The sequence below is a fragment of the Sporanaerobium hydrogeniformans genome (assembly GCF_002735925.1).
Lineage (GTDB): Bacteria > Bacillota > Clostridia > Lachnospirales > Cellulosilyticaceae > Sporanaerobium > Sporanaerobium hydrogeniformans.
In genome coordinates, this window is sequence record NZ_PEDL01000020.1 from 1 (window position 1) to 55,448 (window position 55,448).

The following is a 55,448-nucleotide window of genomic DNA, read 5'->3' on the forward strand; positions in this document are numbered from 1 at the left end:
GGCTAGCAAGTAAGGGAGCTCTTCGCAAGCTTCCTCCACAGGATGGATGTAAAATCTTAGAGAAGTCCTATAGGCTGTTTTTAGGGACGTTATCACAAGTGCCTTTCTTGTGATAGGTAGGACCGTTAGCCTATTGGACTGAACTTAGATTTTACCCATCCGAGGACCGAGAAGCTGGTGAAGAGCTCCCTTACTTGCGGCCCCTGAGAATACCCCCTATCCCTTTCCTTTTAGTAATATAATGTGTAAAACACCTCGATAAACTGAAATTTAAGATCTTTGATACCTATTTCATTTTGCATGATGTGGATACACATTACTTATGAAGCAGGTATTAAGCCAATAATTACATACATAAGAAGATTTAAAGAGAGTATGAAAACTCTCTTTATTTATTGTATTAAAAGTGTAGTAGGTGATTGAGGTTATTAAAATAGTAAATATTCAAGATGGCAGATAAACTAAGGGGATAGGGTCTAAGAAATAGAAAATTGTAATATAAGGGAAAACAAACTCCACATAGCAACTTGCTATGTGGAGTTTGTTTTATGAAAAGACCATACAAGGTAATTTGTGGATGGTAAGTAGTAATAAAGAATTGTAACGTTTATGTCACATAACCCCATTATTATTTCAGTTGTCATTAAATGATCAAACAAAGAAAAATGATTTTAGCACAACTTTAAAATAAAAATATATAAATAGGGTGGGAATTTAATATGCGATTACAAAAATTAAATAAAAAAGAAATATGCCTGATAGTAACGCTATTAGGTATTACCTTGATGGTAGGTTCTATTAAGATACACGGAAAGTCAAATGAAAATATAAACAAAAGTATAAACAATGCATCCAATAACAGCGTTAGTAGTCTATTAGACGGAAAAACAATTGTAATTGACCCAGGACATGGAGGAAGTGATGCAGGAGCAGCACGTGAAGGGATTACTGAAAAGGATATTAATCTATCAATTGCATTAAAAGTTCAGCAGCTACTACAGGAAAAAGGTGTTAACGTGGTGATGACAAGAGTAAATGATACAAAGGTATCGTTGGAAACAAGAGTACAGATGAGTAATGATAGCAAAGCAGATTTATTTGTATCAATCCATCAAAATGCACTAGAGGATCATGTAACCTATGGTATTGAAACATGGTTTGAAAAGACTAGTCCAGAAAGTAAGAAATTAGCTGAAGTAGTGCAATCAAGCGTTTCAGAATCAACAAATGGAAAAGATAGAGGAACAAAATCTAGACATTCCTTATATGTGCTTCAAAATACAAAGGCACCGGCTGTTTTAGTAGAATGTGGTTTCATTAGCAGCGATGCTGAGAGAAGTCTACTACAAGATGATACGTATCAGGATGCCATTGCAGAAGGTATTGTAAAAGGAATCGAGAAGTATTTTTTAGTATAGTACATGAAAAGACATAAGTAAAAGGTTAAGGATTATATTTTGAGTAGAAAGTAAGGTAATAGTTAATGAAAAACATGCAACTAGTAGCAGTAGTAAGTTATCTGTATATCAAAGGTAGTATTCACCGAAATCAGAAGCATGTAGCTACATTATTTAATGAGATAAGTGAAATGAAAAGCAAGGTTTTATCTTTAAGGCAATGACAGAAGAAACACCATTAGTACAGTTTAAATAAAAAGGGAAAGAATAATAATATGAAAACACGTAGTAGAGGAAAAAGAATAGGTCTTATTTTAGTGGCTATCACCCTACTATTTTTTAGCTATATGACTTGGATTGAGAGATCCTTGTTAATCAATAAGAACATTTCTGTTTCAGTTAAGGGTGATGGAAACCATAAGCTTCGTATTGTCCAGTTTTCAGATACTCATATAGGAGATTTTTTTGAGGTAGAGCAACTAAAAAAGGTAGTTGATAAAATTAATAAACAGTCACCAGACCTTGTATTTTTCACAGGGGATTTATTTGATATTATGGAGGAATACGAGAAAATAGATGGTGTCATGATGAGGCATGAGAAGCTTGATGAAGTGATGATGGAATTAAGTAAAATAGAAGCCACTATGGGAAAATTTGCTGTTATGGGGAATAGAGATTACCAAAGAGGAGTAGATTTTTTTAAAGAAAAGATGGCAATGGGTGGATTTACCATTTTAGAAGATGAGTCTGTTCAGTTATCTTATGAAGGTGAAACGATTTCTATTTTTGGATTAAGTGGACTTATGATGGATTATTCCAAAGCTAATAAAACAGTTGGAGAAATAAATGAAGACCATATTAATTTATTGCTCATGCATGAACCAGATTTAATGAATGCGTGCATCTCATATCCTATCGACTTAGCGTTTGCAGGGCATAGTCATGGGGGACAGGTCTTAGTGCCATTCGTAGGACCTATCATAACGACTAATTACTGTGAAGATTATTTTAAAGGGAAATATACTTTAGAAAATGCAAGAAACACAACTTTCTACGTAAGTTCTGGTATAGGTAATACAAAGGTGCCATTTCGTCTAGGTAATATCCCTGAAATAGTCACTTTTGATATTGCCTTTTAAGTCTATAAATAGCAGTAGAATAACTAAATTAGCAGAATGATAATATGATCATGTAACGTTATTGTCACATAGTACTTGTACAATATAGTTGTTGGTTAAACTTAAACCAATAAGAAAAACTGTAAAGAGGCGTCATTCTGCTAGTACATAAATAGGGAATAATGACGAATGTAAAAAGTGTAAAGGGTGTAAAAAATAGAAGATAGTAAGGTGAAAATATAATAAAGAAAGCTTAGGATAGAAAACACTAAATGAGTAATCATAAATAGGGATAATAAGAGGAGGATTTATAGCATGAAAAGGAATCTGTTGATTATAGAAGACGATATACAAATTAGAAGAATGATAAAAATGTATTTTGAAGATGAAAACTATAATTGTTTTGAAGCAGAGAACGGAAGAATGGGGATAATGCTATTTCAGACCGAAAATATTGATCTTGTATTCCTAGATATTATGATGCCAGAGCTAGATGGTTTGCAAGTATGCCGAATAATCCGTGAAACCTCAGATGTACCCATTATTATGATTACTGCAAAGTCTCAAGAAGAAGATAAATTAAGAGGATTTGAATATGGAATAGATGAATATGTGACCAAGCCATTTAGTTTAAAAGTATTAGCTGCAAGGGCAGAGGCAATGATGAAACGTGTTAGGGGCAATGTAAGTAAGAGTAGCAGTATTTTTGAGATGGGCGAGTTAAAAGTCAATAAAGAAACTAGCCAGGTGCAAATTGGAAATGAGCCTATTTATCTAACGAAAAAAGAATATGATTTGCTGATACTATTAATTGAAAATGAAGGCATTGTCCTATCAAAACAACAGATTTTAGATAAGGTTTGGGGATATGAGTATGAAGGAGATCCTAGAACAGTAGATACACATATAAGAAGATTAAGAGACAAATTAAAAGAGTATCAAGGACTAATAAAAACATTTAGAGGAAGAGGCTACAGTTTAGAAAATAAGTGGCCACTAGAAAATCATGAGTAGAGAAAGAAAAAAACTATTTCATGGCAAAATTACACTCAAATTATCTCTATTAATTTCTACCATGTTTGTGATTTTATTAGGAATTATTATAGCAGCACAGTTCTTGTACTTTAATAGGGTGTATTTGACTACAGAGTATACAAAACAAAAAGAAAAGAAACTAAGTGATCAAGGTAGGGATTTTTTTATTGATCATGGAATAGACTTGGTCAATAGTAATCAAAACAACATGTTAGATGCATTAAATAAATATTCAAGTAAAAACAGTGTATACAGTATGTTAGTAGGAAACGATGGAGAAGTTATTTGTAGGGGAAGTACTATAGATGAGTTAAAACCAGGGTATATTGAGGATATTCAAAAACAAATTAGAGGGCTTGTGTTTGAAGATGATATTTCAAAAAGCTTTCGAATTAACACGAGGTATGGCTTACCAACACGTTATATCGCAGTTGTATATGGGAGAGAGTTCTATCCTTTGAAACCTATATATCTTGTTTCTATTATTAAGGAAGTCTACACAAGTGAGAATTACTTATTATTGACGAAGTTTAGTTTATATCTTTTACTTTTGGTTTTAGTATTAGGTGTTATTGCCGCCTATGTGTTTTCGTACTATATTACAAAACCAGTACTTGAGATTATGGATAGTGCTTCTCGTATAGCCAAGCTAGACTTTTCAAAGAAGTGTGAGTATAAGAAAAGTGATGAGTTAGGTGTACTGGCACAGAACTTAAATGATATGTCGGATATACTAGATACGACTATTACACAATTAGAGAAGGCCAATGAAAGATTAGAGGAAGATATAAACTTGCAAAAAGCATTTGTTGCCGATGTATCCCATGAATTTAAGACACCTTTAACCATTATTAGAGGATTTATAGAAATCCTATTAGATAAGAAGGTAGATAAAGCAGTACAAGAGGACATGCTAAATACCATAACCAATGAAGTAGATCGCATGGATAAATTAGTGTATGATTTGTTGAAGTTATCAAAACTTGAATCCCAAGGAGCTTTAATGTGCAAGAAAAGCATTGATTGTACTGAGATGTTAGAGAATGTGGCAAGTGGGTATAAGGTGCTCATGCAAAATAAAGGCATTGTATTTTTACAGGAATATGATTCACAAATAGGCAATATGATGGCCGATCAATATAGCATAGAACAAGTCATACGTAATTTTATTTCAAATGCAATGACACATACACAACCACAAAAGAAAGTTATTCTTTCAGCTAAGCATCATAACGGGTATGTTAGAATTGCTGTGTTTAATGAGGGTCAGCCCATTGAAGCGGTGGAATTAGATAAAATTTGGAATAAATTCTACCGAATAGATAAAGCAAGAAGTAGGGAAACGGGAGGAACAGGATTAGGATTATCCATATGTAAAAGAATTTTAGAATTACATGGATATCATTATGGCGTGATGAATGTAGATAATGGTGTTGTCTTCTACTTTGATGCAGAGATTATATAAAAATGTAATATTAATGTCACGGAGCATGGGTATCATTTGATGAGTTATTAAATGATACCCATGCTTTTTTGTGTACCATTTTTTAAGAGAATTTAAAAATGTAACATTAATGTCACATAGCACAGGTATGATTAAGCCTGTCATAAATGATAGTCATACTTTGTTTGTAAACATGTTTAAAATAGGATGGCTATTCCGTGCATAATGGATAAAAAAAAGTAGTATAAGCGTATAAAGTGTAAGAAATAGAGCGTTGTAAGGTAATAGATTTAGAATCTAGAAAATGATGTTTCGTTAAAATAAAAATAAGTTAGGAGAGATAAAATGAATAGACATTTATATAGAGTTTTAGCAGGAGTTATGATAGGCGTAAGTGCAGTATCCATGACAGCTTGTAGAGGAAGCAAAAGTGAAAGTAACGTAGGAGGTATAAGCGCACCTAATAATCAGGAAGTGGTAATGGGTAAATATGTAGAAAAAGCCATAGAGCTTCCAAAAGATATGGTATCTATGGTTAAGTGTATAAACAATGCAGATGGAGCGATGACAGTTTATGGTTATAATAAGTCAAATAAGTTTTCAGTTTACACTTCTCAAAATGGGGAAACATGGACTGAAAGTAAAACAGCATGGGCTGACAAAGTAGGAAATCAACTTATTCAAGATATTATAGAAGATCAAGATGGTACAGTGTATCTATCTTTCGTAGGTGGAAACGATGGCCAAGGAGAAACGCGTATTAAAAAGGCAAAAGCAGATGGTACAGTAGAAGATATCAAGATTCAAGATAACCTAGAGATTATTTTACAGATGGAGGCTTTACCAAATGGGGACATTGTAGTAGCAACTTATGAAAGTGTTACAAGGTATAGTGGTGTAGATGGTAAAAGACTTGTAGAATATGGTGGTCAATATGGTTTTACAGTAATAGGAGATAAGATAGCAGTATTAGATGGTACTGGCAGTAGCGTTGTATTCTGTAACCTTGAAACTGGAAAAGAAGAGGAAGTATTAGCATATCAAGGGTTAGATATGGGTAATAAGATTATTTCAGATGAAGAAGGTAATGTTTATCTTGTTAATCATTCAGGTATTAATAAATGGGTTAAGGAGAGCGAAACTTGGGAAACGATTGTAGAAGCAAGTAATAATGCATTTGGAGACCCAGTTTTAATGATAACTGCAGCTAGTATTGATCAAGAAGGATTTAATATCACATTTCAAGATATGTCAGGTAAAGCACAAGTATTTAAATATACTTATGACCCTAATATGCCAAACCGTGCAACAACAGAACTCACTTTATATATGCTAGAGGATGATGAGCTAGTGAGAAAGGCTATCGTAGAATATCAACGTCAAAATCCAGAAGTTGCCATCAATATTCAACTAGGACTAGGTAATGATGAGACAGGTGTTGTTAAAGAAGATGCCATTCGTACCTTAAATACAGAATTACTAGCAGGTAAAGGACCGGATATTATTCTCTTAGATGGACTGCCAATAGAATCTTATATAGAGAAAGGTGTTCTATTAGATATGAATGATATCATAGCACCAATGTTAGATAGTAAAGAATTACTTACTAATGTTGTAAAACCTTATTATGAAGAGGATAAGATTTATGGGGTGCCAACAAGGTTTACAGTACCACTCATGTGGGGAGATGAAGCATTATTAAAAGAAGCGAGTTCTGTAGAAGAATTAGCACAGTGGGCAGAAGCAAACCCAGATAAGGAAGTACTATATAGCACATCACCACAAAGATTAATAGAGGAGTTTTATGGCGTGAGTGCTATGAATTGGTTGGATGAAAATGGACAAATCAAACCTGAAGAGTTTAAGACATTCTTAGAAGCCATTAATACCTTAGCAGATCAAGAGGCAAAAAGTAATTTAACGCCAATGGAAGAATCAGATATGAATTATTATGCTAGAGAGTATATGGCCTATGGAGACACCATGTTAGCTACTCAAGATATGCAAGGATTTAGTTGGTTAAATAACTATTATTCTGCAATTACTCAAAGAACAAATGGAGACTACAAGCCATTACAGGTTAACAGGCAAGGTGTTTTCCGTGGAAAAGGAGTAATTGGTATTAATAAGAATAGTAAAAACTTAGAAGTAGCTAAAGAAATTGTAAAAATAGCATTGGGAGAAGAAGTACAAAAAACCGAGTTATTTGAGAATGGCTTCGTAGTCAATACAAAGGCCTTTGAAAATCAAAAAAATGAAGGAATTAAAGGAACAGTAATTGCGGGGCAAACAACACCAGAGGAAAGACCAATTAAATACCTACAAGCAGGAAAAGAGGAATATGAAAAAATGGCTCAAGTACTGCAAAGTGTCACACAACCAGCTTACGAAGATGAAATATTGCTTGAAATGATAATAGAAGAGACAAAGGGGTACTTCGATGGAACTAAGACTGCAGAAGAAGCAACGCAAGCAGTTGCACAAAGAACCAAAGCATATCTCTCAGAATAAACCAAAGAGTGATTTAAAGATTGCATTATGTTTTATATTACCCAGTTTAATAGGAGTAGGGATTTTTATCCTTATTCCTTTTCTGGATGTTATTAGAAGATCTTTTTGTGGCGCCATGAATGGCCAGTTTGTAGGGGCCAACAATTATATTACCGTTTTTAATAATGAAGCTTTTAAATTAGCTAGTAAAAATACGATTAAATTTATAGTGGTATGTATTCCTCTACTTATTGTGATTTCGTTGGCACTAGCGTTATTAGTTAATAGTTTAAAGAAAAAGAATGAAATTTTTAAAAGTATGTTTTTACTACCTATGGCAATTCCTGTGGCATCGGTCGTACTTTTATGGCAGGTTATATTTAATAAAAATGGACTTTTAAGCGCTGGAATTGAAAAATTAGGTATGGCACCTATCGATTGGATGAATTCTGATTGGGCATTTTGGATTTTAGTAGCAAGTTATTTGTGGCGTAATGTGGGCTATAATATGGTATTTTGGCTGGCAGGACTAACTACTTTATCTGAATCCGTAGATGAAGCAGCTATGGTGGATGGGGCAAATGGATGGCAGAGACTCACCAGGATAACACTGCCTCAGCTTATTCCTAACTTATTTACCATCACTGTACTTTCATTATTAAATTCATTTAAGGTTTTCAGAGAAGCTTATTTAATTGCAGGTCAATATCCACATGATAGTATGTACATGTTACAGCATTTATTTAATAACTGGTTCATGTCCTTAGATATCGATAAACTTTCAGCAGCAGCAACAGTAGTAGCTAGTGTGATTTTGGTGCTTATCTTGTTCTTACAGAAAACATGGGAAAGTGAGGACTAGGAATGAAGAGAAAAGTAACATTAATAATTCTAGCAATTCTAAGTGTAGTAGCCTGGCTTCCCTTATGGTTACTGATTAGTGGGTCATTTATGCCCGTAGATGAGATTAATAGTACGCTAGGACCGGTATTAAATGAGACAGAAGGTTTTGCAAGATGGCCACTATTTCCGCAGTATCTAGATGTGAGGCCTTATGTACAACTTTTACTAGACTCACCAGAGTTTTTCAAGATGTTTTGGAATTCTCTAGGGATGGTTATTCCTATTTTAATAGGACAACTTTTATTAGGGATGCCAGCAGCTTGGGCATTTGCAAGATTTAAGTTTTCAGGCAAAAAGATTTTATTTACTATTTATATAGCGCTTATGTTAATGCCATTCCAAGTAACAATGGTACCTAACTATTTAGTGTTAGATAAGATGCAATTATTAAATACAAGGTGGTCAATCATCTTACCAGCAGCTTGTTCTACATTTCCTATTTTTATTATGTATCGCTTTTTTAAAGCAATTCCAAAGGAAATGATAGAGGCGATTGCTATAGATGGTGCCGGACCTTTTAGAACTTATATATATATAGGCTTGCCACTGGGGGCACCTGGTATTATTTCAGCTCTTGTACTAGGCTTCCTAGAGTATTGGAATATGATAGAACAGCCACTTACCTTTATTAAAGACCAGTCATTATGGCCATTATCGTTATATTTACCTAATATTACTACAGATAATTTAGGAATAGCTATTGTGGCATCAGTGATTATGTTGATTCCAGCCATTCTTATATTCCTATGGGGTCAAACTTATCTTGAGAGCGGAATTAGTGTAGGAGGACTTAAGGAATAATGGGAGAAAGGAGAGCATCATGCAAATAAGTGTAAAAGAGATACTAAAGAAAAAACTTCCTGAGAAAAAAGATGAAACCAGTAAACGTCAGCAGGTTGCTTTAAAAGCATTAGTAGGTTTTTTAGTGATTATGATAGCTTTAACTGCTTTGTCTAGATTTGCAGATTCTATCATCATACCTAAAGTAACCGTAACCAATGCAAAAAGTGGTCGTGTAAAGCATACGTCTGAATTTGCAGGAACAATAGTCACTAAAGAGGATGTAGAAATTGAAGCTAAAGAAGGACTAACTATTGAGGAAATCTTTGTAGAGGAAGGTCAACAAGTTAATCAAGGTGAACAGCTCATTAAGCTTGATGTGGAAGAATTAGAGAGTCAGATTAAATCAATTGAAGTAGACCTTGCGAAAATGAAGATTCAAAAGCAACAGTTGGCACTCAAAGATCCAACTAGTGGAAATAGTGACTTAGTAGCAGAAGCAAAAGCGGAAGTAGAACGCCTTAAAGAAGATAAGGCGTTTGAAATACAACAAATAGATGAAAAAATGAAACGTATGGAAGATGAAATTGTAGAAGCTAAAAAAGCATTGGAGGAGGCAGAGGCAAACTTTGAAAGTTTCATGGCAAGTAATTTAGAAAAACAGATTGCCGAGACAAAAGAAGAAGTAGAAGCTGCTAAAAAGAATGTTGAGAAACAGCAATATGAACAACAGAAAGCTTTGAGACGTGCAGAACAAGCTATAGAAGAAGTTAGAAAGCAATTATGGGTTGCAGAAGGGGACACAACTATGCTATGGGAACAGTTAAAACGTGCTCAGATGGAATATGAAATTACTAAGGAAGACTGGAAGCGCAATGTTCAAGAAGCTGAGGAGGAGCTTGCTAAGGCAGAAGAAAAGCTTAAGAAGCTTGAAAATGGAGAAGTGGACCAGTCCATATTAGACGCAGAGCAAAGCAAAATAAGTGTAGCCAAAGAGACAGTAAAATCTAAACAAAAAGAATTAGAAGATGCACGTTATAATAAAGAACAAAGTATCGTGCGATATGATAGAAATATAGCAGATGCAGAGCAAAAAGTGATTGAAGCACAGGAAGAAAGTGCAAAAAATAGTGAACAACAATCAAAAGAAGAGTTAAATAATAGCCTAGATCAGCAATCACTAGAAGTAGATATTCGTGCTAAAGAAGATGAGCTTACGAAGCTTAAAGAGATAAAAGAGTCTAACAGTATACTAGTAGCACCGGTATCTGGAACAGTAAATATCATTAATGTTAAAAAAGGTGAAAAAACATCTAGTGATATATTGATGACTCTACTTTCAGATGCTACTCAATATATCTTCGAAGCAGAAGTAAAGAATGAGGATATCAAGACAGTAAAAGTAGAGGATCAAGTTGAGATTATATTAGATGGTGAAAGCGATGCCATTGAAGGTGAGACCGTTATTAATCGTATAATTCATTTACGAGGAGAGAAACTGGGAAGTAGCAAAATAATGGTTAACATTAAAGAAGGTATTGCAGGAACAAATGGAAGAATGGTTATTGAAAAAGAATCTGAGCGCTATGATTATATTGTTCCAGAATCAGCCATCTATGAAGATGGTCAAGGAAAATATGTGTTAGTAGCCAAATCACAGGTAACAACTCTTGGTGAACAGATGGTGGTTGAACGAGTAGGTGTGACAGTGCTTGATAAGAATGGTGAAGTAGCAGGTATACAAGGTACTTTTAGTGGAAAAGACCAGATCATTACCAAAACTAACAAACCTATTAAAGCAGGCGATAGGGTTCGTCTGCTAGAACAATGAGAGGCGAGAAAAAGCGCGTAGCTATTTTTGGTGTTATAGTATTTTTAGCCTTATTTATATGGAGTATAGGTATAGCAAACGCGCAAAAAATAGAACATTTAAAAGATAGTATAGAGTTACGTTATACGAAGCCAACACTTACTTTAGAGAAGCTTACAAAAATACAAGAGAGTGAAAGTAACCATAATCAGCCACTAATCAATCAGCTCATAGCTTGGGAACAAGTAGATGAGGTACAGATAAAAAATGAAGAACTGAATAAAAGTATAGGGGCTACCATGCTCTATGTATTTGGTGATATCAAAGAGCTTATTGGTAAAAATCAAATAGCAGGAGATTTTCCTTATCAAGGAGATGAGGAAGGCGCTCTAATTACTAGTAAAGTGGCCTATGATTTATGGGGAAACTTAGATGTAATCAATAAAACCTTTGACTACAATGGTAATAGCTATAAAGTGAGAGGGATTATAGAAGATAATGAGCCAGCTATTCTTAGGCAGCTTAGCGAAGATGTAGCAGAAGAGGTTCAGATGAGTGGGCTGAGAGTTAAGTTTATAGAGACAGAAAATATTCCCGGTGAACTAAGAAGTTTTCTACTACGTTATGAATTAGAAGATGCTATAGTAATGAATCTATCTTTAATGAGTATTTTATGGAATCAAATCATTTATATGCCTATATGGATTCTAGGCATATGGGGGATTATAAAGCTTTTAAGGGTATTCAATAAAACCTATCGTTACTGGGTAGCTGCGATCATCTTAATGGTAATCATAAGTGTTATAGATTGGGTGATTCTAAGATTTATGGCTATTCCACTGAATATCCCATCTTACTTGCTACCAAATCAATGGTCTGATTTTGAATTTTGGTCAACGCTTTGGAATGATTTAAAGAGTAATTATATAGAGATAGAAAGTTTACCGAAATACCTTCCCGATATATGGAGGGGAGCAACTATAAAATGTGTTATAAGCTTTTGGCTTATAAGTAGTGGTATAACAATCTGGGGATTAAGAAAGATTACTATACGAGATAGTAGTGAGTTATTTTGGAAAACACTTATCGCTATAGTTTCAAGTTTTATAGCTATTATGGTAGGTTATGCATTAGGGATGACGGCTATTATGCCACAAGCATTTTGGACAGCCCTGCCTATATTTATGGTAATCTACTATATAAGTGATAGGTGGATAAAAATGCTAGAAAGCTAAGATATGAATTAGATAATAATACTATATAATTAACAATTCATAGAGCATTATTGTTGTGACATGAAAAATGATTAAGGCTTGTGATAAAACAACATATATGCCTTAAACTCACATAATAATTTAATAAACTGTACAATCTAACCTTATAAATATTTGGGAGGTTGGAAATGAAGAATTTTTTTATTAAATTACTCTTATCTATTACATTATCTTTGGTTACGATCTTTAATCCTATTATGACAAATGCCAGTTCTATCAGTAGCTTGCCTAATGTTCCCTCGGCTCAACATAAACAGATAATTCAGGGCTTTATCGGTGAATTAAATACACTACAGAATCGAATATATAATCTTACTCAATTTTTTGGAGGAAATGAGCCTATTACATCAAGTAATTATACCGCTACTATACAATCCATTAATGAAGATCTTTCCAACTTAAATAAAAAGATTGATAGTTATTATAAAACAGTTCCCACGTTTAGTGAAGAAAATAGAGAAGTTTTACTACTTTTTAATGCATTTAATTTTTCTAAAGATGGCTTATATACTCTTAGTCTTTTGAACGATACAACTTCTACAGTAGAAAAAATTCAACTACTGGATCGATACTTTCAAGCTAGGCTGTCTGCTATTGATGCCATTAATCTTTTGAAAGATCTTTTATCGAGTTATTAATGATAAATGAATGATGCTAGCCTAAACTTCAAATATATAGAATACAGATTAAAGTAGGCAGATAAAAATCAAAAAATACCCCAACAGCATTATGTATTATGCTATAATAAAACTATAAAACAATATACTTTATACGAGACCTCTTGAAGTAAGACAACATGCTTAACTTAGAGAGGTTTTATTTTGAGGGGAGGCAATATATGAAATTAGCCATCTTTGACTTTGATGGGACTCTATTTCCTAAACAAACGATTCCTTATTTAATGAAGAGTTATATAAAGTTAGGTTATAGCAAGGCAAGGTATGCTATCTTTTTATGCAAAACACTTAGAGCTATTGCAAAGTATAAATTACCCTTTGATAAAAAGTATGGTAAAGAGCAGTTTCGTAGAGAAGCTACCGTGTATTTTATTCAATTATTTAATAAACAAAAGCCTACGGTAGTAGTAGAGTTTTTTCACCAAGTGATTCCGCAGATGATTAAGGATTTAAATCCCATGGTGGTGGAAGAAGTGAGACAAGCTAAAGCAAGGGGAGAAAAATGCGTACTACTATCAGGATGCTATACGGATATATTAAAAGGAATAGCAGAGGTATTAGGGATAGATTATGTTATTGGTACAGATATTGAGTGGGAAAATATTTCGAATGGGAAACGAGTGATAAAAGATTTAGATATCTCTACAGGGCCTAAAAAAGTAGAAAGATTACTGGAAAGCATGAAAGATAAAGAGATAGATTGGAACTCTAGTAGGGCTTATGGTGATAGTGAATATGATCGTTATATTTTAGAAATAGTAGGCAATCCTATTGCAGTTAATCCAGATGAGCTGCTTAGGAAGTTAGCAGAAGAAAAAAGATGGGAAATTTTAACTAATTAGTTGAGCAATTATATAGCATCTCTTAGAGCATGACAAAACGTTAAACTTTAAGAGATTTTTTATTTAATCATATTTATAAATCTACATAAAGGGGTGAAATAATGTATAGTGTAGAAGAGCTAATTTTTGGTTGTCCAGTAGAGGCATTATCTAATATATTAGGTAAGAAATGGGTTGCAGTGATTATATGGACACTCCAAGAGCGTCAATTGCGATTTGGGGAGCTTCAGCGTGAAGTAGAAGGGTGTACTAAGAAAATGCTAACACAGCAGCTAGATTTGTTAGTACATCATGGCATTATTATTAATGAGAAAACAAGTGAAAATAATATGGTTACTTCTATTTATTATTTAAGTGGTGCAGGTCTTGCACTCATTCCTATTATGGAGAAAATGATTTACTGGAGCAATCAAAACTTAATTTGTGAAAAATAGAGGTTACAAAAAAGTGCCTAATTGAGAAGATAAGCTTTTCTTGGTACGCTAGAAGTAGAAGTTATGTCATTGGGATAGATTTTAAAATTTAAGGATAAAGGAGTCAGATAATGAAAGAATTTAATTTAGTGATTGTGTTTATTGAAGGACTTTTTTCTTTCTTTTCACCCTGCATATTACCTGTTCTACCCATTTACTTAAGTATTTTATCGAATAGTAGTATAGCAAAGCTAGAGAGTGGTGAAACCAAATTTACTAATAGTGCCCTATTTAAAAATACCTTAGGTTTTGTGTTAGGGATTTCTGCTACTTTCTTTTTATTAGGTTCATCTATTAATGTATTAAGTACATTCTTTTCAGCCTATAAAGAAGTCATTACTCTAGTAGGAGGCATTATTATTATTTTTATGGGTTTATTTTATGTAGATTTTATTCAGGTGAAATGGATGAACAGAGAAAAAAGATTTCATATGCAAGTCTCAGAAATGAAGGGCATTACTTCCTTTATACTTGGTTTTACCTTTAGTTTTGGATGGACACCTTGCATTGGGCCTATGCTAGCTTCTGTATTAATCATGTCTTCTACGGCAACAAGTAGGCTTATGGCAACTTGGCTAATTGCTATCTATACTTTAGGCTTCATTATTCCTTTTATTGTATTAGCCTTGTTTTATGATAAGCTTTTTAAACAGTTAGAGCAAATAAAGAAGCATATGGGACTTATTAAAAAGCTAGGAGGGATTATACTTATTATAGCTGGGGTACTAATGGCCTTTAGCGGTCTTAGGGACATTAATAGAAGCAAGATAATTGATAATCCACCAAGTCAACAAGAAGAAATAGTGAATAATGAAGAGAATACAGAAGAAGTAAAAGTGAAAGCTATTGACTTTACCTTGTATGATCAATATGGAAATAAGCATCAACTTAGTGAGTATGAAGGAAAAACGGTTTTTTTAAACTTTTGGGCAACTTGGTGTACTTATTGTATTAAAGAAATGCCTTATATTGAGGAATTATATAAAGAATATGGGGAAAACAAAGAGGATGTTGTTATTTTAGGCGTAGCTGCTCCTAATTTGGGAAGGGAAGTAAGTGAAGAACGTATTACTCAATTTTTAGCAGATGCAGGCCATACCTTCCCAGTAGTCTATGATAATGATGGAAGCACCCTTTATCAGTATGGTATTAATTCTTTCCCTAATACCTTTATTATAGATAAGGAAGGTTATATCCAGCTTTATGCACCAGGAGCCATGGATAAAGAAACCATGAGAGAAATAATAGAGAAGGCACGATAAAAAATCCGCTTAGAGTTTGGAAATTAACTCTAAGCGGATTTTTTTGATGAAGCTATGACTGGGAAGAAGGATTAAGTTGTTTAGTAGGACTTAAGGTTTTAATATGGGCAAGTTCTTTACTAATGAGTAGCAGTGTCACACAAAAAGCTAATGTATCAGCTATAGGCGCTGCAAATAATATCCCATTAATTCCGTAGAAGAGTGGTAATACAAGAATAAGGGGGATTAAAAAGAGAACCTGCCTTGACAAAGATAAGAATACCCCTTTAATGGCTTTGCCAATGGCAGCAAAAAAGTTAGAAGAGATGATTTGTACCCCGTTAATAAACATCATAAATAAAAAGATTCTCATGAATTTAACTGCAAACTCAAAGTAGAGCTGATCTCCTGTTCCAAACAAGGAAATAACTTGTTTGGGAAAAAATTGAAAAGCAATAAAGCCTAAGGTGGAAACTATTAGACCAGAACTGACTGCAAGCTTATAGATACCTCGTACTCTATCATAATTTTTAGCACCATAGTTAAAGCTAATAATAGGCTGGGCCCCTTGAGAGATACCGACAAGAACAGATATTAAAATAGCATTTGTTTTCATCACAATACCGCTGCAAGCAAGAGGTATCTCGCTACCATAGATGGATTGAGAGCCATAATGGATAAGTGAGTTATTTAATACAATTTGTACAAAAGTAATAGCTAATTGGTTAAGACTGTTGCTCATTCCTAGAGAAGCAATTTTAAGACACTCTGGTATTTGAAGTTTAAAATGATGTTTTTTTAACTCAATATGTTTGAAACGACGAATATAACTAATAGCCATAAGAAAAGAAACAAGTTGTCCTATGATAGTAGCAAGTGCAGCACCGGCTATACCCATATCAAAGGTAAAAATAAAAATAGGATCAAGAACGGTATTAAGAATAGCCCCTACTAACATACAAATCATAGAAAATTTAGGACTTCCATCTGCCCTGGCTAAATTACTCATACCATTCGTAACAATAAGTAGTGGCATACCAATAGCCGTAATTTGCGTATAGACCTTAGCATAAGGCATAATATCGGGTGTGCTACCAAAAATGGTAAGTAATGGCTGTAAAAAAATTTCAATAAGAATAAAGTAAATGCCACCAAATAAAAACATCATACTAATAGCGTTCCCCACCGCTAGTGCAGCTTGTTCCTTTTTTTTAGCACCTAGGGCTAAGGAAAAACGCGCAGCACTCCCAATACCAATTAATAAAGCAATAGAAAGACAGATGGTGGTGAGTGGATAAGCAACATTGGTTGCTGCATTTCCAAGATATCCCACACCTTGTCCAATGAAAATTTGGTCAACAATATTATATAAAGAGCTTACTAACATGGCTATGATACTAGGGATGGCATAGCTTTTTAAAAGCTTAGGAAGTTTTTCATAGCCAAGAGGATTTTCACGTTTTATTTCATTCATAATGAGTTCCTTTCATGTGTTATTCATTTTCTAGTTCTATTTCCTGGGTTATCTCATAAATTGCTTTTTGACCAGCTTTGTTAAGAAAAGAAAAAAAGAGTTCTCTCTCTTCAAGAGAAAAATCTTGAAGAAGCTTTTCATACCAAGATTTTTGAATATAAAGGATTTGTTTATTTGCTTTCAGGGCTTTATCGGTAGGATATAAACAGCAGGTACGTTTATCCTTTTTAAGAGGTTCCTTTTTGATAAAGCCTGCTTTTTCCAAGGCAATGAGAGAACGTGTAATATTACTTGGATGAATATAAAAAAGTGTTACAAAACGGTCTTGTGTTATACCGGGCTCCTTGCATATTTTCATGATATACATATGCTGGCTACTATTAAGTCCAAGAGGAGCCAGTTGCCGATCTAAATGCATTTTGGTATAGCGATCAGTAATAGAAAGCCATTTTAAAAATTCCATAAACTCACCTCGGTGTTAAATTATACACCTAAAAGATTGCGAGCGCAACAATGAATTTGCGAGCGCAATTTTATAGGATTAAGTTTATAAACAAGGTGATGATAGCAGAAGAGAATACAGCTGCCTCATAGTTTTTTCCCATCACTCTATAGGTTACACTATAAGCAAACAATCCTACTAAAAGGACTTGAGCTATTAACATAATGATGAAAGGGAAGGCTAAATCAAATAATTGCCAAAGTTGAAGCCTCATTAAAGCCATTGTTAAATTATCTTTCTTTAAGTAAAGTGTTTCCAATTACTAGCTATAATATAGCGAAGAAAGATGAACAAAAAGTGTCTAATTATATAGAAGATAAGCATTATAAAAAGAGTAGTCTTCAAGAGGTTTCTATACTATTAAAAGAAAATAATTAAAATTTAGAATAAAATAATTTTTACAATTAAAATGTGATATAATGAAGAAAATGGTAATAGAGAAAGAAAAAGGGGTTTGATAATAGGATATGTTTAATTCAGTCTATTTCTTAATTATATTAGTATTTTCTTGTCTCATCTGTCTATTCTTTGTCATTTTTAATCTCTATTACAATGAACGTTATCTAAGCTGTATATGTGGAAGCAATATGTGTGTTGTTTTGAGTATTTTGTTTCTTTTACTTTATAAGGCTACCAATGAGAATTGGTTGTTAAAAGGTTTAACAGCGATTATTTTTGATTTAGGTATATTTTTATGCTTTAGTTCTCTAATATTAATTATGAAGATTAAACTAAAAGTTTATATCCTTTGGGGAATATTAAGTCTTTTAATACTAGATTTTTGGGGGTTTGATTTTTATTTGCCTGTTAGTGTTTTTATGCATAAAATACTTTTTATGCTGTTATGTGTATTTGTAACGTTTAAGTTCTTTTATTTTAAAAAAAGAAGCTTATTAGCCTCATTATTGCTTATTAATAATATAATTTTTGCAGTTATACAATGGGTATTTGCGTGGTTGTTTTATTTTAAAGAGCCTGTTCATTTTTTTTGGGACAATATAGTTTATATTATTCAAAATTTCATCATTTCTATGATTCTTGTATGTATAGCTATTCAAGAATCAAGAGCATATTACACTCAAAAGGTAGGAGAATTACAAGATGAAATTGTCTTAGGTCAAAAGCAATTAAAAGAAAGCTATGAAAAAAATCAACTTAAGAGTACTTTTTTTACAGATTTATCTCATGAATTAAAGACACCTATCAATGTAATTTATAGTAATATTCAACTATTTGAAAAATGCATATTACAAGATTCCAATGGAGTAATGGAAGCAGATAAATATTTAAAAAGTATGCAAAAAAATTGCTATCGACTGATTAAACTTGTTAATAATATTATAGATGTAAATAAAATTGAATCCGGCTATATGACAGTAGAAGCTAAAAATTATAACATTATTCCCTTTGTAGAAGATATGGTTATGTCCATTAATGCTTTTGCAATGCAGAAGCAAATCAATATACTCTTTGATACAGAAATAGAGGAGCTTATTATAGCTTGTGATATGGATAAGATAGAAAAGATTATTTTTAATTTGCTTTCGAATGCAATTAAATATACTCCTAATGGTGGAGAAATTTTGGTTTACATTAGCTACGATATGGATTATTTATATATTACAGTACAAGATACAGGAGAGGGCATACCAGAGGCATTGCATGAAGTTATCTTTAATCGTTTTACGCAAAACTGGGGAGAGCTTCATCAAAAATATAATAGCAGTGGCATTGGACTAGAACTTGTAAAATCACTTGTAGGATTACACAAGGGAAATATTTGGATTGATAAATCATATAAAGAAGGCTGTAAGATTACCTTCTCATTACCTATCACGAGCATAGATAATATGGAACCTATCTTAACTAAAAACACAGCGTACAGTGAATATAATTTAGAATTCATGTAAAAAATAAATAGGCAACTTAGAAGTCACAGTAAAAACTAAAAGAGCTAAAAACTTGAAGGGAAAAGTTTTTAGCTCTTTTAGTTTTTACTATTTGAGGATCTTGTAGGATAAACAGTTTTTATTTTAAAGATAAAATAATAATAAAGATAGATATAAATACCTATAATAAGTACCTTAAGCCAACCATCTAAAATAAATAAGGGGAAAAGTAGCATTGTTGAAGCAAAAGCTAATATACTTATTTTTTTTATCCATGTAAGTTGCCTGTTTTCTACAAAATCTTTAGCATGTCGTTCGTAGATTTGAGTATGAATAAGCCAAGAATGAAACTTTTCTGAACTCCTACTATAAAGATAACAACTCAATAAGATAAAAGGAGTAGTAGGGAGGATGGGTAAAAAGATACCAAGGATACCCATTCCTAATGATAAGCTACCTAAAAAAATAAAAAGATATTTTTTTATAAAAGACATAAGGAACAACCTTTCTTAACATGATGATCTTAGACTCTTATTTAATATACAATATTTAATTTAAATGTACAATTAAAATGGCTATTTGTCTCTAAAAAGCCTTTATAGCCCTCAAGAGAACTGCTAGAATACAAGAGGATAGCTAACAAGGATATGAGGTTTAGTAATCTTCGAGAAAAGGGATTTATAAAGGAATGAAGACAAAGCCTTTGTAGTATGCAAATAAAAAGGAGAATAAGTAGTGAAAGGGATAATTAAAGAAGAATACTTTAAGGGAAGAAAATTATTTATTTATATGCCACCTTCTTATGGGAAAAAAGGTAAAACTTTTCCTGTATTATATAGCCATGATGGAAAAGAAGTAGAGAGTTTATTAGAAGGACTCTTGCCTGAGATAGAACTAAGTTTTGATAAAAGAGAACTAGAGGAATTTATTTGGGTAGGAATCTATTCAGAACAAAGGCAACATGAATATACACCTTGGCCAATGCCTGCTTTAGTTTCTAGGTTTGAAGACTTTAAGGGACTAGGTAAAGACTACATTCATTTTGTAACAAAGGAATTAAAAGGATATATAGATAAAAACTATTTTACTAAACCTGAAGCAGCAGATACATGGATGATGGGTTATTCTTTAGGGGGGTTAATTTCTATTTATGCTATTTATGAGACAACATGCCTTGGGAAGATAGGCTGTATTTGTGGGTCATTTTGGTATCAAAGCATGAGAGAGTGGGTTCAGCAGCATAAACCATTAAATGAGAAGTTACAAGTACTTATATATTATGGGAAAAAAGAAGGAAAGAGTAGTCAAACAATACAGCGACATGCAGTAGAGTGTACAGAACAGGTAATTAAATATCTGAAGAGGCAAATGGAAAATACAGATCAATTAGAAATAGCCTTTGATGAAGGAGGGCATCATTACAATTTAGAAGAGCGTTATAAGAAAGTTATCTTTTGGCTAGCAAGAAGAAAATAAGACGTATTATTTGGTAGGTAAAAGTGGAAATAGAACTATTAGGGGAAGTTATAAGTAAAAGAAAAGGGAAAGGAAAAATATAAATGATAAAAACTGTAGTTTTTGATATGGATGGTATACTTTTTGATACAGAACGTTTAGTAGGTGAGGTATGGAAACAAATTGCAATAGAGCAAGAACTTAAAGATATAGAAAAAGTACTTATGGATTGCATTGGGAGAAGCTATGAAGATACACGAGTTGTTTTTCAGTATTATTATGGCAAGTCTTTTGGATTTGAATGTTTTAGAAAACAAGCACGTGAGCTATTTTTTAATTCTATAAAAGAAAGAGGTATACCAATTAAAAAGGGTGTAAGAGAGCTACTAGCTTATCTCAAAGGCAATGGCTATAAAATAGGACTTGCTTCTTCAAGTAAGAAAGTAGATATTCTTTCTCATTTAAAAGAAGCTGGCATTGCAGAATATTTTCAAGTTATTGTTAGTGGAGATAGAGTGAAGCATAGTAAGCCTAATCCAGAAATTTATCAGCTTGCATGTAAGGAGTTAGGAGTTATTCCTAGCGAGGCGTTTTGTATAGAGGATTCCCTAAATGGAGTACGTGCGGGGAGTAGTGCAGGGCTTAAGGTAATTATGGTACCTGATTTAGTTGAACCAACAGGAGAGATTTTAGAGTTAGTACATAAAAAATTTGATTCCCTATTAGAAGTAAAAAGTTATTTAGAAGAGTATATAGAAAAATTATAAGGTGTATAAGTGGGATAAATAGATAAAAAATATAAACATACAAAAAAGTACAAAAATTATTATAAAAAACAAACAATATATATAATTCAACTTTATTTATAGTATAAATAAACAAAAAAATATGTATAATATTTAAAATTATCATATAAAACTTATATTTACTTATAAATTTGGAGTGATATACTGAACTCTGTGGATGAAGAAGATATGAAGCATTCATAAATCTTCTTACTAGTTTAGTAAGAAAGAGCAGAATAAAAGCAGAGGATGAGAGAGATGTCATATCATTTTTTATTGGATTTAGCAATTATTTTAATGAGTACCAAGTTATTAGGGATTATTACAAAAAGGTTTCATATGCCTCAGGTAGTAGGGGCACTTTTTGCAGGATTACTATTAGGTCCCGCAGTACTTAATATATTAAAGGAAACAGAGTTTATTAAGCAGATGTCTGAACTTGGTGTCATTGCACTTATGTTTACAGCAGGGCTTGAGACAGATATGGTTGAGATGAAAAAATCTGGTAAAGCAGCTACTATTATTGCTATACTAGGTGTTTTAGTACCACTTATTGGTGGTTTTCTAATCGCTACAGTCTTTAATAAGGATGGAGAATTAGCAACTCCTGTTGTACTACAAAATATATTTATTGGTGTTATCCTGACAGCCACTTCAGTTAGTATTACGGTAGAAACTCTTAAGGAACTAGGGAAATTAAGTGGTAAAGTAGGGAATGCTATTTTAGGGGCAGCCATTATTGATGATATTTTAGGAATTATTGCATTAACGATTATCACGAGCTTAGCAGATACATCTGTTAATATTACCTGGGTATTAACTAAAATAGTTTTATTCTTTGTATTTGCAGGCTTAGTAGGTATTCTTTTTTATAAATTCTTTAAATCATGGACTATGCGTGATGATGAAGATCGTCGTCGTTATGTAATTGTAGCATTTGTATTTTGCCTTCTTTTAGCTTATATTGCAGAAGAATTCTTTGGTGTTGCAGATATTACAGGAGCATTTATTGGTGGATTAATTATTTCTAATACCATTAAGAGAGATTATATAGAACGTCGTTTTGAAACAATGTCTTATTTGCTTCTTTCACCTATTTTCTTTGCAAGTATAGGTTTAGCAGTAGAGCTTGAGTCTATGTCCTTACATTTAATCCTGTTTTCAATTGCGCTTTTGCTTATAGCAGTCATTACAAAGATTATTGGATGTGGACTAGGTGCTAAATTATGTGGATATGCCAATAAAGAAGCCTTACAGATTGGAACAGGTATGATTTCTAGGGGCGAGGTGGCATTAATAGTAGCCACTAAAGGCGCTGCAGTTGGACTATTAAGTACAGAATTATTTGCACCAATTGTTATTATGGTAGTTGCTACAACTATTTTAACACCTATCTTCTTAAAGCTTGTATTTAAATCAGAATTAACAGATTCGACTTTATCGAAGAGAGCTTCTGCAAAAGTAGCTTAGTAGAACATAAAAGAATAGTAAGATGATTATTAAGGAATTATTTATTTATAATGCAGTAGATGCACAAGTACGTGGAATGTTACCTCTTATTGAAGAATATGAAAAAGTGCATGGAGAGGTTCGTGTAACATGCATAGATATTTATAAATCATAAGGACTTGCCTACATGATTTCTAGAGGATACTATTAAAGAGTAAATATCTTTTTAAAGAAGGTATACTTTAGAGGAGGCAAGTAAAATGTGCGAGAATTGTATGCACCTGGAATACGATGAACTTACTGAGCAATATATATGTAGTATAGCAAATATAATGGATGAAGATGATTTAGCTAGAATGGCGTATCAAGCCATAAAGCGATGTCCTTATTATAAAATAGGAGATGAATATGCGCTTGTTCGTAAACAAAATTAGCTTTTATTTTAGAAGTAACTTCTACGTTTTTTAGATAAACAGATAATAAGAAGGCCTATGAATGGAAGATATTTTATCCATTCATAGGCTTTTTAGTTGTTTTTATCATTGAGTGATGAGAAGATAAATGGTAGGTACTACTTTGATTTTTTACAATATAGATGGCTATAAAAAAAGTAATAAATTCAGCTATAGGTACTGCAATCCATACACCCAATACTCCTAAGAAGTATGGTAGGACAAGTAAGGCTATTACAAGACAAATAAAGGTACGCATAAAAGAAATGAGAGCTGAAAGTATACCGTTAGAGAGAGCAGTGAAAAGTGAAGAAGCAAAAATATTAAAGCCAGCAAATAAATAGTTAATGGAAAAAATAAAAAAGCCTTCATTAGCTAACGTATAGATAGAAGAAGTTTTAGATACAAAAATACTAACGATAGTTTCACTGAAAAAAAGTGCAAGAATAACAATGATACTACTTGAAAGCCATAAAAAACGTTTGCAAATATACCAAATATTTTGTAGTTCTAAGTGATTCTGACTGCCATAGTTATAACTAATAATAGGTGCTACACCTAAAGAAAAACCTAAATAAAGGGCATTGAATAAAAATTGACCATATAAAATAATCGTAATAGCGGCTACACCATCTTCTCCGATAAGATGCATCATAATTAGGTTGAAAAGTAAGGTGACAATGGCAGAAGAAAGGTTACTCACCATTTCAGATGAGCCATTGGTAGCAGCCTTAAGGAGTATCTTAGGCTCAAAGTGAGGGACAACAATATAAAGGCTTTTCCTCACTACTAAGAAATAAACCATACCAAAGATAGCAGCAAAGAGTTGGCCAAAGCCAGTTGCTAATGCAGCACCTTGAACACCTAAATTGAGAGGGACAAGAAAGACATAGTCTAAGATGATATTTAGAATACCTGCACCAATAGTGACTAGAAGCCCAAGTTTCGGGCGGCTAGCTGTAATGAAATAACTTTGGAAAAGAAGTTGTAAAATAGATGCAGGTGCAAAAAGTAAAGAAGTACGCAAGTAGTCAATGCTATAGGGGATGAGAGCATCATTTGCTCCTAATAGACGAGCTAAATCTTCACTCAATAAATTTCCTAAAAAGGCAAGGAGAATGCCAATGACAAATCCAGTGACAAGGAAGAGTGAAAAATATTCCCTAGCTTTTTGAGCATGCCCTTCACCTAAGGTTTTACCAATAAGAGCACTTCCACCAGTAGCAAGCATAACACCTAAACCAATTAGAAGACTAATAACAGGATAGACAATATTAAGAGCAGATAAGGCCTGACTTCCTACAAAACGTGAAACAAATACACCATCTATAATAGAATAAAGAGACATAAAGAGCATCATAATGATAGAAGGTAGGGCGAACTTCAATAATGTAGATGTTTTAAAATGTTGTGAAATGTTATGTGACATAAGGTACCTCCTTTTTTCAACATCATGTGCTATAATAAACTATCGTGTAACCCTATAGTCAAGAGGTGAGAGAAAGATGGATAAAAGGTTTTATTTAACAACAGGAGAATTTGCTCAAATAGCAGGGGTAACTAAGCATACTTTATTTCATTATGACCAAATTGGTTTATTTTCACCTGAAATCGTATTGGAAAACAATTATAGATATTATTCCATTCAACAGTTTGAAGTTTTAGAGGTTATTCTCTTGCTTAAAGAACTGAAGATGCCACTTAAAGAAATTAAGAAGTATCTTGACCATAAGAATGTAAATACACTGTTGGAAATTTTTGAGAAACAAGAAAAAGAAATAACTAACAAGCTAGAACGGCTAAAAAGGACAGAAAGATGGATAAATCAAAAAAAAGAGCAACTTGCCTATGCTCAAGGAATTGAACCTAATGTTATTGCCATCAAATGGTTGCCTAAAAGATATTATTTAAAGGGACAGGTGGAGAGTAGTGATGATTTAGTCCTTTCAAAAAAGGTAGGAGAATTAATCGAACTATATAGTAAAGCAGAGAGCCTGGGGAACTATAGTGTAGAATACGTGCAATCTTTAAAAGAAGTACAAAAAGGAAACATAGGTCAGTACAGAATAGTTAACCTCCTATTACCTCAACAACCTGTAGGACTTCACACTGAAATAAGAGCAGCAGGGGAATATTTAATAGGCTATCATTTAGGGGATTGGGCAGTAATTAACACAAGTTATGAACGTCTTTTAGCTTATGCTAAAAAGCATCAGATTGTATTAGAAGAAGAATGCTACGAAGTGTGCATAATAGACCAGCTCATAGTAGAAAGTTATAATGATTATCTCACTGAAATTCAGATTAAAATCTGTTCAAGATAAAATAGCTACCTACTCCTTGATTTATAATCTATATAACTTTTTTTAAAATCATTTAATAAAAGTCTACAAATTCTTAAAGTCTATAAATAAGAAAACACCTTAGAGCGACCTCAAAAGTGCTTTAAGGTATTTTCTTTTTTAAGTTATTTTTAAGGTTATGCCTTAGCTAATATTTTTTTAAAACTTAATATAAAAAGTACGCCTGTTGTTAAAGCGGCTATAATATCTGCAATAGGTTCTGCATAGTAGATGCCCATTACACCAGAAAAAGTAGGCAAAATGAGTGCAAGTGGTATTAAAAGAATAACTTTACGAAGCAGTGCTAAGAAAAGAGAAATTTTTGCCTGACCCATGCCCATAAAGGCAGATTGACAAGCCATTTGTATACCGAATATCCAGATGCCAGCCATAAAGACAGGCATAACCTTTTTGACAAGGTTAATAAGGTCCGTATCGCTAGTAAATAAGCTGGCAAAGGCACCGGGGAAAAGCCAAGTTACAAGAGTAGCTAAGCAAGTTACTGTAAAAGTGACAATGAGAGTAAGTTTAAAAGCTTTCTTGATGCGCTCAAAGTTTTTAGCACCATAATTGTAACTAATAATAGGCTGCGTGCCGATAGTGATGCCTTGGACAGGAAGAACAAAAAGCTGCATAACACTCTGCAAGATAGTCATAGAACCTACGTAGAGGTCTCCACCGTATTTTTGAAGGCCACTATTAAATACAATATTAATGAGGCTTTCAGTAGCTTGCATAACAAAAGGGGAAATGCCAAGAGCTGCAATCCCGCCGATAATTTTCCAGTTAGGTCTTAGATAACATGCTTTAATACGAATACTTGATTTTTTAGAGATTAAGAAATAGACCACCCAAATAGCACTACAGCATTGAGAAATAATAGTTGCAAGAGCAGCACCTTTTACTCCCATGTTAAAACCAAAAATCAAGATGGGATCTAAAATAATATTAATACCCGCACCAATGAGGACAGAGAACATGGCGGTCATAGCATGTCCTTGGCAGGTTATAAAAGTGTTAAGACCGATAGCAAGTTGTACAAAAAGAGTGCCTAGCAAGTAAACCGATAAATAGTCAAGTGCATAGATAATTGTTTCATCACTTGCACCAAAAGCGTAGAGAATAGGCTCTTTAGTTAACATAAAGAAGAATGTTAAAATGATTGAAAATGTAAGGAGCATGCTTACACCATTACCTAGTATCTTTTCTGCCTCATCTCGATTTCCTTTACCTAGCTGGATAGCTGCTAAAGGAGCACCACCAGAACCTGTAAAGGCACTAAAGGCAGAAATAAGCATGAGAATAGGGAAACAGACGCCAAGTCCAGTTAGGGCTTTAGCACCGACCTCAGGGATATGACCAATGTATATGCGATCTACAATGTTATATAAGACGTTGACGATTTGGGCAATAACAGCAGGAAGTGCCATACTGAAAATCAACTTACCTAAGGGAGCAGTTCCTAATTTGTTATCCAGCGTTTGGTTCATAATGATTACCTCTTTCTAATTAGATTTTGAGTGGAGTTACTTATTTGTGGTGATAAGAGTAAGCTTCAAGGTTTTTTTTCATACGCTCTAAATAAATATACATTTGCTCTTCTTCTTCAGGAGTAAAGTCGTTAAAGTTAATAGAATGCATGGTTTTTAGGATATCTGCTGTGTGTAGCTTCATGCTTTTTGAAGTATCTGTAAGCTTAATGCGAATTTCTCTACGGTTTTCAGTGTTGCGGCAACGCAGAATTAAGCCTTGTGCTTCTAAACGATCAAGCATCGTTGTAAGAGTAGTATTTGCAAGTAGTGTTTCCTTGCTAAGTTCACTAATTGTAATATTATCTTGGTTCCATAGTTGATAAAGAATATTCAGCTGTGCACCATTAACCTTTTCAAGACACTTTTCTTCTTTAAGAATCTTTTCAATGATTCTTCCTTGTAGTTGTTTAATTTGAGCCATTACAATACCTACAGGTAATTTTGACATAGAAATAACCTCTTTTGAAAATATATTTATATAGCATATTACTATATAGTAATAAATAAGTCAATATTTAAGCGAACAAAGCTAAAAATCGAACATTTAAATAAAAAAACAAAAAAACATTTGATGTTTGAATTTACTTTACAAGTGTAAAATGTTATGATTTAAGGAGTTAAAGTTTTAAATCATAGAGTAATTAGGAGAACAAAATATGGGTGGAGTGTTTGGAGTAGCGTTAAAAAAGGAATGTGCACTAGATTTATTTTTTGGGACAGATTATCATTCACACTTAGGGACGAGACGAGGTGGGATGGCTGTTCATGGGAAGGAAGGTTTTCAACGTTCGATTCACAATATTCAAAATTCACCTTTTCGGACTAAATTTGAAAAAGATGTAGAAGAATTAAAGGGTAATCTAGGAATAGGTTGTATCTCAGATACAGAGCCACAGCCTTTGCTTGTTAAATCTCATTTGGGAAGCTTTGCCATTACCACAGTAGGTAAGATTAATAATACAGAGGAATTGGTTAAGTTGACTTTTGAAAGTGGTACCACTCATTTCTTGGAAATGAGTGGCGGAAATATTAATGCAACTGAATTAGTAGCGGCTCTTATTAATCAAAAAGATTCGTTAGTAGAAGGAATTCAATATGTACAAGAAGTGGTACAAGGTTCACTGACTTTAATTGTCATGACACCCAATGGGCTTTATGCAGCTAGGGATTATTATGGACGTACACCTTTATCTATAGGTCAAAAAGAAGAAGGCTATTGTGTAGCTTTTGAAAGCTTTGCCTATATTAATTTAGGTTATAAAGGTATTTATGAGTTAGGACCAGCAGAGATTGTATATATAACTCCAGAGCATTTTGAAACTGTTTCAGAAGCTAAAAAAGAAATGAAAATTTGCACCTTTTTATGGATTTACTACGGGTATCCTACCTCAACCTATGAAGGTGTTAATGTTGAACAGATGCGTTATAAGTGTGGTCAAATGTTAGCTAAAAGAGATACGATTAAGCCGGATCTCATAGCAGGTGTACCTGATTCAGGAACAGCACACGCTATAGGTTATGCTAATGAATCAGGCATTCCTTTTGCAAGACCCTTTATTAAGTATACTCCTACTTGGGCAAGATCTTTTATGCCAACTAATCAAAGTCAACGTAATTTAACGGCAAGGATGAAGCTTATTCCAGTAGATGCGCTTATTCAAGATAAAAGCCTTTTACTCATTGATGATTCTATTGTACGTGGTACACAAATGCGTGAGACTACAGAGTTTTTATATGAAAGTGGAGCAAAGGAAGTACATATACGTCCAGCTTGCCCACCTCTATTATATGGTTGCAAGTATTTAAATTTTTCGCGTTCGAATTCAGAATTAGACCTTATTACAAGACGCATTATAATAGAACGTGAAGGGGACAAAGCGGAAGAAAGATTGGTAAATTATATAGAACCAGAAAGTACGAATTATAAAGAGATGGTTAAAGAGATTTGTAAGCAACTTAAGTTTACATCTCTTAGATTTCATCGATTAGATGATATGCTAGGAGCTGTAGGTATAGCATCTTGTAAAATGTGTACTTATTGTTGGAATGGAAAAGAATAACTTTCACTCAAAGTAATTGGGTGAAACGTCATGATAAATCTAAAAGTGAAATGAAGCCTGCTCTTCTTACATGAAGGGCAGGCTTTATTTCACTTTATTTTAAATGTTAAGTAGAGGTAGGTATTTAAGTAAGTAAAGGTCTTATTGATTTATAATAATAAGAGATAGGACTTGACAAAATAAAAAAAGAATTATACGATAAAAACACACCCCCTATAGGGGGGGAGTAAGGAGGAAGATGATGATAAAAAAGTTTCTTAAAATAGATGGGATGACTTGTTCAGCTTGTGCAAGTCGAATAGAACGTATTATGAGGAAGTTAGAAGGTGTTTCTGTAGCAAATGTTAACCTTGCTACAGAAATACTAAGTCTTCAGTATGATGAAAAACAATTAACACAAGAGAATATAGAAGCTGCTATAGAAAAAGCAGGATATAAGGTTCGTAAGGAAGAAGTAACTTATACCTTTAAAATAGAAGGTATGACTTGCTCAGCTTGTGCAAACCGTATAGAACGTGTAGTTAAAAAGTTAGAAGGAGTCAAAAGTAGTACAGTTAATTTTGCTAGTGAAAAACTAATAGTAAGAATAGATGAGGAGAAGGTTAAAGTACCTCAAATCAAAGTAGCTGTAGAGAAGGCAGGCTATCTTTTGGTGACAGAAGAAGAAAAGGGGCGTAGCAAAAAGCAGTATACAGAGGAGCAAATTTTATTAGTACGCCTTATTGCGTCCTTAATCTTTACAATACCTCTTCTTATTATTACGATGGGGCATATGGTTGGAATGCCACTACCTATCATCCTAGATCCTATGGAAAATCCCCTTTATTTTGCTCTTATACAACTTATATTAACCTTACCTGTTATGGGAATTGGTTTTAAATTTTACAAAGTAGGACTTAAAAATTTGATAAAGCTTAGTCCTAATATGGATTCACTTATTGCAGTAGGAACATTAGCAGCTATTATCTACAGTTTATATGGTACTTATAAGGTGGCTATGGGTGGACATGAAGCTATGCATTATGCGATGCATCTTTACTATGAGTCAGCTGCTACTATACTTGCGCTTATTACACTAGGGAAGTATTTAGAAGCACGTTCTAAAGGGAAAACTTCTGAAGCTATTAAAAAACTCATGGGTTTAGCACCTAAGACGGCTACTGTAGTACGCCATGAGAAAGAAGTGATAATCCCTCTTGAAGAAGTAGTAGTGGGAGATTTCATCCTTGTTAAACCAGGTGAAAAATTGCCTGTAGATGGAGAAGTTGTTGAAGGAAGCACAGCAATTGATGAGTCTATGCTAACAGGAGAAAGTATCCCAGTAGAAAAAACAATAGGAAGTAAGGTTATAGGAGCGAGTATCAATAAGACAGGTTATATTAAATATCAAGCCACTAAAGTAGGGAAGGATACCGCATTAGCGCAGATTATTAAGCTTGTAGAGGATGCTCAAGGCACAAAAGCCCCTATTGCAAAGATGGCAGATATCATTTCCTCTTACTTTGTACCTACAGTTATTGGGCTTGCTCTATTGGCAGCAGTAGGGTGGATACTAGCAGGAGAAACCACTGTTTTTGCTTTAACTATTTTTATTGCTGTACTTGTGATTGCATGCCCTTGTGCTTTAGGCCTAGCGACACCAACGGCTATTATGGTAGGAACCGGAAAAGGTGCCGAACATGGTGTACTTATAAAAGGTGGAGAAGCCTTAGAAGCTACTTATAAAATAGATACCATTGTATTTGACAAAACAGGAACTCTAACAGAAGGCAAACCAAAGGTGACGGACGTTTTAACAGTTGATATGAAAGAAGAAGAACTTTTGATATTAGCAGCTAGTGCTGAAAAAGGTTCTGAACATCCATTAGGAGAAGCCATTGTAAAGGCAGCAGAAGAAAAAGGGTTAAATCTTAAAGAGATACAAAAATTTAAAGCACTACCGGGTCATGGCATTGAAGTAAAACTTGCAGATAAAAATATGCTTCTTGGTAACAAAAAGCTTATGGTAGAAAAAAGTGTTGACTTGGATGTTTTAAGTAATCAATCAGATACTTTAGCAGAAGAAGGTAAAACGCCTATGTATATAGCTATAGAAGGAAAGCTTTCAGGAATTATAGCTGTAGCAGATACTTTAAAGGCAAGTAGTAAGGAAGCAATTTCTACGCTTCATAGCATGGGTATTAAGGTAGCTATGCTTACAGGGGATAATAAAAAAACGGCTTTGGCCATTGGTAAAGAAGTGGGGATTGATATTGTTCTTGCAGAAGTTTTACCAGAAGATAAGGCAAGTGAGGTGCAAAAGCTTCAACAGGAAGGTAGAAAGGTAGCTATGGTAGGTGATGGAATTAATGATGCTCCTGCATTAGCTTGTGCAGATATTGGTATAGCTATTGGTTCGGGAACGGATGTAGCCATTGAATCAGCAGATATTGTACTTATGCGAAGTGACCTTAAGGATGTACCAACAGCTATTCGCCTTAGTAAGGCTACTATTAAGAATATTAAACAAAATCTTTTTTGGGCTTTTGGTTATAATGTATTAGGGATACCTGTTGCTATGGGACTTCTGCATATTTTTGGTGGTCCTCTACTTAATCCTATGATTGCAGCAGCAGCTATGAGCCTTAGCTCTGTCTCAGTATTATTAAATGCTTTAAGACTTAGGAATTTCAAATAAAAAATTTTAAGGAGGAATAAAAATGAAAAAGAAAATAATGATTGAAGGTATGAGTTGTGAACACTGCGTGGCACATGTAAAAGAAGCCTTAGAACCAATGGCAAAAGAGAGCGTAGAAGTCAGCTTAGAAGGCAAATATGCACTGCTTGATACACAGAGTGAGGATAAAGATTTGATAGAGGCACTTGATGAAGCAGGCTATGATGTAAAAAGTATAGAAAAAATTTAGGTAAGTGGTGAGAAAAAGCCACGGAATAATATATCGCTTTTAAAAAGAAGATATATTACTTCGTGGCTTTGTTTTTAGTTGGTTATTTTAATAAATAAGTAAATAACTCGTATTAATACTTTAAAAACATTAAAAAATTGTATATGATAAGAAGAGAAAATAAAAAAAATTTTTATTTCAATTATTTACATTAAAAGGAGTCTATCATGAGTAAAAAAGCAAAGCTATTTGTACCTTGCTATTATTCCTTCTTCGCAAATGGAATGATGGCTTTAGTACTAGGAGCAGTAATGCCTTATCTTATAGAGGAGGCAGGGATCAACTATAGTGTGGCAGGAGGATTGCTATCGGCCTTTGCAATAGGAAATTTTTTAGCTAGTTTTGTTAATCCTCCTATTGTGAGGTTGTTAGGAAGAAAATTAACAAGTGTACTTTTATCCGCACTTATTCCGCTAAGTTTATTGGTTATTACATTTTTAGGACCTATTCCTATTTTATATGTGGCATGTATTCTTCTAGGAATAGGAAGGGGGACTGTAAGTATCACCAATAATATGGTAGTAAATGATTATGATGGCACACCAGCAGCTCTTAGTTTACTGCATACTATTTTTGCTATTGGTGCATTTTTGGCACCTTTCTTAACAGGATTATTTATCCAAAATGGTTTTAACTGGCGAGCTATTATCTATACCATCATTATACTAAGTGTGCTTTCAAGCCTAGGTTATGGATATATGCCTCTTGATAAAGAGGAAGATGGAAAAGGTAAAGTCAAAGCTTCTAAAAATCAAGAAGCACAGGCTTCATCTAAAAACTTTTTAAAGAATATTGACTTTTATATTATAGGATTTATTCTCTTCTTTTATTTAGGTGCCGAAAACTGTGTAAATGGTTGGTTTGTAACTTACTTTAAGAGTACAGGAATTATGACAGATAGCTATGCAACGAATCTAGTATCTATTACCTGGCTAGTTATTATGGTGGGACGTTTAACAACAGCTTATCTATCTTCAAAAGTAAGTAAGCAAAAACTTATTTTGATTAACTGTCTAGGAACGACAGTCTTCTTTGTACTACTTATATCAACAACAAATTTGCTACTTATCACTTTAGCTGTAATAGGAATGGGATTTTTCTTTGCAGGTATTTATCCAACCTGTGTATCTAATGGAGGAATGTATATTAAAGGTTCTACAACAGGAATGTCGATGTTATTAGCTATTGCAGCTTTAGGTGGAATTATAGCTCCTCAAATCATTGGTGTGGTAGCAGACCAGATAGGAATGGCAGGTGCCATTGCTATTTTAACCATTAACGTGGTATGTATGGTTGTTCTAGCTATTGTAAACGTTATTAGAAATAATGAAAAGGTAACAAGAGCTGCATAAAAAGAAGAATATCCACTAAGGTGTCGGATGCATATAAGGACTAAGGTGAGGAAAATAGGATGAAACAATTACTTATTTATTTAAAGGGGTATGAGAAGGAATGTATTTTAGCACCCCTATTTAAAATGTTAGAAGCTTCATTTGAATTAGTTGTTCCTTTAGTGATTGCAGCTATTATTGATAAGGGGATTGGCGGCAGAAATGTACCTTATATCATACAGATGTGTAGTTTACTTGTGGGCTTAGGTGTGATTGGACTTATATGCTCTGTAACAGCTCAATTTTTTGCTGCTAAGGCAGCCATCGGTTTTGGGACAGAGGTACGTCATGCTTTATTTAAGCATTTGCTAAGCTTTTCGTTTACTGAAATAGATACATTGGGCACATCTACTATGATGACACGCATGACAAGTGATGTAAATCAAGCTCAAAACGGTGTGAATATGGTACTTAGACTTTTTTTAAGGTCGCCTTTTGTGGTATTTGGAGCCATGATTATGGCTTTTACGATTGATATAAAGGCAGCTCTATTATTTGTAATAACCATTATTCTTTTATCTTTTGTGATATTTGGAATGATGCTGCTTAATATTCCTATGCTAAAGAATGTACAGCAAAGGTTAGATCATATATTAGAAATAACACGTGAAAATCTCCTAGGTGTGAGAGTGATACGTGCTTTTTGTAAGGAAGAAGAAGAAATTAAGACATTCAATCAGCGCAATAAAGTGCTACTCCAACAACAGAAAAAAGCAGGAAGGCTCTCTGCCTTAATGAATCCTTTAACATATACTCTTATTAATGTTGGAATTATTTTACTTATTTGGGTAGGGGCACTCCAAGTGGAAAAAGGAATTTTATCTCAAGGCCAAGTAGTAGCTCTTTATAACTACATGTCACAGATTTTAGTAGAATTAGTTAAGCTAGCAGCATTAATCATTACCATTAATAAGTCTATTGCTTGTGGAAATCGTATTGCAGATGTGTTTTATATAAAACCAACAATGACTTCATTATCAGATGCAATACAAATAGATAAACAACGAAAAAGTACCAGAATTCAAGATCAAGAAGAAGTCATTTGTTTTAAACAGGTAAGTCTTACCTATGCTCAAGCTGGAGAGGCATCTTTGGTTAATATAGACTTTACTGTTAAAAAAGGTGAAACGGTAGGGATTATTGGAGGGACAGGTTCAGGTAAAAGCTCACTAGTGCACTTAATTCCACGGTTTTATGATGCAACTTTGGGGGAAGTTTTTGTAAAAGGAGTGAATGTTAAAGAGTATCCTTTAGAGAAACTACGAGAAAGAATAGGAATTGTGATGCAGAAGGCAGTCCTCTTTAGAGGGACTTTAGCGGATAATTTACGTTGGGGTAAAAAGGATGCTACAGAGGAAGAAATGAGACAGGCACTTGAGGCTGCACAGGCTATAGATGTAGTAGAAGCAAAAGGCGGACTAGAGGCTTATATTGAGCAAGGTGGAAGCAATCTTTCAGGAGGACAAAGACAACGACTGGCTATTGCAAGAGCTTTGGTAAAAAAACCAGATATTCTTATTTTTGATGACAGTACCTCTGCCCTTGATTTTGCCACAGAAGCAAGACTTCGTCAGGCGATTAAGGCATTAGATTACAAACCTACAGTTCTTATTGTGTCACAAAGGGCAGCTTCTATCCAGTATGCAGATCAAATCCTTGTTTTAGAAGATGGGAAATTAGTTGGTAAAGGAAATCATAAAGAGCTTCTGGCAAACTGTGAGGTTTATCAAGAAATCTACTACTCTCAGTTTAAAAAGGAGGAAGCAAGATGAAAAAGACCAGTGATAGAAATATTCAAAAGCAGACTCTTAAAAAGGTATTGCGCTACATCAAAAAATATAGGGGGCTTTTAGTACTTTCCATTTTATTAGCTATCGTGAGTGTGATACTTACCTTATATGTACCTATCCTTATTGGAAAGGCCATCGATTGTATTGTCTATGAGGATGTACAGTTTGAAGCTATTTCTAGCAACTTAATATTAGCCGGTAGTATGGTAGGCGTTACTGCTGTTACTCAATGGTTTATGAATGTTATTAATAATAAGGTGGCTTATCAAGTGGTTCATGATATACGCAAGGAAGCCTTTAGAAAACTAGAAGTATTACCCCTTAAATATATAGATACACATTCACAAGGAGATATTGTTAGTCGAGTTATAGCAGATGTAGATCAGTTTGCAGATGGTTTACTTATGGGTTTTACTCAACTTTTTACAGGAGTCATTACTTTAATAGGAACCTTGATAGTGATGTTAACTCTCGATGTAGCAATTACCTTGGTGGTTGTAGTGGTAACGCCTCTTTCTCTTTTTGTGGCTAGTTACATTGCTAAGAAAACCTATAGAATGTTTAAGTTACAGTCTGAAACACGAGGTGAACAAACAGCTTTTATTGATGAGATCATAGGAAATGAGAAGGTTGTTAAAGCCTATGGACATGAAAAAGAAGCTCTTGAACATTTTGATGCACTCAATGAAAAGTTAGCTAAGTGTTCTTTAAGAGCTACATTCTTTTCATCATTAACTAATCCTTGTACACGTTTTGTAAATAGTGTAGTATATGCAGGTGTAGCTATTGCAGGGGCCTTTACTGTACTAAGTGGTAGGATGACTGTTGGGATTTGGTCTTGCTTTTTAAGCTATGCTAACCAGTATACAAAGCCTTTTAATGAAATATCAGGAGTGGTTACAGAGCTTCAAAATGCATTAGCTTGTGCTGCTCGTATTTTTGAACTTATTGAAGAAGAGGGAGAAGTACCAGATAGCCAAGATGCACTTGTGTTAGAAAAGGCAAAAGGAGTTATTACATGTAAAGAAGTAAGCTTTTCCTATGTACCAGATAAAAAATTAATTGAAGGCTTTAATCTTTCTGTGGGGCAAGGACAAAAAGTAGCCATTGTTGGTCCTACGGGTTGTGGAAAAACGACACTTATTAATTTGCTTATGCGTTTTTATGATGTAGATAAGGGAAGTATCCAAGTAGATAGCTTGGATATTAAAGCGTTAACGAGGAAAAGTCTTCGACTCAACTATGGTATGGTGTTACAAGAAACGTGGCTAAAAAAAGGAACTATTAAAGAAAATATCCAAATGGGAAAACCAGATGCCACGGATGAAGAAATTTTAGCAGCAGCAAAAGCTGCTCATGCCCACTCCTTTATTAAGCGTTTGCCAAAAGGTTATGAGACGATTATTACAGAAGATGGTGGAGTACTTTCAGCAGGGCAAAAGCAGCTTTTATGTATTACAAGGGTAATGCTTATGAAGCCGCCAATGCTTATTTTAGATGAAGCTACATCCTCTATTGATACGCGTACAGAAATGAAGATTCAAAGTGCCTTTAATCGCTTGATGGAAGGTAGAACCTGCTTTATCGTAGCACATCGTTTATCCACTATTCAAAATGCAGATATCATTTTAGTGATGAAGGAAGGTAAAATTATTGAAAAGGGCAATCATGAGGAGCTTTTAGCTAAGCAAGGTTTTTATTCTAAACTTTATAACAGTCAATTTGCTGGATAAGGTAGAAATAGGGGTGGAGTTATGCAAGAGGAGATGAGGTTAGGCATTCTTTTAAAGATGGTAAACAATGTTTTTGAGAGAAGTTTTAATACTCAAATAGCAAAGATAAATTTAACAGCAGCACAATGTGATATCTTAGGTTTTTTGCATGCGAATGAAGACAAAGAAATTAACCCTATTGATATTGAAAGGCAGTTTAAGCTTAAGCGTCCAACTGTAACGGGTCTTTTAAAAAGGTTGGAGGCAAAAGGTTTTATTCAATTAATGCCAAGCAGTAAGGATAATCGTTATAAACAAATTGTTTTAACAGATAAAGCCCAGACGCATCAACAAGAGATGCTAGCAGGTTTAGCTGAAATGGAAAATCGGCTTTATAAGGGTATAAGTGAAGAAGAAAAGCAGCTTCTAGCCCATTTGTTGAATAAAATGTTAAAAAATATTTCTCTATAGACATAGAGAAATTTTTTTGTTAAAATGATTAGCAAGCTAATTACATAAGATGGATGAATTAGAAAAAGAATGAATAAGGAGGGAAAATGATGATAAAAACCTTATTAGCTCAAGTGAAAGAATATAAGACAACTTCTATTTTAGCCCCTATTTTTATTGTACTAGAGGTTATTATGGAAGTTTTTATTCCACTAATGATGGCATCTATTATAGATGATGGAGTGGAAAAAGGAGATATGAAGCATGTTGTATTTATGGGAGGATGCATGATTGGTGCGGCACTACTTGCTTTACTATTTGGGGTATTAGCAGGTAAATATGCTGCCTATGCAAGTAGTGGTGTAGCCAAAAATTTAAGAGGGAGTATGTATAAAAATATACAAGATTTTTCCTTCTCTAACATTGATAAGTATTCAACAGCAGGGCTTATTACCCGATTAACAACCGATGTTACTAATGTACAAAATGCTTATCAAATGATCCTTAGAATGTTTATGCGTGCACCTTTTATGCTTATTTGTGCCATGATTATGGCGTTTAATATCAATGCGCGTATTTCTCTTATATTTGTGGGAGCAATCATTTTTTTAGGAATTGCTTTAGCTATTATTATACTAAAGGCCTATCCTGTTTTTACTATGGTATTTAAGAAGTATGATCATTTAAATGCAAGTGTGCAGGAAAACATAGGTGCTATACGTGTAGTTAAAGCTTATGTAAGAGAAGACTATGAGGTCAGCAAGTTTAAAAGAGCCTGTGAAAATGTGTATCATATGTTTGTGAAGGCAGAAAAGCTTATTTCTTTAAATATGCCGATTATGCAATTTGCTATGTATAGCTGTATCTTACTTTTATCTTGGCTGGGAGCTAAAATGATTGTAGTCGGTGATTTGAAAACTGGAGAATTAATGAGCTTATTTGCTTATGTAATTAATATTTTAATGGCACTTATGTTTATTGCCATGGTTTTTGTTATGGTAACGATGGCACGCGCTTCAGCTGAACGTATAGCAGAGGTCATCAATGAAAAAACAGATCTTATGAATAGTTTAAATCCTATTTATGAAGTGAAAGATGGAAGCATTACTTTTGAAAATGTAGATTTTTCCTATCATAAAGATCCTAATAATTGTGTATTAGAAAAGATTAACGTTACAATTAGAGCGGGTGAAACAGTAGGGATTATCGGAGGAACAGGAAGTGCCAAGTCTTCTCTTGTTCAACTTATTCCAAGACTTTATGATGTAACTGCTGGACAGGTTAAAGTAGGCGGTATAGATGTAAGAGATTACGATATTGAAACCCTCAGAAATGAAGTAGCTATGGTGCTTCAGAAAAATGTATTATTCTCAGGAACCATTAAAGAGAACTTACGTTGGGGAAACAAGGAAGCGACAGATGAAGAAATCATAAGAGCATGTCAGCTTGCTCAAGCTTCTGAGTTTATTGAGAAAATGCCAAAGGGGTATGATACGTATATTGAGCAAGGTGGGAGCAATGTATCTGGTGGACAAAAGCAACGGCTTTGTATTGCTAGAGCCCTTCTTAAAAAGCCTAAAATTCTCATTTTAGATGATTCCACGAGTGCAGTAGATACAAAAACAGATACACTGATTCGAAGAGCTTTCAAAGAGGAAATCCCCAATACTACTCAAATCATTATCGCGCAGCGTATTTCTTCTATTCAGGAGGCAGATAAGATTATTGTCTTAAACGAAGGGAAAATCGAAGGCATCGGAAGTCATGAAGAACTTATGGCAAAGAGCCACATTTATCGTGATGTGTATGCATCTCAGATGAAAGGAGTGGATGAGCATGAAACCAAATAAGATGCCAATGGGACAAGGAAAAAGGCCTAAGCTTGAAAATCCAGGAAAAACTTTTAAAAGATTATTAAGTTATGTTTTTAAAAATTATAAGTGGCATTCTATTATTGTTATAATTTCCATTGTGATAAGTTCTCTTGCCAGTGTAGTGGGAATGCTGTTTATGAAGAACTTAATTGATGATTACATTGCTCCTTTCTTAGGGAATGCAAACCCTGATTTTACTTCTCTTTTACATGTCCTAGTGATGATGGCAGGTGTGTATTTAGTGGGAGTAATAGCTACCTTTGCTTATAATCGAATCATGATTTATGTATGTCAGGGAACCATGAAAAATATGAGAGATGACTTGTTTACTCATATGGAAAAATTACCTATTAAATATTTTGATACACATGCGCATGGTGATATCATGAGTATTTATACAAATGATATCGATACATTAAGACAGATGATTAGTCAAGCGATGCCTCAGTTTTTCGCTTCTATTTTTACGATTATAAGTGTATTTATTTCAATGCTTATTTTAAATATTCCACTTACTTTTATTACACTGCTGATGGTCTTTTTAATGATGCAGGTGACAAAAAAGCTAGCTGGGCAAAGTGGAAGTTACTTTATGGAGCAGCAACAAAGCTTAGGTACATTAAATGGCTATATTGAAGAGATGATGGAAGGTCAAAAGGTTATAAAGGTTTTTTGTCATGAAGAAGAAAGTATGGAGCGTTTCAACGCACTAAATGAAGAGCTCTTCAAGAGTGCAAATAACGCCCATAAGTTTGCTAACATACTTATGCCTATTATGAATAACATGGGTAACCTTAACTATGTAGTAACAGCTATCTTAGGAGCGTTATTAGCTATTGGAGGGCTAGGAGGCTTTACACTTGGAGGGCTTGCTTCTTTCTTACAACTTAATAAAAGCTTTAGCCAACCCATTGCTCAGATTTCACAGCAATTCAATGCAATAGTGATGGCCCTTGCTGGTGCAGATCGTATTTTTAAGCTTTTAGATGAACAGCCAGAGGAAGATGAGGGCTACGTAGAGCTGGTAAATGTTAAAATAGGTTCGAATGGTGAGTGGGAAGAAAGTACCATGAGAACAGGTAATTGGGCGTGGAAGCATTATCATAAGGAGGATGGTACAACTACCTATCAAAAGGTTGAAGGAGATGTAGTTTTTGAGCATGTAGACTTTGGATATAATGATGAGAAGATGATCCTTCATGATATTGAGCTGTATGCAAAGCCTGGTGAAAAAATAGCTTTTGTAGGTGCGACAGGTGCAGGGAAAACAACTATTACAAACTTGATTAATCGTTTTTATGCCATTCAAGATGGTAAAATCCGTTATGATGGCATTAATATTAACAAGATTAAAAAGTCAGACCTCAGAAGATCACTTGGGATTGTACTTCAAGATACCCATCTCTTTACGGGAACAGTGATGGAGAATATACGCTATGGTAAACTTGATGCAACCGATGAAGAAGTGAAAGAGGCAGCAAGACTAGCTAATGCAGAGCACTTTATCAAACATTTACCAGAGGGGTATAATACCATGCTTACAGGGGATGGAGCTAACCTATCACAAGGGCAAAGACAGCTTCTTGCCATTGCGAGGGCAGCTGTAGCCAATCCACCGGTACTCATCTTAGACGAAGCAACTTCTAGTATTGATACGCGTACAGAAAAAATCGTTCAAGAAGGTATGGATAGACTGATGGAAGGACGAACGGTATTTGTCATTGCTCACCGTTTATCTACTATTAAAAATGCGGATGTTATCATGGTGCTTGATCAAGGCTGTATTATTGAACGAGGTAATCATGAAGCACTTATTGCTAAAAAAGGAACCTATTATCAGCTTTATACAGGAGCGTTAGAACAAGCTTAATAATAGAATAAAAAGATTAAAAGACTCTTCGCAAACAACATTTGCAAAGAGTCTTTTAATCTAAGAAATACAAATAAAAGTGATGGGTAACTAAGCCCATAGAGGAGGAGCTACTAAAGCGTTTTTTTTCTTTTAAGCATCATAAAAAATGAAAAAGTAAGGACTTCTGTCACAGGTGAAACAAGCCAAATCCCTTTTTCTCCTAAAAAAAGGGGAAGGACAAGAAGTAAGATAAAAATAAGAACGATTCCCCTAGTAAGGGACATCAAAGTAGAGTAGAGTGAATGTTCAATAGACTGAAAATAATACATTAGCACTGTATTAAAGCCCGTAAAACTAAAGGCAATAAAATAAAGCCAAATAGCTGTAGTACCTTGAAGGATTATACTAGCCTCACTAGAAACAAGGCTACTGATAAGGAACTTAGAAAAGATACCTAATAAGATAAAGACAATAAGTCCAGTAGAACCTGCAATAATCATTGCATAGCGATAAGCTAGCTTAACAATTTCAAAATTCTTTTGTCCATAATTAAGACTAATAATAGGTTGACTAGCTTGTGCCATTCCTCCAAATAAGCCTTTTGCAATAAAGGCGATGTTAGAGATAATACTAAAAATGGCAACAGCTGTAGAACCACTTACTTGCATAAGTGCAAGGTTTAAAAGAAAGATCGTAAAACCTGTAGAAACCTCAAGTAAGCTGGCACCTGTTCCGTTTTTTACTAAACGAATAAATAGGGATTTATCAAAAAAGTTTCGAGTAAAATGGACAGTGTTTTTCTTTAGAATAAAATGAAAGCAAAGTATAAACATGCTGATACTAAAGCCAATAGCTGTAGCAAGTCCTGCTCCAAAGGTGCCCATATTTAAAGGAATGATAAATACATAGTCTAAAAGAATATTGATACTATTGCCTACTATACCAGCTATCATAACCAGAGTTGGGTTTCCATCCCCTCTTACCACAACAGTCAATGTACCATAGAGCATGTAGAAAAAAATTCCCCAAGTTACAGGTAGCAAATAAGCTAGAACATCAGCCATGATGAGATCATTAGCACCTAGAAGAAGTGCCAGTTTTTCTGTAAATAGAATACTAAAAATCATAAAAAGGATACCAAGGATACCGCTTGTCACAAGAGCCATAGTAAAAACTTTATTTGCTAATTGATGGAGACCTTCTCCTTTACAAATTCCCATAGTAATAGAAGCACCGACACCAATAAGAATAGCCAGTGAAGAATAGAGGGTAAAGATAGGAAGAGAAATATTAAGAGCTGCTAATCCGTCTTTACCTACTCCTAAAGAAACAAATAGAACATCGGCTAGGCAATAGAGACTGTATGTTACCATACCTATGACTGTGGGAAGTAGATATTTTAAGTAACTTTTTAAAACTGATTTTTTTAGGATAATTGCATTTTCCATAAGTAGACCTCTGATGTATTTAGAATAATAAAGCGACTTATCTATTTTAAGTCCCTATCCTCAATAATTCAAGTCATAATAATTAAACAAATAAAATTCGAAAAAAGAAAAAGGCATATCCCTTAAGAAAAACTTAAAGTGATATGCCCTTTTGGGGGATTAGATAAAGAGTAGAACAATTAGTTAAGAACAGTGATTTCTAAAGCGATCATTTGAGGTGGTAGCGAAAGAGTAGCAGCAGGACCTACTGTAAGAGTGAGCTCTTGGCCAACTTTAAGAGAGTTTACATTAGGTTTTTTATTGCTATTTAGGTAGTTAAGTTTTGTAGTATTGCTATAACGAATGATTTCTTGATGATTGATATCTGTTGCATCTTTCCCCTTAGGAACAACTACAAAGTAATTTTTAGAAGGATGAACTTCTGTAACCACCCTATTTTCCAAAATGACATTTTGAAGCTCTGCATCTGGAACTACTTCAGTAGACGTTTCACTTTCCAATAAAGTAATAGAAAGTGCTGGTGTCTGAGGTGGCATAGAACGTGTCATCATAGAGCTGTGTGTCACAGCAACATGCATTCCAGTTTCGAGATCATTGATTTGATAGAAGCGTCTATTTTTTTCTGCTTGAATAACAGTTTCTTCACTAACATTTAAAACAATATAGTTAGTAAATGTGTTTTCACGCCCCTCAGGCAAGATAGTTACTTGACTTGATTCAAGATTTACCTCTTGAATAGTTGCTTTAGCAATGGTAACTGATTCAGGAGCTTGTGGTAAAGGGGCTACTTCTTCTTTGGGAGTAGTAAAAGTTACTGTATTATTTTGATAGCTCACTTCAAGACCAAGTGCCTTAGCAAGATCTGCTACAGCTACATAGTTACGTCCTTCATAATTGATAGTAGTAGTATCTTTTAAAATGCTTTTACCATCTAAAGTGTAGCTAATTGCAGTATTCAAATAACCTTTGATGTTTTGAAATACAGGTGCAGCCACAAGAGAAGTACAAAGGAAAAGAGAAGTTCCTACTAATAAAATAGATAATTTTTTAGATTTAAATGACATAAAAATCCTCCTTAATAAAGTGTTAAAAATTTACTAGATATAATAATTAGACGTAGGTTAATGAATAAAGTTCCACTTTTTTAGATTTATTTTCCAGTATTTTTTAGTTAACAATAAAAGACAAATATTCACATTCTTATCTATATACAGTAGAATGCCTTGCATTTTATAATGACCTTAAGATAGCCATAAAAAGGTAAAGTAAAATAAAGGGGGCTAATACATGAAGTACGGACATTTTGATAATGAGAGAAGAGAATATGTTATTGATAGGGTAGATTTACCTACCTCTTGGACAAATTATTTAGGTGTTAAAAATACGTGTGTTGTTATTAATCATACAGCAGGTGGCTATATGTTTTATAAAACACCCGAATATCATCGAGTGACAAGATTTCGTGGAAATAGCATTCCTATGGATAGACCAGGACATTATGTGTATGTAAGAGATAATGATTCAAAGGATTACTGGACGATTTCTTGGCAACCAGTAGCAAAAGCCTTAGATGAAGCTAGGTATACTTGCCGTCATGGGATGTCTTATACAACATATGAATGCGATTATAGTAAAATAAAAGCTTCTCAAACGTTAGTTGTCCCTATCCATGACGATGTGGAGCTTTGGGATGTTAAGCTTAAAAATGAAGATATAGTAGCTCGGAACTTAAGTTTATTTTCCTATTGTGAATTTTCTTTTCATCATATTATGATAGATAATCAAAATTTTCAAATGAGTATGTATTGTGCAGGATCTTCTTATGAGGAGGGAATTATTGAGCATGACTTATTCTATGAAGAATTTGGCTATCAGTACTTTACTTCAAATTTTGAACCAGATGGTTTTGACTGCTTGCGTGATAAATTTTTAGGGCTCTATCACACAGAAGATAATCCAGTTGCTGTTATAAATGGTCAGTGTAGCGGTTCTTACGAGTTAGGAAATAATCACTGTGGTGCACTTCAAAAAAATATTACTTTACAGCCTGGGGAAGAAATCAGACTTCTTTTTATGTTAGGAGAAGGGAATCGTGAGCAGGGGAGGAGAATAAGAGAAAAGTATAGCGATTTAGAGGAAGTAGATAGGGTATATAGGGATTTAAAGGCTTACTGGGAAAACAAATGCAATAAACTTCAAATACATACCCCTAATGAGGGGATGAACACTCTTATTAATACATGGACACTTTATCAAGCAGAAATCAATATTATGTTTTCGCGTTTTGCATCTTTTATTGAAGTAGGAGGTCGGACAGGGTTAGGCTATAGAGATACAGCACAAGATGCCATGACAATCCCACATTCGAATCCTGATAAGTGTAAAGAGCGAATTGAACAGCTCTTAAAAGGACTGGTATCAGAAGGGTATGGACTTCATTTATTTGAGCCGGAATGGTTTGAAGAAAACAAAGGAGCAAAGCCTTTTAAGTCACCTACTGTTATTCCAGAGTTTAATAAAAAGGATAGGATCCATGGGTTAGAAGATGCTTGTTCAGATGATGCACTTTGGCTTGTTGCAGCTATTGTGGAATATATAAAGGAAACAGGGGATTTTTCTTTTTCACAGGCAGAATTTTCTTATGCAGATGGAGGTAAAGGAAGCGTTTATGAGCATATGAAGAAGATTCTAGATTTTTCGGCAAGAGAGGTTGGTCAAACGGGGATTTGTAAGGGACTTCGAGCGGATTGGAATGATTGTCTCAATTTAGGTGGTGGGGAAAGTGCTATGGTGTCTTTTTTACACTATTGGGCACTTAATAGCTTCTTAGAACTTGCCAAGCATCTAGGTAAAAAAGAAGATGTAGAAAGTTATAGTGCACTTGCACACAAAGTAAAAACGGTTTGCAATACCCACTTATGGGATAAAGAATGGTTTATACGTGGTATTACTAAAAACGGTAAGAAAATTGGGACAACCGAAGATAAAGAAGGGAAGATTCATCTTGAATCCAATGTTTGGGCAGTGTTATCAGGTGCTGCAGATAGAGAAAAAGGTAAGCAGGCTATGGACAATGTTGAAAAGTATCTTTCTACTCCCTATGGTATTATGCTCAATGCACCTTCATATACCATACCAGATGATACTATTGGTTTTGTAACAAGAGTTTATCCAGGACTTAAGGAAAATGGGGCCATCTTCTCCCATCCTAATCCATGGGCATGGGCAGCAGAATGTCTATTAGGCAGGGGAGATAAGGCAATGGCTTACTATAATGCTTTATGTCCGTATTACCAGAATGATAAGATTGAAATACGTGAAGCAGAACCTTATTCTTATTGTCAATTTATTATAGGAAAAGACCATACAGGTTTTGGGCGTGCAAGGCATCCTTTTATGACAGGAACAGGTGGCTGGGCTTACTTTTCAGCAACAAGATATATTTTAGGCATCAGGCCACAATGGGACTATTTAGAAATAGATCCTTGTATACCAGCAGATTGGAAGTCTTTTTATATCACTAGGCAGTGGCGCGGAGCAACTTATGAGATTGCAGTAGAAAATCCTAAAGGTGTTATGAAAGGAGTAAAAGAAATTTACTTAGATGGTCATAGGGTAGAGCGTATTGAGCAAAGTGAGCTAGGGAGTAAATATCAAGTGAGCGTTAAAATGGGATAAATAAAGAGAGGATGTGAGTAGGTGATTACATTTGGAACAGGTGGCTGGCGGGCAGTCATAGGAGATGAATTTACAAAGGCTAATATTCAATTACTAGCTAAAGCACTTAGTAATAAGATGAAGGAAGAAAAAATAGAGACTAAAGGAATTGTCCTAGGCTATGATAGACGCTTTTTATCCAAAGAGGCTATGAGATGGGCAGCACAAGTTTTTGCAGCAGAAGGGATTACAGCTTACTTAATTAATAAATCCTCACCTACACCGCTCATTATGTTTTATGTAATGAAGTATGATTATCCTTACGGAATGATGATAACAGCTAGCCATAATCCAGCCATTTATAATGGGGTTAAAGTGTTTACAGCAGGCGGTCGTGATGCAGACGAAAAGCAAACCAATGCTATCGAAAATTATGCAAAAGCAGTTAAGCAAGAAGAGATTAAAGAATTAGAGTACGAGGAAGCAGTGAGAACTGGACAGATTAGGGAGATTTATCCTCTTAATGAGTATTTAGATAATATTATAGATGCAGTAGATATGCGGGCAATTCGCCAAAGGGGGCTTAAAATTGCTTTAGACCCTATGTATGGTGTAAGTGAAACGTCTTTAAAAACGATTTTACTAACAGCCAGATGTGAGGTAGATACCATTCATGAACGGCATGATACTTTATTTGGGGGGAAGCTTCCCTCACCTTCAGCAGCTACTTTGAAGGCGCTTAGAAACCGCGTTGTGGAGAGGGGCTATGATTTGGGCATTGCTACAGATGGCGATGCAGACCGGATCGGTATTATAGATGACAAAGGAAGGTTTTTACATCCCAATGAAATATTAGTACTTCTGTATTATTATCTTGTTAAGTACAAAGGCTGGAGAGGACCCGTTGTAAGAAATCTTGCAACAACCCATATGCTTGATAAGGTAGCACAGCGATTTGGAGAACAGTGCTATGAAGTACCGGTAGGTTTTAAACACATCTCAGCGAAGATGAATGAAACAGATGCCATTATTGGTGGTGAGTCTTCAGGAGGACTTACAGTGAGAGGACACATCAATGGTAAAGACGGCATTTATGCAGCAACTCTCTTGGTGGAAATGATTGCAGTGACAAATAAAAAACTTTCAGAAATAATTGAAGATATTGAAGAGGAATGTGGTAGTATATATATGGAGGAGAGAGATTATAAATTTACTTTAGAGAAGAAAGAGGCTATCTATACTACCTTAATGGCTGAGCAAAAGTTGCCTGAACTTCCTTATCCTATTGAGAAGATTTCCTATAAAGATGGTAGTAAAGTGTATTTTAAAAATGGTGGCTGGGTGATTTGTCGTTTTTCAGGAACAGAACCCCTCCTACGTATCTTTTGTGAAATGCCTACCTTAGAGGAAGCAGCAAAGATTTGTGAAATATATGAGACATTTTTAAACTTATAGTAAGTAAATATGTTTCTACTTAAAAACACGCCTTAAGAGAGTAAATATTAGTGCTCTTAAGGCGTGTTTTTGTATGAAATAAAGGGATAAGAAGAGGTGGGTAGAATGGAAAAAGAGGTAAAAAGGGGGAAACTAAAGTGGCGTATGATACATATGCTTATTTCAGGTTGGTTATTTCCACTAATGCTTTTATCTATTAGTATGTTAATTCTTGTAGCTAATAAAAATAATAAACAAATTAAACAAACCATTTTGGTTTCGACCAAACGAGCAGTAGATAGCTGTACTAACAAGATCAATAATGCCATTATTGCTTCTAAAAATGCTTCTTATAGTAATACCATCAGAGAGAGTTATTATGAGTACAAGGAGAATACTAATTACCAACAATTCTATAACGAGATTACTCAGTTTTTAAATCAGCAATATAGATACAATGATGTTATCCGAAGTGCTATGCTTTATTTTGTGGATAATCCTGATATTGTTTACTATACCTATAGCAATGTAGCAGGAGCTACCTATGGAAGTGTAGGGGATTTTAAAAATAGTGCTCAAAAAATTGTTCATAAAGAAGCAAAAGAGTTAGGTACACGAATTAAATTTATTACTATTAATGGTAAGCTTTATTTGATACGAAATATGGTAACACCTAACTACACACCTTTTGCTGTACTAACTATGGAGATTAACACAAAAGCATTGTTTGAAAATCTTTCAAGTATTGCTTGGTATACAGAGAGTATGGTGTATATAGAAGAACACTCTCTTATGCCTGCTTCGTCGGTACAATTAGAGAGTTATAAGATTTATTTAAATCACCCCTTAAGCTCAGAACCGTATATTTACGATGACAAGGAAATGCTGACTATGATGGCTGTTAAGGTAGAGGGACAACAGTTTAAGTATTTTATTAAACTGGATAAGGCAGGGGTTATAAATGAAAGTGAAGCTATTACCTATTTGTTCTTTATTTTTGTGCTCTTTATGTTGCCTCTTATGGTAATGATTTTTTACTTTTTTCATAAGAACATTACTTTACCTATGGGTTATTTGGTTAAGGCCTCTCATGAAATTGAGAAAGGAAACTTTGACATACGCTTACCTATTATCAAAGAAAATACAGAGTTTCGCTATTTAGGAGAAACCTTTAATCGCATGACAGATAAACTACAAAATCTTTTTCAAAAAATATATTTGGAAGAACTAGCACTTAGGGATGCTAATATTATGGCACTTCAGTCTCAAATTAACCCACACTTTTTAAACAACACTTTAGAAATCATTAATTGGGAGTCACGTATTGCTGGAAATAGTAAAGTAAGCTTAATGATTGAAGCCTTGTCTGTTATGTTAGAAGCAACAATGAATCGTAAGAAAGAATCCCTTATCTCCTTAGAGGAAGAACTAACGTATATTGATGCCTATTTATATATTATAGGAGAGCGTTTTGGGGATAAGTTTAAATTCTATAAGGAAGTGGAGCCACATTTATTAGATGTTCAAATACCGCGACTTATTATACAGCCAATTATGGAAAATGCTGTGGAGTATGGTATGGACGAATATGGAAGGCGAGAAGTATTTTTAAATATCTATCAAAGGGATGAATATTTGGTAATTGAAATAAAAGATAGTGGAACCTTAAACAAGCAAGATATTGCAAAAATAGAGGCTTTACTTAATGATCAACAAGATAAAGCAGAGAAAGGTTCACTTAATCTAGGAATATACAATGTGAATAAACGTTTGAAGATTATCTATGGAGAAGAAAGCGGTTTAACTATAAAAAAAGGAGAAGATAACCACACTTGTAGTACAATATTACTGAAATGTGAAAGCTTATCACAACAAAATACAATAAATAGCAATACCAATCATTAACCTGAAATTAAAATTAGGTTATCATAATCTTAAGATAAGTGATTTAAATATCTAAATAATTCATAGGGGGGTATAATGATGAAAATTAAAAAAATAGTAAGTTTAATAGTAGCATCAACTATAGCACTTTCATTAGTAGCATGTGGTGGCAAGACCGCAAGTGAAGGAGCACCATCAAGCGAGAGCAAAGCACCAGCAACGTCAACTGCGCCAGAAACGCCAAAAGCTGTTGGACCTGTTACTTTGAATGTAACAACTACTTATGCAGGAAATGATGGTAACGCGGGCAACTTCAAAGAAGCAGTGGCGAGCTGGACTGAGAAAACAGGTAATAAAGTAAATGATGCATCAGCTACTTCGGATGAAACCTTTAAGGCACGTATTTTATCAGATTTTGAAACAGGTTCAGAACCGGATGTACTCTTCTTTTTTAATGGAGTTGACTCGAATGCTTTTGTAAAAGCAGGTAAAGTTGTTTCGATTGATACTATTCGAAGTGAATATCCAGATTATGCTTCTAACATGAAAGAAGGGATGATGGGTGCTTCACCAGTAGATGGAAAAAATTACTCCGTACCAGTAAATGGTTATTGGGAAGGAATGTTCGTTAACAAATCAGTATGTGAAGCTGCTGGAGTGAAAATTCCAGATGCCACAACAACTTGGGATGAGTTTCTTGCTATTTGTCAAAAAATTAAAGATGCAGGTTATGCTCCTATTGCAGCCTCTTTGGCGACTGTACCACATTACTGGTTTGAGTTTTCTATTTACAATTACCTAGATCCAGCTACACACAATATTCTTCCAACAAGTGTAGAGGATAAGCATGGTAAAGCTTGGGTTTCTGGCTTAAATGATATTAAAGCTTTATATGAAAAGGGCTTTTTCCCAGATAATACTCTCACAGGTACAGATGATGAAACGGTTCAGATGTTTGTAGATGGAAAAGCAGCTTTCCTTATCGATGGTTCTTGGAAGGTTGGAGGAATTGAAGGTATGACAGACTCCATTGATAATTTTACTGTAACTTATGTACCAGGTAAAAACAATCGTAAATCAACAGATATTATTGGTGGGCTTTCTTCTGGTTATTATATTACGACAAAAGCTTGGGAGGACCCAGAAAAACGTGCAGCAGCTGTAGATTTTGTAAAATATATGACTTCTGATGAAATGGTATCAAAGTTTGCAGGTGTATCTGCAACAGCATTAAAGAATGGTGTAAAGGTAGATGAAAGTGCACTTTCTTCACTTGCGCTGTCAGGTCTTGAACTTGTAAAGGGAGCAACAGGTATGGCAGGTGCTGTACAAGATCAAATCCCAACAGAAGCAAGAGTCCCTGTTTTTGATGGTATGCCCAACTTGGTAACAGGTAAAGTAGAGATTCCAGCTGCAGTGACACAAGTACTTGATGCCATAGGTAAATAAGATAGATTTGAAGAATAATAGGAACCGGAGATGAATAAAGCTTCTCCGGTTTTCTTAATAAAGAGGGTGGATTAATGGGAGCAAACATATATAAAAACAAAAAGCCAATTATCTTTTTCTTGCTACCTGCCTTTGGGTTCATGTTCGTGTTTCTTTATTATCCCTTTGTTCAAAATATCATTAATAGCTTTCAGAACATAACAGGACTAGGAGCAGCAGCAACAGGTTGGAATACTCCATGGTATGGAAATTATGTAGACATGTTTAAAGATCCCAATATGTGGACTGCTTTTAAAAACACACTTATTATGACGATTGCTACAGTGGTTGGACAGGTAGGCATAGCACTTGTTTTAGCTTTACTTATTAATAATATTAAATACGGTACGGTATTTTTTAGGATTGTTTTTTTCTTCCCTATTGTTGTTTCAGCAACAGCTTTGGGATTGCTTTTTAACCTGATTTTCCTTTATGACAAAGGAATGGTAAATCAAATTTTAGAATTATTTGGGATAGCTAAACTCATTGACTGGAAGGATGAAGGGCATGCTTTAATGACGATGCTTATTCCTGTTACATGGCAATATGTAGGCTTTTATTTCATTATTCTTGTGACAGGGTTAAATGGGATAGATGAAGAGCTTTATGAAGCAGCAGCTATTGATGGAGCCTCTAAGTGGCAAAAAATACGTTTTATTTCCATTCCACTTATCCATAATACCCTTTGTACCTGCGCGATATTAGCAGTGACAGGTGCACTTAAAGTATTTGATTTGCCATGGGTAATGTTCCCCAAAGGCATACCTTATGGAAATACATGGCTAACGGGAACCTATATGTATTATCAAACCTTTAACGCTTCAAATGTTGATTATAGTTCAGCTATTGCAGTACTAATTGTTGGATTAGGGATTATTCTATCTCAAACAGTTAATATGATTTTTAAAGCAAAGGATTATTAGGAGGGAGAAATATGAATAAAGGGACACTAACTAGAAAATCGAAATTTAAACTATCTATATGCTTTATTTATATTGCTCTTTCTATATGGGCCTTAACGACTATTTACCCGATTATATGGGTGGTTCTTAATTCCTTTAAAGATAGAAGATTTATTATATCTCGTTCCTTTGAATTGCCAGTAGGAGAATTGTTTACACTAGGGAACTATCAACTAGCTTTTGAACGTGTAAATATATTTGGGGCTTATCGGAATAGTTTGGTGATTTCTTGTACAGTAGCAGCTGTAGTTATTTTATTTGCAGGACTTGCAGCTTATATTTTGGTACGCTATGAATTTCCAGGTAAAAAACTTCTTCAGTCTCTAGTATTAGCAGGGATGATGTTTCCGGCATTCTCAACGATTATTCCAGTATTTCGCTTAATGAATAGCTGGGGGATTGTAAATACCAACAATGTATGGCTATCCTTACTGGCAACAGCACTTCCTCAAATAGCAGGGAACATGTCCTTCTCGATTGTGGTCTTAACAGGCTTTATAAGGGGGTTACCCATTGAATTAGAAGAGGCAGCTTATATGGAAGGGTGTAATATTTATCAGATTTTCTTTAAGGTCATTATGCCCCTTACTAAACCTGCATTTGCAACTGTAGGGACTTTCTCTTTTTTATGGAGCTATAACGATTTATTCACACAAATGTTTACTTTACGACTTAAGGATCAATGGGCTATTACCCGCTTACTCAACGAGTTAACTTCTATGGAAGGAACTAATTATGGACTTATGGCAGCAGCTGTTACGCTGGTAGTTATTCCAGTTATGATTGTGTATATTTGCTTACAAAAATACATTATTAAAGGTATGACCGCAGGTGCTGTAAAAGGATGATAAAAAGAAAAGCTATCCTGTCAATTAGGTTGTATATGAAATAGGGAAGGTTATTTCACTTACTTTTATAATATGCTATATTATAAGAGTAAGTGTTTTGTTAAATATGTACAAAATACAACTAGGTGGGGGGTCTCAAATGTACAAGGTAGTTATAATTGATGATGAACCAATTATTGTTGAAGGATTAAAAAGAAGTATTAACTGGAGTAAATGGGGATGTAAAGTCGTAGAAACAGCCGGAAGTGGGAGAGAGGGGATAGAGGTTATTCAGCGAGAAAAGCCAGATATTCTTTTTTCAGATATATGCATGGCACCTATAGATGGTTTAACGATGATAGCCAGTATAATTGCGCAATTTCCTAATATGGAAATTGCCATATTAACAGGCTATAGAAATTTTGATTATGCACAGCAAGCCATTGAGTTAGGTGTCAGAAGATATCTTTTGAAGCCATCGAAGATGGAGGAAATGGAAGAAACAATAGGGTTAATGGTAAGTAATCTAGATAGTTATTATAAAAGTAAGAAGGTAAGAGAAGAGAAAGAAACAATAACTAAAGAGTCTCAGGAAGAGATTTTACAAGATGACCATTCGGCAAACAGTTTTATTGTAAAAAATGCTTTAGAGTACATACAAGGAAATTATATGAGCAAGCTAAAGCTTTCTGACGTAGCGAATAAGGTTTACATCAGTCAGTGGTATCTAAGTAAGTTGCTTAATAAGCACACAGGACAAAACTTTTCTGAAATCCTAAATCATGTGAGAATAAAAGAAGCTAAAAAGCTACTAGAGAATCCGGAACTACGTATTGGGGATATTGCAGATGAAGTAGGTTTTTTAGATGTGGCACACTTTTCTCGGGTGTTCAAGAAGGTAGAAGGTATTTCTGCTAATCAGTATCGTAACACAGTGTTAGGGAGAAACTAATAAGAATATTATAAATATACTTAATAAAGGCTTGGGGATATAGTATACTTATTTTAGTTGAGGTATTCACCTAAGGAGGAAATGAGTATGGGTAGAAAAATTTATCAAAATATATTATGTAGGATAGTATTGATTAGTAGTTGTTTGTTCATTTCACAAGGCACTGTAGCTAAGACAATTGAACCAGGAAATCCAGTAGGGAGCTATGATAGGGAATCTATTCGCCTTGAAGATGGAACAACAAGAAATGTAGTAGAGGGGCAACCTGTACTATTTATCAATGGAACTTGTGTGGCAGAAGATGAGGTCATTATTAGAAATGGTAGAGCGCTAGTACCATTACGTGTGATAAGTGAGGTGTTGGGATATGATGTGAGTTGGGATCAACCGACTCAAACAGTTCATATTTCACAAGGAGATAAGCAAATAATACTCACCATTAATCAAAAAGAAGCAATGATTAATAATCAGGTAACTCAGTTAGATCAGATGCCTATCCTTTATAAAGAGAGGACTTATGTACCAATACGTTTTATTGGAGAGAATTTTGATGCTCATATAACCTATGGAAAACCACTAAAAGAGCCGTTTACCTATTATTATAATACTCAGATGCCGATAACACCCACAAATACACTCATTAGGGCATTTCCTAATATTCTGGTCGATACAAAAATGTCTGATGAAACCATCTCTAAAGAAGAGGCTCTGAAAAAAACAAAAGAAGTATGTTATACAGGGCTTATTCATTTTGCAGAAAAAATGAGAGCAAATCTAGAAAGTTCTGGAGAAGAGTCTAATCGTTTTGATGAAGAATTTAAAGGAATTGAAAAAGAAATTGAACGCATGATGTATTTAGGTGAAGTTTCAAGATATTATCAATTTACAATTGGGGCATATGATATTTTGTTTGATAAATATAATGGGAATCTCTTTTTTGTAATGTATTCATCGGGGATTAAAGTAAAGAAAGTAGATGTAAATGACCCTTACCTATTCCTATCTGTCTTTATAGTAGGATAATTGAGTACGTTGAAAATGAATTTCTCTTTTTAATATTTCTTGAAAAATGAATTATTTGTATATAAATTTCAGTTTATCGAGGTACTCTTAACATCCTAAAAGTCAAGAAAAAGAAGGGGTGCCTGCGCGGCCGCAAGAAAGAAGGCTTTTCTCCGGTTTCTGGGTCCTCGCCTTGGCAAACTCTAGGCTCAGTCCTGTAGACTAACGGTCCTACCTATCGCAAGAAGAACGCTTGCGATAACGTCCCTAAAGACAGCCTACAGGCCTTCACCAAGACTTTGCGAAAGTCTGTGGAGGAAACCTGCGAAAAGCCTTCTTTCTTGCTCTGCACTGTG

General features: G+C 34.3%; 47 protein-coding genes. 38 read left to right on the forward strand and 9 right to left on the reverse strand.

All coding sequences use genetic code 11. The features are described from left to right. Positions 1-719 precede the first annotated feature (719 nt). The 14 genes from CS063_RS14330 to CS063_RS14390 all read left to right on the forward strand — a co-directional run bounded on the left by CS063_RS14330 (position 720) and on the right by CS063_RS14390 (position 15,505). Entirely contained in the window at positions 720-1,418 is a 699-nt protein-coding gene (locus tag CS063_RS14330) for an N-acetylmuramoyl-L-alanine amidase family protein (RefSeq protein WP_099450385.1), read from the forward strand. A 65-nt stretch (positions 1,419-1,483) separates the two neighbouring features. Next, complete coding sequence (locus CS063_RS17710; RefSeq protein WP_180270809.1) at positions 1,484-1,621, forward strand: hypothetical protein; 138 nt, start codon at positions 1,484-1,486, stop codon at positions 1,619-1,621. Positions 1,622-1,672: 51 nt separating this feature from the next. Further along, positions 1,673-2,536, forward strand: coding sequence for a metallophosphoesterase (locus tag CS063_RS14335; RefSeq protein ID WP_099450386.1), 864 nt, complete (start codon positions 1,673-1,675; stop codon positions 2,534-2,536). A gap of 294 nt (positions 2,537-2,830) precedes the next feature. Continuing rightward, positions 2,831-3,529 carry a response regulator transcription factor gene (locus tag CS063_RS14340; RefSeq protein WP_099450387.1) on the forward strand — a complete coding sequence of 233 codons (699 nt, stop codon included), beginning with the start codon at positions 2,831-2,833 and terminating at the stop codon, positions 3,527-3,529. Then, positions 3,522-5,015, forward strand: coding sequence for a HAMP domain-containing sensor histidine kinase (locus CS063_RS14345; protein WP_099450388.1), 1,494 nt, complete (start codon positions 3,522-3,524; stop codon positions 5,013-5,015). Before CS063_RS14340 ends, CS063_RS14345 begins: the two co-directional genes overlap by 8 nt. Positions 5,016-5,339: 324 nt before the next feature. Further along, a complete protein-coding gene (locus CS063_RS14350) occupies positions 5,340-7,505 on the forward strand; it encodes an ABC transporter substrate-binding protein (RefSeq protein ID WP_099450389.1) in 2,166 nt (721 codons plus the stop codon). Next, positions 7,435-8,346, forward strand: coding sequence for a carbohydrate ABC transporter permease (locus CS063_RS14355; protein ID WP_099450390.1), 912 nt, complete (start codon positions 7,435-7,437; stop codon positions 8,344-8,346). Before CS063_RS14350 ends, CS063_RS14355 begins: the two co-directional genes overlap by 71 nt. 2 nt (positions 8,347-8,348) lie before the next feature. Next, positions 8,349-9,188, forward strand: a complete 840-nt coding sequence (locus CS063_RS14360) for a carbohydrate ABC transporter permease (protein WP_099450391.1) — start codon at positions 8,349-8,351, stop codon at positions 9,186-9,188. 19 nt (positions 9,189-9,207) lie between these two features. Next, positions 9,208-10,998, forward strand: a complete 1,791-nt coding sequence (locus CS063_RS14365) for an HlyD family efflux transporter periplasmic adaptor subunit (RefSeq protein ID WP_099450392.1) — start codon at positions 9,208-9,210, stop codon at positions 10,996-10,998. Then, positions 10,995-12,212: an ABC transporter permease gene (locus tag CS063_RS14370; RefSeq protein WP_099450393.1), complete on the forward strand. Its 1,218-nt coding sequence runs from the start codon at positions 10,995-10,997 to the stop codon at positions 12,210-12,212. Before CS063_RS14365 ends, CS063_RS14370 begins: the two co-directional genes overlap by 4 nt. 167 nt (positions 12,213-12,379) lie before the next feature. Further along, positions 12,380-12,889: a hypothetical protein gene (locus CS063_RS14375; RefSeq protein WP_099450394.1), complete on the forward strand. Its 510-nt coding sequence runs from the start codon at positions 12,380-12,382 to the stop codon at positions 12,887-12,889. 200 nt (positions 12,890-13,089) lie between these two features. Continuing rightward, positions 13,090-13,770 (forward strand): HAD family hydrolase, encoded by a 681-nt coding sequence (locus CS063_RS14380; RefSeq protein WP_180270810.1) that lies wholly within the window; start codon positions 13,090-13,092, stop codon positions 13,768-13,770. 101 nt (positions 13,771-13,871) lie between these two features. Beyond that, positions 13,872-14,204 carry a winged helix-turn-helix transcriptional regulator gene (locus tag CS063_RS14385; RefSeq protein WP_099450396.1) on the forward strand — a complete coding sequence of 111 codons (333 nt, stop codon included), beginning with the start codon at positions 13,872-13,874 and terminating at the stop codon, positions 14,202-14,204. Between the two features lie 110 nt (positions 14,205-14,314). Then, on the forward strand, positions 14,315-15,505 hold the full coding sequence (locus CS063_RS14390) for a cytochrome c biogenesis protein/redoxin (protein ID WP_099450397.1): 1,191 nt from the start codon (positions 14,315-14,317) through the stop codon (positions 15,503-15,505). 52 nt (positions 15,506-15,557) lie between these two features. On the opposite strand, the gene CS063_RS14395 is transcribed toward CS063_RS14390, so the two are convergent. The 3 genes from CS063_RS14395 to CS063_RS14405 form a co-directional block, all read right to left on the reverse strand. Continuing rightward, positions 15,558-16,958, reverse strand: a complete 1,401-nt coding sequence (locus tag CS063_RS14395; protein ID WP_099450398.1) for an MATE family efflux transporter — start codon at positions 16,956-16,958, stop codon at positions 15,558-15,560. A gap of 19 nt (positions 16,959-16,977) precedes the next feature. Further along, positions 16,978-17,421 carry a MarR family winged helix-turn-helix transcriptional regulator gene (locus CS063_RS14400; RefSeq protein WP_099450399.1) on the reverse strand — a complete coding sequence of 148 codons (444 nt, stop codon included), beginning with the start codon at positions 17,419-17,421 and terminating at the stop codon, positions 16,978-16,980. Between the two features lie 70 nt (positions 17,422-17,491). After that, positions 17,492-17,683: a sodium/glutamate symporter gene (locus CS063_RS14405; RefSeq protein ID WP_330401022.1), complete on the reverse strand. Its 192-nt coding sequence runs from the start codon at positions 17,681-17,683 to the stop codon at positions 17,492-17,494. Between the two features lie 364 nt (positions 17,684-18,047). Here CS063_RS14405 and CS063_RS14410 point away from each other — a divergent pair, with 364 nt between their 5' ends. Next, complete coding sequence (locus CS063_RS14410; protein WP_180270811.1) at positions 18,048-19,370, forward strand: sensor histidine kinase; 1,323 nt, start codon at positions 18,048-18,050, stop codon at positions 19,368-19,370. A 77-nt stretch (positions 19,371-19,447) separates the two neighbouring features. Here the strand turns inward: CS063_RS14410 and CS063_RS14415 are convergent, their stop codons facing one another. Then, the gene (locus CS063_RS14415) at positions 19,448-19,843 is read right to left on the reverse strand and encodes a YbaN family protein (protein ID WP_099450401.1); all 396 of its coding nucleotides are present in this window, start codon (positions 19,841-19,843) and stop codon (positions 19,448-19,450) included. A 241-nt stretch (positions 19,844-20,084) separates the two neighbouring features. Between CS063_RS14415 and CS063_RS14420 the strand changes: the two genes are divergently transcribed. The 5 genes from CS063_RS14420 to CS063_RS17715 all read left to right on the forward strand — a co-directional run bounded on the left by CS063_RS14420 (position 20,085) and on the right by CS063_RS17715 (position 23,472). Then, entirely contained in the window at positions 20,085-20,825 is a 741-nt protein-coding gene (locus CS063_RS14420) for an alpha/beta hydrolase (RefSeq protein WP_099450402.1), read from the forward strand. An 83-nt stretch (positions 20,826-20,908) separates the two neighbouring features. Beyond that, positions 20,909-21,571 carry an HAD family hydrolase gene (locus CS063_RS14425; RefSeq protein WP_099450403.1) on the forward strand — a complete coding sequence of 221 codons (663 nt, stop codon included), beginning with the start codon at positions 20,909-20,911 and terminating at the stop codon, positions 21,569-21,571. Between the two features lie 276 nt (positions 21,572-21,847). Further along, the gene (locus CS063_RS14430; RefSeq protein WP_099450404.1) at positions 21,848-23,059 is read left to right on the forward strand and encodes a cation:proton antiporter; all 1,212 of its coding nucleotides are present in this window, start codon (positions 21,848-21,850) and stop codon (positions 23,057-23,059) included. Between the two features lie 22 nt (positions 23,060-23,081). Then, positions 23,082-23,213, forward strand: a complete 132-nt coding sequence (locus tag CS063_RS17930) for a hypothetical protein (protein ID WP_308415528.1) — start codon at positions 23,082-23,084, stop codon at positions 23,211-23,213. Between the two features lie 85 nt (positions 23,214-23,298). Further along, on the forward strand, positions 23,299-23,472 hold the full coding sequence (locus tag CS063_RS17715) for a DUF6472 family protein (RefSeq protein ID WP_180270812.1): 174 nt from the start codon (positions 23,299-23,301) through the stop codon (positions 23,470-23,472). A gap of 73 nt (positions 23,473-23,545) precedes the next feature. Here CS063_RS17715 and CS063_RS14435 read toward each other — a convergent pair whose 3' ends face one another. Next, the gene (locus tag CS063_RS14435; protein ID WP_099450405.1) at positions 23,546-24,919 is read right to left on the reverse strand and encodes an MATE family efflux transporter; all 1,374 of its coding nucleotides are present in this window, start codon (positions 24,917-24,919) and stop codon (positions 23,546-23,548) included. Positions 24,920-24,995: 76 nt separating this feature from the next. Between CS063_RS14435 and CS063_RS14440 the strand changes: the two genes are divergently transcribed. Next, positions 24,996-25,814 (forward strand): MerR family transcriptional regulator, encoded by an 819-nt coding sequence (locus CS063_RS14440; RefSeq protein ID WP_099450406.1) that lies wholly within the window; start codon positions 24,996-24,998, stop codon positions 25,812-25,814. A gap of 155 nt (positions 25,815-25,969) precedes the next feature. Here the strand turns inward: CS063_RS14440 and CS063_RS14445 are convergent, their stop codons facing one another. Together CS063_RS14445 and CS063_RS14450 are read right to left on the reverse strand one after the other, a co-directional pair. Further along, positions 25,970-27,322 (reverse strand): MATE family efflux transporter, encoded by a 1,353-nt coding sequence (locus CS063_RS14445; protein WP_099450407.1) that lies wholly within the window; start codon positions 27,320-27,322, stop codon positions 25,970-25,972. A gap of 40 nt (positions 27,323-27,362) precedes the next feature. Continuing rightward, positions 27,363-27,812 (reverse strand): MarR family winged helix-turn-helix transcriptional regulator, encoded by a 450-nt coding sequence (locus CS063_RS14450; protein WP_099450408.1) that lies wholly within the window; start codon positions 27,810-27,812, stop codon positions 27,363-27,365. 208 nt (positions 27,813-28,020) lie between these two features. Between CS063_RS14450 and CS063_RS14455 the strand changes: the two genes are divergently transcribed. The 9 genes from CS063_RS14455 (at position 28,021) to CS063_RS14495 (ending at position 41,456) form a co-directional block, all read left to right on the forward strand. After that, entirely contained in the window at positions 28,021-29,424 is a 1,404-nt protein-coding gene (locus tag CS063_RS14455; protein ID WP_099450409.1) for an amidophosphoribosyltransferase, read from the forward strand. 241 nt (positions 29,425-29,665) lie between these two features. Then, complete coding sequence (locus CS063_RS14460) at positions 29,666-32,101, forward strand: heavy metal translocating P-type ATPase (RefSeq protein ID WP_099450410.1); 2,436 nt, start codon at positions 29,666-29,668, stop codon at positions 32,099-32,101. A 22-nt stretch (positions 32,102-32,123) separates the two neighbouring features. Then, positions 32,124-32,330 (forward strand): heavy-metal-associated domain-containing protein, encoded by a 207-nt coding sequence (locus CS063_RS14465; protein ID WP_099450411.1) that lies wholly within the window; start codon positions 32,124-32,126, stop codon positions 32,328-32,330. Positions 32,331-32,536: 206 nt separating this feature from the next. Beyond that, entirely contained in the window at positions 32,537-33,721 is a 1,185-nt protein-coding gene (locus tag CS063_RS14470; protein WP_099450412.1) for an MFS transporter, read from the forward strand. A 59-nt stretch (positions 33,722-33,780) separates the two neighbouring features. Continuing rightward, positions 33,781-35,532: an ABC transporter ATP-binding protein gene (locus tag CS063_RS14475; protein WP_099450413.1), complete on the forward strand. Its 1,752-nt coding sequence runs from the start codon at positions 33,781-33,783 to the stop codon at positions 35,530-35,532. After that, entirely contained in the window at positions 35,529-37,283 is a 1,755-nt protein-coding gene (locus CS063_RS14480; protein WP_099450414.1) for an ABC transporter ATP-binding protein, read from the forward strand. The genes CS063_RS14475 and CS063_RS14480 overlap by 4 nt, the downstream gene beginning before the upstream one ends. A gap of 21 nt (positions 37,284-37,304) precedes the next feature. After that, positions 37,305-37,733 (forward strand): MarR family winged helix-turn-helix transcriptional regulator, encoded by a 429-nt coding sequence (locus CS063_RS14485; RefSeq protein ID WP_099450415.1) that lies wholly within the window; start codon positions 37,305-37,307, stop codon positions 37,731-37,733. A gap of 89 nt (positions 37,734-37,822) precedes the next feature. Then, the gene (locus tag CS063_RS14490; protein WP_099450416.1) at positions 37,823-39,562 is read left to right on the forward strand and encodes an ABC transporter ATP-binding protein; all 1,740 of its coding nucleotides are present in this window, start codon (positions 37,823-37,825) and stop codon (positions 39,560-39,562) included. Then, entirely contained in the window at positions 39,549-41,456 is a 1,908-nt protein-coding gene (locus CS063_RS14495) for an ABC transporter ATP-binding protein (protein ID WP_099450417.1), read from the forward strand. Before CS063_RS14490 ends, CS063_RS14495 begins: the two co-directional genes overlap by 14 nt. Positions 41,457-41,569: 113 nt before the next feature. Here CS063_RS14495 and CS063_RS14500 read toward each other — a convergent pair whose 3' ends face one another. Together CS063_RS14500 and CS063_RS14505 are read right to left on the reverse strand one after the other, a co-directional pair. Beyond that, positions 41,570-42,886: an MATE family efflux transporter gene (locus CS063_RS14500; protein ID WP_099450418.1), complete on the reverse strand. Its 1,317-nt coding sequence runs from the start codon at positions 42,884-42,886 to the stop codon at positions 41,570-41,572. 179 nt (positions 42,887-43,065) lie between these two features. Continuing rightward, positions 43,066-43,950 (reverse strand): hypothetical protein, encoded by an 885-nt coding sequence (locus CS063_RS14505; protein WP_099450419.1) that lies wholly within the window; start codon positions 43,948-43,950, stop codon positions 43,066-43,068. A 223-nt stretch (positions 43,951-44,173) separates the two neighbouring features. Between CS063_RS14505 and CS063_RS14510 the strand changes: the two genes are divergently transcribed. From CS063_RS14510 to CS063_RS14545, 8 genes are all read left to right on the forward strand, one after another. Beyond that, on the forward strand, positions 44,174-46,564 hold the full coding sequence (locus CS063_RS14510) for a GH36-type glycosyl hydrolase domain-containing protein (RefSeq protein WP_099450420.1): 2,391 nt from the start codon (positions 44,174-44,176) through the stop codon (positions 46,562-46,564). A gap of 21 nt (positions 46,565-46,585) precedes the next feature. Then, positions 46,586-47,998, forward strand: coding sequence for a phosphoglucomutase/phosphomannomutase family protein (locus tag CS063_RS14515; RefSeq protein ID WP_099450421.1), 1,413 nt, complete (start codon positions 46,586-46,588; stop codon positions 47,996-47,998). 105 nt (positions 47,999-48,103) lie between these two features. Next, complete coding sequence (locus CS063_RS14520; protein WP_099450422.1) at positions 48,104-49,882, forward strand: sensor histidine kinase; 1,779 nt, start codon at positions 48,104-48,106, stop codon at positions 49,880-49,882. 75 nt (positions 49,883-49,957) lie between these two features. Further along, a complete protein-coding gene (locus CS063_RS14525; protein WP_330401023.1) occupies positions 49,958-51,310 on the forward strand; it encodes an ABC transporter substrate-binding protein in 1,353 nt (450 codons plus the stop codon). A gap of 74 nt (positions 51,311-51,384) precedes the next feature. After that, complete coding sequence (locus CS063_RS14530) at positions 51,385-52,272, forward strand: carbohydrate ABC transporter permease (protein WP_099450424.1); 888 nt, start codon at positions 51,385-51,387, stop codon at positions 52,270-52,272. An 11-nt stretch (positions 52,273-52,283) separates the two neighbouring features. After that, positions 52,284-53,159: a carbohydrate ABC transporter permease gene (locus tag CS063_RS14535; RefSeq protein ID WP_099450425.1), complete on the forward strand. Its 876-nt coding sequence runs from the start codon at positions 52,284-52,286 to the stop codon at positions 53,157-53,159. 139 nt (positions 53,160-53,298) lie between these two features. Continuing rightward, positions 53,299-54,090, forward strand: a complete 792-nt coding sequence (locus tag CS063_RS14540; protein ID WP_099450426.1) for a response regulator transcription factor — start codon at positions 53,299-53,301, stop codon at positions 54,088-54,090. Positions 54,091-54,177: 87 nt separating this feature from the next. Next, positions 54,178-55,113 carry a copper amine oxidase N-terminal domain-containing protein gene (locus CS063_RS14545; protein ID WP_180270813.1) on the forward strand — a complete coding sequence of 312 codons (936 nt, stop codon included), beginning with the start codon at positions 54,178-54,180 and terminating at the stop codon, positions 55,111-55,113. The last annotated feature ends 335 nt before the right edge of the window (positions 55,114-55,448 follow it).

Coding starts and splice junctions, on each gene's coding strand:
- CS063_RS14330 (WP_099450385.1), top strand. CDS start 720: ATGCGATTACAAAAATTAAATAAAAAAGAAATATGCCTGATAGTAACG.
- CS063_RS17710 (WP_180270809.1), top strand. CDS start 1,484: ATGAAAAACATGCAACTAGTAGCAGTAGTAAGTTATCTGTATATCAAA.
- CS063_RS14335 (WP_099450386.1), top strand. CDS start 1,673: ATGAAAACACGTAGTAGAGGAAAAAGAATAGGTCTTATTTTAGTGGCT.
- CS063_RS14340 (WP_099450387.1), top strand. CDS start 2,831: ATGAAAAGGAATCTGTTGATTATAGAAGACGATATACAAATTAGAAGA.
- CS063_RS14345 (WP_099450388.1), top strand. CDS start 3,522: ATGAGTAGAGAAAGAAAAAAACTATTTCATGGCAAAATTACACTCAAA.
- CS063_RS14350 (WP_099450389.1), top strand. CDS start 5,340: ATGAATAGACATTTATATAGAGTTTTAGCAGGAGTTATGATAGGCGTA.
- CS063_RS14355 (WP_099450390.1), top strand. CDS start 7,435: ATGGAACTAAGACTGCAGAAGAAGCAACGCAAGCAGTTGCACAAAGAA.
- CS063_RS14360 (WP_099450391.1), top strand. CDS start 8,349: ATGAAGAGAAAAGTAACATTAATAATTCTAGCAATTCTAAGTGTAGTA.
- CS063_RS14365 (WP_099450392.1), top strand. CDS start 9,208: ATGCAAATAAGTGTAAAAGAGATACTAAAGAAAAAACTTCCTGAGAAA.
- CS063_RS14370 (WP_099450393.1), top strand. CDS start 10,995: ATGAGAGGCGAGAAAAAGCGCGTAGCTATTTTTGGTGTTATAGTATTT.
- CS063_RS14375 (WP_099450394.1), top strand. CDS start 12,380: ATGAAGAATTTTTTTATTAAATTACTCTTATCTATTACATTATCTTTG.
- CS063_RS14380 (WP_180270810.1), top strand. CDS start 13,090: ATGAAATTAGCCATCTTTGACTTTGATGGGACTCTATTTCCTAAACAA.
- CS063_RS14385 (WP_099450396.1), top strand. CDS start 13,872: ATGTATAGTGTAGAAGAGCTAATTTTTGGTTGTCCAGTAGAGGCATTA.
- CS063_RS14390 (WP_099450397.1), top strand. CDS start 14,315: ATGAAAGAATTTAATTTAGTGATTGTGTTTATTGAAGGACTTTTTTCT.
- CS063_RS14395 (WP_099450398.1), bottom strand. CDS start 16,958: ATGAATGAAATAAAACGTGAAAATCCTCTTGGCTATGAAAAACTTCCT.
- CS063_RS14400 (WP_099450399.1), bottom strand. CDS start 17,421: ATGGAATTTTTAAAATGGCTTTCTATTACTGATCGCTATACCAAAATG.
- CS063_RS14405 (WP_330401022.1), bottom strand. CDS start 17,683: ATGGCTTTAATGAGGCTTCAACTTTGGCAATTATTTGATTTAGCCTTC.
- CS063_RS14410 (WP_180270811.1), top strand. CDS start 18,048: ATGTGTGTTGTTTTGAGTATTTTGTTTCTTTTACTTTATAAGGCTACC.
- CS063_RS14415 (WP_099450401.1), bottom strand. CDS start 19,843: ATGTCTTTTATAAAAAAATATCTTTTTATTTTTTTAGGTAGCTTATCA.
- CS063_RS14425 (WP_099450403.1), top strand. CDS start 20,909: ATGATAAAAACTGTAGTTTTTGATATGGATGGTATACTTTTTGATACA.
- CS063_RS14430 (WP_099450404.1), top strand. CDS start 21,848: ATGTCATATCATTTTTTATTGGATTTAGCAATTATTTTAATGAGTACC.
- CS063_RS17930 (WP_308415528.1), top strand. CDS start 23,082: ATGATTATTAAGGAATTATTTATTTATAATGCAGTAGATGCACAAGTA.
- CS063_RS17715 (WP_180270812.1), top strand. CDS start 23,299: ATGTGCGAGAATTGTATGCACCTGGAATACGATGAACTTACTGAGCAA.
- CS063_RS14435 (WP_099450405.1), bottom strand. CDS start 24,919: ATGTCACATAACATTTCACAACATTTTAAAACATCTACATTATTGAAG.
- CS063_RS14440 (WP_099450406.1), top strand. CDS start 24,996: ATGGATAAAAGGTTTTATTTAACAACAGGAGAATTTGCTCAAATAGCA.
- CS063_RS14445 (WP_099450407.1), bottom strand. CDS start 27,322: ATGAACCAAACGCTGGATAACAAATTAGGAACTGCTCCCTTAGGTAAG.
- CS063_RS14450 (WP_099450408.1), bottom strand. CDS start 27,812: ATGTCAAAATTACCTGTAGGTATTGTAATGGCTCAAATTAAACAACTA.
- CS063_RS14455 (WP_099450409.1), top strand. CDS start 28,021: ATGGGTGGAGTGTTTGGAGTAGCGTTAAAAAAGGAATGTGCACTAGAT.
- CS063_RS14460 (WP_099450410.1), top strand. CDS start 29,666: ATGATAAAAAAGTTTCTTAAAATAGATGGGATGACTTGTTCAGCTTGT.
- CS063_RS14465 (WP_099450411.1), top strand. CDS start 32,124: ATGAAAAAGAAAATAATGATTGAAGGTATGAGTTGTGAACACTGCGTG.
- CS063_RS14470 (WP_099450412.1), top strand. CDS start 32,537: ATGAGTAAAAAAGCAAAGCTATTTGTACCTTGCTATTATTCCTTCTTC.
- CS063_RS14475 (WP_099450413.1), top strand. CDS start 33,781: ATGAAACAATTACTTATTTATTTAAAGGGGTATGAGAAGGAATGTATT.
- CS063_RS14480 (WP_099450414.1), top strand. CDS start 35,529: ATGAAAAAGACCAGTGATAGAAATATTCAAAAGCAGACTCTTAAAAAG.
- CS063_RS14485 (WP_099450415.1), top strand. CDS start 37,305: ATGCAAGAGGAGATGAGGTTAGGCATTCTTTTAAAGATGGTAAACAAT.
- CS063_RS14490 (WP_099450416.1), top strand. CDS start 37,823: ATGATAAAAACCTTATTAGCTCAAGTGAAAGAATATAAGACAACTTCT.
- CS063_RS14495 (WP_099450417.1), top strand. CDS start 39,549: ATGAAACCAAATAAGATGCCAATGGGACAAGGAAAAAGGCCTAAGCTT.
- CS063_RS14500 (WP_099450418.1), bottom strand. CDS start 42,886: ATGGAAAATGCAATTATCCTAAAAAAATCAGTTTTAAAAAGTTACTTA.
- CS063_RS14505 (WP_099450419.1), bottom strand. CDS start 43,950: ATGTCATTTAAATCTAAAAAATTATCTATTTTATTAGTAGGAACTTCT.
- CS063_RS14510 (WP_099450420.1), top strand. CDS start 44,174: ATGAAGTACGGACATTTTGATAATGAGAGAAGAGAATATGTTATTGAT.
- CS063_RS14520 (WP_099450422.1), top strand. CDS start 48,104: ATGGAAAAAGAGGTAAAAAGGGGGAAACTAAAGTGGCGTATGATACAT.
- CS063_RS14525 (WP_330401023.1), top strand. CDS start 49,958: ATGATGAAAATTAAAAAAATAGTAAGTTTAATAGTAGCATCAACTATA.
- CS063_RS14530 (WP_099450424.1), top strand. CDS start 51,385: ATGGGAGCAAACATATATAAAAACAAAAAGCCAATTATCTTTTTCTTG.
- CS063_RS14535 (WP_099450425.1), top strand. CDS start 52,284: ATGAATAAAGGGACACTAACTAGAAAATCGAAATTTAAACTATCTATA.
- CS063_RS14540 (WP_099450426.1), top strand. CDS start 53,299: ATGTACAAGGTAGTTATAATTGATGATGAACCAATTATTGTTGAAGGA.
- CS063_RS14545 (WP_180270813.1), top strand. CDS start 54,178: ATGGGTAGAAAAATTTATCAAAATATATTATGTAGGATAGTATTGATT.